Below are 57,671 nucleotides of genomic sequence, written 5' to 3'. Positions count from 1 at the left end.
CTAAACAACGGAAAACCTCGTTTTCAATACATACGCCCTCACGGTTCTTATGAAGAAAAAGAATATATGATGCTCAAAGAAGGAGAGCCTCTTAGTGCTATTTACGGTTATGTATTCGATGGCATCCTTCAGCAAGGAGAAAGATATGAACCTCAAATCAAATCTGTGCCTGGTGATCCTAAGTTTAAAGACCTTAATGGCGATGGTAAAATAGACGAAAACGACCGTACGGTATTGGGTACAGGTATTCCTAAAACTATCATAGGTCTCAACAATAGCTTCACTTATAAAGATTTTGACTTTTCTTTCTTTTTTGAAGCCTCATTAGGTGCTAAGATGCTCAATCTTACACGTATCTATTTGGAAGATAACAACCGTTTGGCAGCATCTTCTGACCGTTGGACACGTGCTCACGCTTCTAATAGTGTACCTCGTAATGGTTATCAAAAGAATGACGGATTACTTTATGGTTCTTATGTAAATTCTCGTTTCGTAGAAGATGCCGATTTTGTAAAACTCCGCAACATCGAATTGGGTTATACCTTCAATGGTAGCAAATGGAATATGAAAACCCTTAAAACAATGCGTATGTTTGTAGGAGGTCAAAACTTGCTTACCTTCACTAAATACCAAGGTTTCGACCCCGATATCAGTACCAATGGTAGCAGTGCTATTGCACAAGGATTAGATTTAAACTCTTATCCTGCTTACAGAACCATTAACTTTGGAGTGAAATTAACTTTTTAACACAGAAGGAAAATGAAAACGAATTACAAAATATATACATTAGTAGGTGTTTTAGGCCTATCACTTACTGCTTGTGAACTAAAAGAAGATCTGACTTCTGTTTACAATGCCGATAACGCCTATACTACCGAAGAAAATGCTCAAGAGGGTGTAAATGGTATTTACAGATACTTGAACTCCGCTACTCACCCAAGCACTTTCTACATCAACGACCTTTCTACTGATGACGGGTTCAAAGAAGGTAATGACTTTGAAATCCTGAATAATAATGGTCTTACTGGAAATATTCAGTTATTGTCAAGCTACAACGGCAACTTCCAAATGGTAGGTTGTGCTAATACTGCTATTGACAACATCTCAATAATGCCTGAATCTCGTTTTAAAACTGCCGATAAGAAAGTTGAGCTCTTAGCCGAAGCACATTTTATGCGTGCTTTCGCCTACTATCAGCTCACAAACACTTTCTACCGCGTGCCTCTTATTACCAATGGCTACTATGCTACTACTGCCAATCCTACTTTAGCAACTGTAGAGGAGCTAGAAAACCAAATAGAACAAGATTTATTGATTGCCACCAACAATTTACCTTTAGAATGGAGTATAAATGGAAGTGATGCTGGTCGCCCTACCAAAGGAGCTGCTTATGGTTATTTAATGCGTTTATATATGCGTAAAGCAGGTAGATTGCGCGAAGAAGGAAGTGACGCTACCGCTGCTTGGCAAGCCGCTTTAGTATACGCTGACCAAGTAATTGCTACAGGAAAATACACCCTACTAGCACACCCTTTTGACCCTTTCAACCCTCGCTCCCGTGCTTCTTTGTACAACAGCGAAATTATCTTTGCAGTACGAAGTAGTGAAACTGTACCTTCAGGTGCTTCCGATTTAGCTTTGTACTTTACCTCTTGGGATTATAACAAAGGTTGGGATATTTTCAATGTACCTTTAGAACTCTATTGGCAATTTGATAATAGTGATGAACGCCTAACTCAATTTATAAAAGGTGAATTCTTGAATATCAACGATGCCAATCAGAAATATGTAGCTCCTACCTTAACCCAAATGGGTACGCTTAATAATGAAACTTCAAGTCCTCGTATTACAGAGCTTGCGAATGTGTATACTGATAAGTATTTCTACGAAAAAGCAGGTACTTATAATTATAACACACCTAACAATTTGCCTTTGTTGCGCTATGCTGATATACTGCTCTGTAAAGCTGAAATTCTAAACGAACTTAATGGTCCTAATCAAGAGTCGGTAGATTTGATTAATCAAATACGTCAAAGAGCTTTTCAAGGCACTACTCACAATTATACTTTGGCTAACTTTGCTTCTAAAGAAGAAATGCGTAGTAAATTGTGCGATGAACGTTTGTTCGAGTTCAATATGGAAGGCTTGCGCCGTATTGACCTTATTCGTATGGGATTGTGGAAAGATCGTTTAGATAAATATATGGATACAATCAAACAAAAATTAGAAATTAAACAAACCAATCTCAATGCGAGAAGAGACCCTAATGTAGTAAAAACCCCTTATGATTTAAGCCCTCAATGGAGAGTTTATCCGAAGTTTAACAATCCTCTAAAAGTGTATGATATGCGTCGTTATTATCCTATACCAGGGGTCTATAGCAACAAATATACTGATTTACAAAACAACCGTTCGTTTAGAGAACAATAATTCTTAAATGTAAACTCATATGAAAACCTATACAAAACCAATACTGATGGCTGTTGCGATGCTTAGTATGATAGGCTGCGACAAAAGCGATGCAGATGGGCGTTTTAACGATAACCCACGCAGTGAGATAGGAACTCCACAAGAAGGCAGTTTGGTTACTGCTAAACAAGTGAAGTGGAACTTTGATAATGCCGACGATTGGGTCAATGCCAGTCAAGATGAAAATGCCAATATTTCACAAACCTCTCTCGAAAGCAATACACAAGCCGAAGACGGTAAAGTAGTGAAAATCTATACCGAAGCCAATACACAACAACGCAAAAAGCTCAAAACCAAAAAACAATACGGTGCTGGGCTGTATACCTGGCGTACCTATATCTCTGATTTAGGAGCTACTGAACGTGTGAGCATAGGCTCTTGGTTGTGGAATAGCGATAAACACGAATTGGACTTCGAGGTAGGCTCTGGTACCGCTAAGGAACGTGAAACTTTGGGTGTTACTGATGACGAAGTGATTGCTTATATCACCTGTCAAGATAACCCCTTTGTCCAACAAAAAGTAAAAATCAAAAAGAATACTTGGCATACCTTTAAAATTGATTTACAATTAGTAGGCAATAAGTATTTTGCTACTTGGATTATTGATGATGTAAAGTGTGCCGCTCAGCAACTCACTTATGGGCAAGAACACCCTTTCTATATTTTTTGCAGTACAGAAAATCTTAAATTTATAGGTGATAACTGGCCTTACCAAGAGAACTATGGCTTGTGGGATTATGTAACTTATACCCCCTATTCTTACTCTATAGCCCCCGTAGAACCTTCTACACAAACAAATCCAATAGACGAATCCCCTGAACCCGATAAAGGAGAAGCAAAACGTTGGGATTTCAATACTTTCCCTAATGATTGGGGTAAATGGACAAATGTAGGAGCTGACGGATCTGCCTTTAGCAAATTGGATAACGGCAAATTAATCCTTACCACTAATTCCTATTGCAATGTATCAAAAGCATATTACAAACCTCAAGTAGGATATGGTAAATACACTTGCTCTATTCGTTTGCCAGAAGTAAACGAGCCAGCTAAAATACAAATGGGAATGATTCTCTATTTCTATACCGATACCCCAAAAATTGTAGAACGTTTGTTCCAAATGGTAGCTCGTTACGGAAAAGATGAAGATCGCACTCGCCTCGGTGCTAAACAAGGTGAAATGCTCTTGTTTATCGCTTCTGCTGAGCCTGGATTGTCAAGCTATAAAGAAGTCTTACAACTTAATAAAGATTATAAATTCACCATCGAATTGAAAAAAGCAGGTAATAAATATGTAGCGGTATATTATTTAGATGATAAACCAATACAAACACTTAAAACTAACTTTGGTGAAGATGACTTTAAGTTTGAATTAGGTATCAGTGCCGAATCTAATAGAGGTGATTGGTTACCAGGTAATGAACTGAAAGATCCTACAAAAAAATATAGCGCTACTTTCAACTTTATTGAATATACCGCCTATTAGTAGTAATCGATGTTTATCTATAAATGGCAAATTGATTTTTCTGAGGCTGTCTCACCTCCAACAACGAGACAGCCTCTTTTTCTTAAATAGGAAACTAAGAATAAAGCATACAACTTAATGATTTTAGTATGAAAAAAACATTTATTTTTTCATTGATGACCTTGTTCATCTATGTTGGTTGTAAGATAGATTCTGAGGAAACTACCCGCAACGCAACAACTACATCAAGCGATGGACAATCGCTTAATGCTGCACAACAGGCTCAAAAAGGGGTAATGTTTTGGGAGTTTGATGCTCCTTCTAACGATTGGATAGAAGCCAATCAGAACAGTAAGCCTAATTGCTATAAGATACAACATAGCCCTGGCTGTACAAACGGTGGACTTATTATTCACACAGAGGTGAATACTTTGCAACGCAACAAACTCAAAACTGTAAGACAATATGGAGCAGGAGTATATGAGTGGAGATTGTATGTTCCTAAATTGGAGAAAGGAGCCCAAACAAGTGTGAATTGCTTTCTTTACAAAGATGACAGTCACGAATTGGCTATCAAAGTCTATTCAGGAAAGAATGCGGAACGCTCTCAAATGAGACTTACTGATAATCAAGTAATAGCAGAATTGGGTGGTTATGGAATGGCAACTAAAAAGATAGCTATTACTCAACAAGATTGGCATAGGTTTAAGATAGAATTGAAGTTAGTGAATGGTAATTATCACGCTATCCTTACAGTAGATGGAAGAGAAGGAAAGGATAAATTGGAAGGAACACTTGATTATGGTCAAGACAACCTTTTCAATATCTTTTGTAGTGTAGAGAACTTACCAAAAGTAGGTGATAGACCTGCTACCACTCCTACAACGGGTGTATGGGATAATGTTAAGTATACGCCCAATAGTGGAGCTGTAGTTCCTACACCTAAGCCTACACCTGACCCTAAGCCTGATAATCCTGTTGGAACTTACAGATGGCACTTTGGTTCTTATCCTCTTTCAGATTGGGTTTTAGCCAACCAAGAACCTAATAAGAATGTAGACCATTGTTCATCAGTTTATAAAGATGGTTGTGACGATGGTAAGGCTTTGAAGATATGGACAAAAGCAGGGACAAAAGAGCGGAAAAAATTAAAGACAGAACAAATGTTTGGTGCAGGGATTTACACTTGGCGTGTTTTCATTCCTACAATGAATATTGGTGAAAGAGTGAGCGTAGGTTCTTGGCTTTATAACGATGACCAACACGAAGTAGATTTTGAGGTTGGTTCAGGGACTATTAAAAAAAGAGAAGAAGCTCACGCAACGAAAAACAATCAGTTGATAGCTTATATTACAAGCCAAAATAATCCAGAACTACATCACGATACTGAGATTGTTACAGTTGATGAGAGAAATAAAGGATCGTGGCATACTTTTCAGATAAGATTGGAAATAAATCAAGCTATTAATGGTCAGAACTATATCATTACTTGGGCTATAGATGGAGTAGACCGTTATAAGTCAAAACTAAACTATGGGCAAGAAAAATTATTTCATATATTTTGTAGTGTAGAGAACCTAGACTTTTTAGGAGAACGTCCTACTACAGAAGATGTTGTAGGCTTATGGGATTATGTAACTTATCAACCATATCCTTATTCTTATAAACCTCGCTAATAAAACGAGACTTACATATTGCTTTTATAAATGGCTGGTAAAGGGGTTGTAATTATTTACCTTTATAGAATATTAATAGAATTGCTTTGTTGTTAGTTAAAACGGTATTCATTACAACCCTCACACCAGTTTGTATAGTGAAAAATGAGAAATAATTAGGATAAAGAGCTTTGAGCTTTTCGGAAGATATCGGAAAAGTTCGGAAGGGAGCTGAGAGAGGTTTTGGTGAAAAAAGGGTATAAGATGGGTGTGGTTAGCTTATAGAGAGCTTATAGGAAGCTTATACGAATCTTGGACGATTGGTATAGAAAGGGTATGTAAGTAATTGATTAATACTGTAATACAACAAAGCAAAAAACGGCAAAAACAGGGTTTCGAGGCGAAAGAAAAGGGAATAGGCACTAGGCCTTAGGCCATAGGCACTAGGGGAAGTATGACGGAAAAGGAGAAGGGATAATTAGGAAATTAGTAAATTAGAAAATTAGTAAATGGGGAAGTGTGAGGTCTTAGGTCATAGGCACTAGGGGGGAGTATGACGGAAAAGGTGGAGTGTAGCGATGCAATAACGAATAATGAACGAAGAAACAACGAAGGAAAGACGAAGAAAAGACGAAGAAACAATAAAGCAAAAGAGAATTTTAAATAAAGCAAAAACGAAAAAATAAAAGCATATGAAACGAGTAAATCTATTTTTAATGGCAGTGTGTTGGACAGCTTTTGTAAGCTGTAGCAAACAATCAAGTGATATTCCTGAGGTAACCATTGATAAAACCAAAGTGATGCGATGGGATTTTAAAACGCTTGACGGTTGGTTATTAGGTAATCAGGACGAGGATTACCCACAGGGGAAGGACAAAGAAACTTATGCCAAAGTGGTAAGTGATTCTTACGCCGAAGATGGCTGGGCACTGAAAATATGGACGAAAGCTCATACTGAACAACGCAAAAAACAAAAAACAGTACACCGTTACGGGGCAGGTATTTACACTTGGCGCGCTTACATTCCGCCGATGGAAACAGGTGCTTGGGCAAGTATAGGCTCTTTCTTGTATAACAGTGAGGGGCACGAGATAGATTTTGAAGTGGGCTCGGGTGATGCTAAACGCAGGAAGAAGTTAGGCGCAAAAGAGGGGCAGGTAGTGGTGTTTATGACCAGCCAGAATAATCCTTGGGCGCAAAATGCTGAGGTGCTTATAGACAGCGACCAATGGCATACTTTTCAGATTAAATTAGCTATCAATCCGCAGAATAACCATTATATTGCTACGTGGCTCATCGATGGGGTGCAACACCTTCATACGGAGCTCAACTATGGGCAACAGTATCCTTTTCGTATCTTTTGCAGTGTAGAAAATATAGATTTTATAGGCGACCGCATTCCTACCAGAGACCATTATGCCTTGTGGGATTATGTGACATATGAGCCTTTTAGTAATGCTATTGAGCCTGTAAATCCCGATAAAGACTAACGCTTTTTTCTTATTGAAATAACATATAGGAACAAGAAAGATTTAAAATATGAGAAAATCGATTATTATTTTGTTTTTAATCATAGGGGGGGTATTAGTTTCTTGTAAAAAAGACGAACTTTTTATCCCTAAAAAAGAAGACCCTATTCCCCCTAAAAAAGAAGACCCTTTTACCCCTCCGTATCAGAGTAATCTTACCGATTTTGAGGTGTCTTTGAGCAAGACGAATAACCTTCGCGCGGAAGTAACTGCAACTTTCAGCGGAGAAACGTCCTTCCATATAGCTTATTGGGAAGTGAACCATCCGGCACAAGTACAGCAAACCAATACCTATCAGGGCAAAGGGATAGAACGTAAAACGCTATTGTTCCTCAAACCCGATAGGCAATACAGTTGCCAAATCATTACCGAGAAAGGAGATAAGTCGGCAGTAAAAACCTTTAAAACAAAAAGTGTGGAGGCTTTCCTTCCTAATGCAACATTACTGATAGACGACCTAAAAGAAGATATAGGCGGTTATTTTTTTGCAAATGCCCGTATGAATGGTACAAAAGCTATCTATCTGACAGATACTAAAGGAGTAGTAGTATGGTATGAGCAAGTGCCCGAAGAGCCTTTGGTCGTAAATTACGATGCACAGCGTCAGCAGTTTTACATTCTTACCAATCCTGCTTACCCTGTTGGAAGTCCTTATACTTTCAATGCTAAAAGTATTAAAATTATAGACCTCTTTGGGGAGGTAGTATTTCAAAAAGACTTTGCTACCGTTCCTGCACTTAACGGACGGGAAGTGCATCACGAGTGTCGCCCTATGCCCGATGGCAGTATAGGATTAGTAACCTATATTGATAAAACTTTTGACCTCACTGCACAAGGCGGTACAACTACCGATACTGTAAAAGGTGATGGTTTTGTGATTATGAATAGAAGAGGAGAAATCACCCAGCAATGGAGTTGTTTTGATTATGTAGACCCCACTACCGACCCTAATATAAAAATACAAGGAGTAAAAAAAGATTGGCTACACGCCAACTCTTTTAACTACGATAGCGAAGGTAATTACTATATGACGTTTAATCGTTATGGAGAACTTTGGAAAATTAACGGTAAAACAGGGAAGTTACTATATCGCATAGGCGAAAATGGCACCATAAAACCTGAGAAAAAATACTTTACTCACGGAATGCACTGTGCTAACCCGAAAGCACCTAACGAGGTGTTAGTGATTGACAATGCGCGTTCAGATTCCGATACAGGCTCGAGAGCTATTTTGTATAAAGTAAATGAACAAAGCAAAACAGTAACAGTTCCTATGGCAGTAGCTCTTCCCAAAGATTTATCCTCATCAAACCGTAGCAATGCCCAATTTATAGGTGAGGACTTGTTACTAATCACGTTGAGTACCAAAAAACAAATTATCATTACCGACCGCAACGAAACACCCACCATAAAACGTTCTTTTATGTTGCCTTTTACTTTCTATAGAGCACAATATATCCCAACTATTAAATATTAAAAATCAAACCACCACCAATGAAAAAACTTATATTTAGTTTAGTAACACTATGTCTTATGGCTTGTAAAAGCACTGAGCCTGTAATTCATTACGAGGTAATTCCGCTACCACAATCCATTAGTTATACCCATCAGAAACCTTTTGAGCTCGATGCCCAAACCGTGATTACCTATCCACAAGGTGATGCCTTACTACAAAGGAATGCCCAATTCCTTGCCTCTTATCTTAAAGAAATCACAGGGCTCACCCTTACCACTGAGCCCAATGTGAACAGTGGGAAGGTTATTCGTCTTAAAACCGACCTTAAAAAACCTAACCAAGAGGCTTATCAACTTACCGTAACAAGTGAGCAAATTACTATCGATGGAGCAAGTCCCGCAGCGGTGTTCTACGGCATACAAACCTTGCGCAAGTCGATTGACGTAACAGAACCTAAATCCTTAGCGTTCCCTACGGCTGTGATAGACGATGCGCCCCGCTTTGCCTATCGAGGAATGCATTTTGATGTGAGCAGGCATTTCTTTACAGTAGATTTTATAAAGCAGTACATTGATATACTCGCACTTCATAACCTCAATAAGTTCCATTGGCACCTCACCGATGACCAAGGGTGGCGTATAGAAATTAAAAAATACCCTCGCCTTACTGAGGTAGGTTCAACACGCAAAGAAACGCTTATTGGGCATTTGCTCAAAGATAAACCCCACCAATTCGACGGCAAACCTTATGGTGGGTTCTACACCCAAGAACAGATTAAAGAGATTGTAAAATACGCCCAAGACCGCTATATTACGATTATTCCCGAGATAGATATCCCTGGACATACCTTAGCTGTGCTCACGGCTTACCCTGAGTTAGGTTGTACAGGCAAGGACTGTGCAGTAGGTACCAAATGGGGCGTGTTCGACGATGTACTTTGCGCCGGCAATGAGGCTTCTTATGACTTCTTAGAAGGCGTATTCGACGAAATTACCGAACTTTTCCCCTCTAAATATATTCATATAGGAGGTGACGAGTGTCCTAAAACACGTTGGAAAGAGTGCCCTAAATGTCAGGCTAAAATTAAAGCATTAGGCTTAAAAGGCGACGCTGAACACACTGCCGAACAGAAACTACAAGGCTATGTGGTATCGCGCGTAGAGCAGTTTCTCAAGAAGAAAGGTAGAGAGGTAATAGGCTGGGACGAGATTTTGGAGGGAGATAACATTTCACAAGACGCAATTGTAATGTCGTGGCGAGGTACCGAAGGAGGTATAGCCGCTGCTCAACGCCACAACCGCGCTATTATGACTCCGCATTACAGTTTGTATTTCGACTATAACCAAGGCGAAGACCCTAGTAAAGAACCACTGTCCATAGGCGAATACCTCCCCGTGAAAAAGGTGTACGACTATGAGCCTATTGACCCTAAACTCACTCCCGAACAAGGAAAATATATCTTAGGGGCACAAGCTAATTTATGGACAGAGTACATCGCGAGTCCTGCGCACGCGCAGTATATGCTCTTGCCTCGCTTGGCAGCCTTAGCTGAGGTACAATGGACAGCCCCAGAGAAAAAGAACTATGCCGACTTTTTGAAGCGTTTAGGCAACTTACTCAATTACTACCAAAAAGAGGGATATCATTATGCCAAACACATCTTGGGCGTTACCCCTGTGATTCAGCCCGCTCCTAAGAAAGATGGTATTCAGGTAGAACTCCTCACCGTAGGCGATGGCAAGGTGTACTACACCACCGATGGCACTACCCCCGATGCTACCAAAACGCTTTATACCCAGCCTATCAAGCTCAGCAACGAGGTGCTGTTAAAGGCAGTAGCTGTGCATAAAGATACTATAAGCGGAGTGTTTAGCTACCAGTCGTTATTTAATAAGGCTACTTACAAGCCTATACAATTACTCACCGAAACCAACCCTAAATACACTTTCGGAGGGGCTACTGCCTTAGTAGATGCCCAAATAGGTGAAGATTCTTATATCGATGGGCATTGGGTAGGCTTTCCTGGTCGAGTGGGAGTAGAAGCAGTAATCGATTTAGGTAGAGAAGAAGAGTTAAGCACCTTGAAAGCGGGTAGCTTAGCCGATACGCCTAACTGGATATTCCCAGCCTCAGAAGTCGCTATTTACAGCTCTGCTGATGGCAAAAACTTTCAGCTCATCACTCAGCAACCTTTGAACATAGCGCAGAAGACCGACCCTATTAAGCGCGTGCCTATCAGTTTGAACTTTGCTAAAACTAAAACTCGCTATGTGAAAGTAGTGCTCAAAGGTACCGTAATCCCTGAATGGCACGAGGGTAAAGGCACACCAGCCTTGCTATTTGTAGATGAAATCCAACTGATGTAAAAATATATATTTTTCATATGTAATATTGCTTTTATTTAAAATTTGTGTACTTTTGCACATCGTAAAGACGCGACTACAAAACGCGTCTTTACTTTTTAGTATGCAAAAACCTTTAATATTAGTAACAAACGACGACGGTATTACCGCTCCTGGTATCCGTTATCTGATAGACATAATGAAAGAATTAGGCGAAGTAGTGGTAGTAGCCCCTGATTCGCCACAGAGCGGTAAAGGGCACGCCGTTACCCTCGATACTACTATGTACTGCGACCCTATGCCCTCACATAACGGAGCTACTCGCGAATACGCTTGTAGTGGTACACCTGCCGACTGTGTGAAAATAGCCAAACACGAAGTGTTGAACGGTCGTCTGCCCGATCTCTGTGTGAGTGGTATCAATCACGGTTCCAATGCTTCTATCAACGTGATATATTCAGGAACGATGAGTGCTGCTATCGAGGCGGGTACTGAGGGTATTCCTGCTATTGGTTTTTCATTATTAGACTCCAGTTGGAATGCCGACTTTTCGCAAGCGCGCTCTTATATCAAAAGTATTGCTGAAAAAGTACTCGCTAATGGGTTGCCCAAAGGAACAGTGCTGAATGTGAATATACCTAATATCAAGAAGGAAGAAATAAAAGGCGTAAAAGTATGCCGTCAAGCACGTTCGCGCTGGATAGAAAGTTTTGACAAACGTGTGAACCCGCAAGGGAGAGTGTACTACTGGATGACAGGTACTTTTGTGAATGAAGATCAAGGTACTGATACTGACCAATGGGCTCTCGAAAACGGCTATATTTCAGTAGTGCCTATTCAATTCGACCTTACAGCTCACCAAAATATTCAAGAGTTAAAGCAATGGGATTTTTAAATATAAATCAAAAGCGCAAAGACCAAATCATTGGTTTTATAGCAGGTATTGTTGTAAATGTGATAGGGGTGATAGCCTATGTGCTTATCTTCTCTAAATTTAGTATTGCTACTACCTTGCAAGATGCCTATTACAAGAGATATTTAGGTAAACTCATACTCTTAGGAGCCCTGTTAGACCTTGCTATCTTCTTCTTTTTTATCAATCGTTATGAAAACGAACGCGCACGTGGTGTACTTATCGCTTCGTGCGTATTAGCCTTTATAATTCTGCTATTGCAATTCACTTAAAATTAAATATAATGAGAATCAGAGAATATGTAGTTTTCTTATACCGTATCTTCTTGGTATACTTATTTTATGCCATTGCACGTGGTTTGTTTTTTGCTTTTAATACCGATTTTATGGGAGAGCCGGCAAATATATTGTTGTTTCTTAAACTTTCTTTCTACGGATTACAGTTTGATACCGCAGCTATTTGCTATGTCAATTTGCTTTTTATACTGCTAAGCCTACTTCCTCTACGCATTAATACCAAGCCTACTTATCAAAAAACACTGTTTTATGTGTATTTTATTACTAACGGATTGGCATACCTCACTAACTTTATTGATGTGCTGTATTATCCTTATAGCAAATCAAGACTTACGAGTGCTTCATATGCAGTAATTGAAAACGAGCAAAACAAAATGGTTTTACTCTTTAATTTTTTAGGAATGTATTGGTATGTAGTCTTACTGTTTATCTTCCTAATTTGGTTGTGGATATTTCTTTATAAAAAAGTAAAAGTAACCGAACAACACCTTCCTACCAAACCTTACTTCATCACTTCGGTATTGGTATTTGTTTTAGTAGGATTAGGGGTGCTTACAGGAATCAGAGGGGGAACCTTAGAACATTCATCACGCCCGATTAATATTGTAGATGCCAGTCGTCATACCAATATCACAGGTCAGGCCGATGCTATACTAAACACACCCTTCACCCTTATTCGCACCTTGGGTAAGAATAAAGGATTTAAGGAATATCACTTTGTAGATGAAGCCTACATCAATGAGAGTTTAAAACCTATTAAGCAGTACAACCGCGAAGTAGCTACCAAGCCCAATGTCGTTCTCTTTATTTTAGAAAGCTTTGGTAAAGAGTATTGGGGCTGTATGAATACCAAAACGAATATCCCTAACTTTAAGTCGTATACTCCCTTTTTAGACTCGCTCTCCGTCCATTCTTTTGTGCTCGACAATGCTTATTGCACAGGACGTCAGTCTATACACGGAATGTCGTCAATGCTGGCAGGAATTCCCACAATGCAGGTAGCTTATACCTCTTCGCCTTTTGCCCAACAAAAAGTGCAATCAATAGTTTCAATAGCCAAAGAAATGGGCTACGATACCTCTTTCTTCCATTCAGCACCCAATGGTTCTATGGGATTCTTAGGTTTTTCTAATATCTTAGGCTTCGACCATTATTATGGTAAAAATGAGTACAATAACGATGCTGATGACGATGGACACTGGGGAATTTGGGACGAACCTTTTTTCCAATATATGTGCAGGACTTATTCTCAAAAGAAACAACCTTTCTTAGGCACTATTTTCACACTCTCCTCCCACCACCCTTTTCAAATTCCTAAGCAATATGAGGGCAAATTCCCTAAAGGCAACTTAGAAATTCACCAATGTATTGGCTATACCGATTACGCTCTCAAACAATTCTTTGAGTGTGCTAAAAAACAACCTTGGTATAACAATACTATCTTTGCTTTTGTCAATGACCACCCTAACCAAATCTATTACGACCTTTACAAAGAGCCTATTACAGGCAAAGGAGCAGCAATTATGTTCTACAGCCCTAACCCTAATTTGGTGCCAAAGGGGATAAATTCAGATATTACTCAGCAAATAGATATTTATCCTTCGTTAGTAGACCTAATGGGTTACCATAAGCCTTTCCGCTCTTGGGGGCGCAGTGTGTTTGCCAATCTTCCTGATGAAACGCCTCGCGCTTTTATCTCCGATGCACTTATGTACCAAATGATGCAAGGTAATTACATCTATATCATCGACGAAACAGGCAAGGTAAACGGAGTGTACAAGAAAGAAGACGGTGCTCTCAAAAACAATCTCTTGGGCAAAGAAGATAATGCCGAAATACAAAAAGGTATCAAAGATTTAAAAGCCTTTATGCAAGACTATATGGATAGAATTATCAACCATAAATTGAATAATTAGCAAATTAGTCAATTAGCAAATGAGAAAGCGCGATGTTTATTATTCTAAACATCGCGCTTTTTTACCTTTTACCTTTTATCTTTTACCTTTTACCTATTCAAGAGTAAGAAGGTATTTCTCTGCGTCCAACGCTGCCATACAGCCCGAACCTGCTGCGGTAATAGCTTGGCGGTAGCGCGTGTCGGCAGCATCACCGGCTACAAACACCCCTGCTACATTGGTGAGCGAAGTGCCCGCTACATTTTTAATATAGCCCACCTCATCAGTATCGATATAAGGTTTAAACACATCGGTATTAGGTTTGTGACCGATAGCTACAAAGAAACCTGTGATGGCTATTTCGCTTATCTCCCCTGTCTTGTTGTTGCGCACTTTAATGCCCGTAACTACTTGTCCGTCACCTAATATCTCTTCAGTTTCGGTATTGAAAAGCACTTCTATTTTAGGTGAATTGAGTACGCGTTCCTTCATAATTTGTGAAGCGCGGAACTCATCGCGACGCACGAGCATTGTTACTTTCGAGCAAATGTTCGCTAAGTAAAGCGCTTCCTCACAAGCCGAGTCGCCTGCCCCTACAATAGCCACGTGTTGATTGCGGTAGAAAAAACCGTCGCACACAGCACAAGCCGATACGCCTCCTCCTGTTTGCAAATAGTGCTGTTCGGAGGGTAAACCTAAGTATTTAGCCGAAGCACCTGTAGCAATGATTACTGCATCGGCGTGGAGTTCTTTGTCGTCAACCCATACTTTGTGTGGGTGAGCCGAAAAATCTACCTTAGTAATCCACCCATTGCGAATGTCTGTGCCGAAACGTTTAGCTTGTTGTTCTAATTGCATCATCATTTCGCTGCCCATTACCCCCTCAGGATAGCCAGGGAAGTTTTCTACCTCAAAGGTAGTAGTGAGTTGTCCGCCAGGTTGTTCGCCTTGATAAAGCACAGGGTTAAGATTGGCGCGAGAGGCATAAATAGCGGCAGTATAGCCCGCAGGACCTGAGCCTATAATTAGGCATTTTATCTTTTCAATGTTTGCCATAGCAATTTTTTCTTTTAATTAGGGTGCAAAACTACAAAAATAATACCAATCTACAAACCTGTCAATTTGTTAACTCCTTAATAGGGTAATGTTTCTACAACTGATTCTTTATAAAAACTTTCAGCAGAATATAACCTATCTCCGATACTGATGAACAAGTTGTTAGACGTATTTTCTTGCAAAAAATGTTGTAAAAAGTAGCTCAGTATATCTTGGGCTTCATTCAAAAAGATGTAGTATTGGTATAGGTAGATAGTTTTTACCTCAAAGGGGATTTGTACCAACCATTCTTTGGTAAATGTTCTTCTTAAACGGTTGTATTTAGAAAAACACACCCATTGATAGCCGTATTTATTGGAATATACTTGCGTATAATTCACCGAACCTGTTACTTTGTAAGGAATATCTTTCAAATAATCGGTAATAGTTACTTTATCGTCGGCAAAAAACAAGCAAACTTGCTCTGTAGCCACCAGAGGAGGTAATATAAAATCAGATTGCGCTAATTTTTCTTTCCATTTGCGCAAAATTTTTAATATTAACTCACGGTTCTTCTTGCTTTTTACAAAAGTAGGGAGCTTCGCTACCATTGTCATTCCCTCACGTTCGCGTAGGTCAGAGGCAATATAGTCTTCCATTATTTGCAAATGACTCATATTTCTCGCCCAAAACAAGTTACCACGCACGTTTTCTTGAAAAAAGTACGGCAACCCAAAAGTGTTATCACATTTCAGTCCGTTAGGTGCTATAGGGTTAGGTTTGTGGTACAACTTGTACTGAGGTTTCACGAGGTACTCTTCGCCACACTCAGGACATTTCACTTGGCAAAGGTCTTTCTTTTCTTTGAGTCCGCCTTGTCGTTGTTCAATTGGGGTGCCACAATTGGGGCAGTGTAGTTTTACTGTAGCTACAAACAACTCCAAATTTTCACTTGTTTTCTCAAATCCACAATGCTCGCAACGCACTTTACTGCCACCTTTATCTGTTACCACGGCAATTTTTTGACACTCGGGACAGGTTACCCAAGTATCGTCTTTCCATAGAATAAGGTGTTTTTCGGTATATCGTTGCTTCGTCATTTTTACTTTTTAGTTATAAGTAATCGCTCATTAAAGAGCATCTTTTGTATAACAATCGTATAAGGTTTTTATAAGTTTCCTATAAGCTACCCTTCATTTTTACTGAGGTTTCGAGCCCCCATATTTTCAATTTCTGAAAGCAAAAGTACAAAAAATATACTAATAAACAAAAAATTAAACCTCTCATTTACTTTTGCAACAAACCTTAGTGAAGCTCCTCCCTCCGCTGGCGTGTTTCTTGTAACTCGCACTTCCGAGTCTCTCCGAGATTCTCCGAGAACTCTTATTAACCACACCTCCCATATGCTAATTCCTAAATTTGCTAATCTGCTAATTTTCTTTCAAATTCTCCACCCTAATTGTTACTTATTTTTATGTCCGACAAGTCTAACTAGTAGAACCAGTGATATGAGCAGATAGTAGCACTATAAGTCCAATCAGTATTCAGTTAGTATTCCATTAATCTTCGGTTAGTCTTCATTGTAGAGCCACTGTAGAGCCACTGTAGAGCCACTGTAGAGCCACTGTAGAGCCACTGTAGAGCCACTATAAGTCCACAGTAGTTCCGTTTAAGGTTTATTAAAAGTCCGTCAGATGTCTCACAGAGCAACCACAAGGTACTTCTCGCTCCCTCCTCACAAGCACCTTTCATCTACCCACTTTTCACAAATCACCCCCGATAACTTATAATTCTTTATAAAAATAAATATACTTATATTGTATTAATAATCAATGATATATAAAGAATTTTAACAGCTAATTAAAAAATCCAAAATAAAAAAATAGGAAATAATAAATGTTATTTCATATAAAACACGTATATTTGCGCCTTGCATAGAATAGCGTATGTACAGATTTATACACATTACATTGATACTATTGGCGATGCATATGGCATCGGCACAGCAACACGAAATCGGTGTTTTCTTAGGTGGAAGCAACCCCATTTCAGATGTTGGTAGAACCTATTATTTATATCCTAACAAAATCGCTTTTGGTGGGATATATAAATGGAATTTCCACGAACGTATGGCAGTTCGTGTGCAGGTTACTAAGTCCGAACTTAGAGCTAACGACGCCCAATCCGATATCCCTGGTAAACGCAACCGAGGGTTCGCTTATTCAAGTGATATTACCGATTTGGCAGTAGGCACCGAGTTCAATTTCTTTAGCTACAGAATCGGCAATTTGCTCGATATGCCTATGACCCCCTATGTGTTCGTAGGTATAGCTGGGCTTTGGCACGACGATTTGTACTTCGACCCCTCCTCTCCCAAACCCGTTGAAGCTACCGATACTACACGTCGCGACTTCGATGTGGCTGTGCCCGTAGCTTTCGGTTTTAAAGCTAAAATCACCCGAAGGCTCGTTTTAGGAGGCGAAGTAGCTTTCCGTTTTGCCCTTACTAACAACGTCGATGGTAGTGCGCCCGAAAGAAAATCCTTTACATTCGGTAACATAGGAAGAAGTTACGACTGGTACGCCTTCTCAGGGCTTACCCTTACCTACACCTTCGGCGAATGGCCTTGCTATTGTAGATAATTTCACTTGAAACCAATGGAGATTACAAACTATCCAAAGCATTTGGCTATTATAATGGACGGTAATGGGCGTTGGGCAAAAAAACAAGGTCTGCTCAGAGCTTATGGTCACGAAAAGGGAGTGCAAACTGTGCGACAAGTAGTGGAATATTGTGTGGAACACCGTATTCCATACCTCACCCTTTTTGCCTTTTCTACTGAAAATTGGAAACGACCCGCCTTAGAAGTAAAAGCCCTAATGGAACTATTGGTAAAGTTCCTGAAAAAGGAAGTTGATAATTTGCACAAGAATAATGTAAGACTCAAAACCATTGGCAATTTAGACCGTTTCCCTCCTAAACCACGCGAAGCCCTACTTGCTTCTATCGATAAACTCAAAAACAATACAGGGCTTACCCTTACCTTAGCCCTCAACTATGGAGCACGTGAAGAAATCCTAACTGCTATAAAAGAAATTGCAGCAAAAGTAAAAGAAGGCACACTTATTGCTAATACAATTACCGAAACAACACTACAAAAACACCTATACACCTACGACTTACCCGATGTAGACTTACTTATCCGCACCAGCGGTGAGGAGCGCATCAGCAATTTTTTATTATGGCAAATAGCCTATGCCGAACTCTATTTTACTGAAGTATTATGGCCTGATTTCACAAAAAAACACTTAGAAGAAGCCCTATCAAACTATCAAAATAGAGAAAGACGATTTGGAAAAATAAGCGAACAACTTACGTAAAACTATGCTGAAAAAATTTTTATTGCTTGCTTTCTTGGCTTTTGTAAGCCTTGTAAGTGCACAAGAAGAAGATAGAATATCATTAGGAAAAGGAAGAAAATATACAATTGGTGGCATTGAAGTTACTGGCGCAAAACGTTATAACGAACAAACTATCCTCACTACTTCGGGTTTGAAAGTAGGTGATGTAATCGAAATCCCCAGTGAAAAATTCAGCTCCATCATTCATAAGCTATGGGGCTATAAGTTGTTTAGCGATATTAATATTTATATCAAGCGCGTAGAAGGTGATACCGTATTCTTAGAGTTAGCTATCAAAGAAACACCTTCATTAGTCGATGTAAAAGTAACAGGTATCGGACAGAAAAAAGCAGAAACCCTCCTTAAAGATGCCGAAATTAAAAAAGGAGTAAAGGTAAACGAAAGCCTTATTGCTAATACTAAAAACTATATCACTAATAAATATCGAAAAGATGGTTATCTCAACACCAAAGTAACTATCGATACCAAAATAGATACTACCGATGCCAATGGTGTAGATATGCTCATTCACATCGATAGAGGTAATAAGGTAAAAGTCGATAAAATTACTTTTGAAGGCAATCAGCAATTTACCTCAGCCAAGTTGCGCAAGAAGCTCAAAAAGACAAAACAAGTGCGTTTTGGTCGTTTCTGGAAACGCTCCAAATACGTTAAGAAAGACTACGACGAAGATTTAACAAATCTCGTAGATTTCTATAAAGAAAAAGGCTATCGCGATGCTCGTGTGGTAAACGATACGCTTATTAAAAATAAAGACGGTAATGTAAGTCTTAATATAGCAGTAGAAGAAGGAAAGCGTTATTATTTCGGTGATATCCGCTTCTTAGGAAACTCAGTCTATAACGACCGTGTGCTCAATCAAGTATTGGGTATCAAAAAAGGCGATGTATATAACGGAGTATTGCTCAAAAAACGCATTCAAGACAATACCAAACCCGATGCCGAAGATATAACCAACTTATATCAAAATAGTGGTTATCTCTTCTCGCAAATACACCCTGTGGAAACCTCAGTAGTAAATGATACTATCAATTTCGAAATACGCGTGGTAGAAGGCAAACCTGCTTATTTTAATAAAATATCAGTAACAGGTAACGAAAAGACTAACGACTATGTAATTTATCGCGAGTTGCGCACACGTCCTGGTTATCTATATAGCAAAGATGCCGTAGTGCGTACCGTTCGTGAGTTAGGACAGTTGCAACTATTCGATGCTCAAAACATCAATCCAGAGTTTAAAAATGCCGACCCTAATGCAGGAACCGTAGATATAGAATATAAACTCACCGAAACAGGTTCAAGCCAAGTGCAGTTGCAAGGAGGGTATGGTGGAGGCTCATTCATAGGTACACTTGCCCTTTCATTCAATAACTTTTCTATTCGCAACTTGTTCAACCCCAAAGCCTATCGCCCAGTGCCTATGGGCGACGGTCAAGCACTATCACTCAGTTTCCAAATAAGTAGATACTATCGCACTTATGGGTTTTCATTCACCGAACCTTGGATGGGAGGTAAACAGCCTGTGCAGTTCTCAGTGTCATTTAGTAGAACCGAACAGTTCGGGTATAGTTATAGGAGCTATGATGTAGATAAGAGTAAACGTGTGTATATCACGGGAATAAGCGTAGGTTTAGCCAAACGTTTAAGAGTCCCCGATGATTATTTCCAAATCGCTCATACTTTAAGCTATCAGCATTATGATTTGAAGAATTATCCTAATTTAGGACTCTTCACTTTTAAAGATGGTAACTCTAATTCATTAGCTTATACTATTTCGCTATCGCGTAACTCAAGTGGTCCTAACCCTATCTATCCAATGTCAGGAAGTAGCTTTACCATTAGTGCGAAGCTTACCCCTCCTTACTCATTGTTCAATAAGGTAGATTATGGCAAACTGCTTGAAGAACGTGAAACAGCATCTAATAACGGCGATTCTGAAAGAATAGCACAGATAGACCAAGAGCGTTTTCACTGGTTAGAGTTTTATAAGCTCAAGTTTACCTCAGCTTGGTATACCAATATTTACAGTAAATTTGTATTAAAGTTTGGTGCCGATTTTGGTTATTTGGGAGCTTATAACAGCAAACGCGGTATAGTACCTTTTGAACGTTTCTTTATGGGAGGCGATGGCTTAGGCTATTACTCGATGGACGGACGTGAAAACATACAAATGCGAGGGTATGAAAACTATGCCCTTTCCGCCGATGATGGCGAGACTGTGTTTAACAAGTTCTCTCTGGAATTGCGTTATCCTATTACTCTTAAACCAATGGCTTCTATCTATGGCTTAGTATTTGCCGAAGGAGGTAATGTACACAATGGATTAGAGAACTTTAATCCTTTTCAGATTAAGCGTTCAGCAGGTTTAGGATTGCGACTCTTTATGCCACAGTTTGGTATGCTGGGTATTGACTTTGGGTATGGTTTCGATAACCCTGCTAATAGCAATAACCGCAGTGGCTGGCAAACACACTTTATTTTTGGACAACAATTCTAATTTTTGGCACGATATTTTCTTTTATGAAAAGAGAAGGCTAAAAAGTAGTATATACATTTGATGAATGTTATGAACAAACTACAAGCGTTATTTATAGTACTATTGTGTAGTGCCTGTTTTACTTATGCACAAAAGCCATCTCGTATTGGCTATGTGGATATGAATTACATACTATCACACCTCGAAGATTATAAAGTAGCAAGCCAGCAGTTTGCCTTACAAGTAGAGCAATGGGAGGCTGAAATAGCCAAGCGCCAAGAAAAGATAAAGGCTGAAAAAGAAAAGTTAGAAGCTGAGAAAGCTTTACTTACTCCCGAGCTTATCAAAGATAAAGAAGAAGAAATAGCTCTGTTAGAATACAACTTGAATGCCTATAAACAGCAGAAGTTTGATGCTAAGGAAGGAGAGTATATCACCCAAAAGTTTATGCTTGCTAAGCCTATCCAAGACCAAGTGTTCAATATAGTGCAAGAGATAGGCAAGATGCGTAAATACGACTTTATCTTTGAAAAGAGTGACGCCACTATGTTATTCTCTAATGAACAACATAACTTGAGTAAAGTAGTGCTTCGTGCCTTGAAGAAGAAAGACAATGCCGAAGATAGGAACAAAGATATGGCTCAACTCTTAAAAGAAAGCTATGATTTTGAGTTTGTAGAAGAACGCGTTAAGAAACGTAAAGAAGCTGAAAAAGCACGTGAGCAACGCCGAGTACAGTACGAACAAGAACGTTTGCGCAAAACTGAAGAAATGAAGCAACAGCGCGAACAGCTCAAAGCAAAACGCGAGAAAGAGCAAGCCGAGCGTCAGCAGAAGTTCCAACAACAGCGCGATTCTATAAAAGCACAACGGGACAAAGAACAAGCTGAACGTGTACAGAAATTCCAACAAGAGCGCGATGCTCTTAAAGCACAACGCGAGAAAGAGCAAGCTGAGCGTCAGCAGAAGTTCCAACAACAGCGCGATTCTATAAAAGCACAACGGGACAAAGAACAAGCCGAACGCCAACAGAAGTTACAAGAACAGAAAGAACAGCGTGAGAAGGAAATAGCAGAACGCCAAAAGAAACTTGAAGAGCAAAGGGTGCAACGTGAAAAAGAACAAGCCGAGCGCCTTAAAAAACAACAAGAGGCGAAAACACAAACGCCTACAACAAATCAGTAAAAATTTTTAAATAACTAATATTACAAACAGATGATGAGAAACATTAGAACGTTGATGATTGCATTGGCTCTATTCTTAGGAGCTACTACAATGCTTACTGCACAAGTGAAAATCGCTCATATTGATGTGCAAAAACTTTTAGAAGAAATGCCTGAAAGAAAATCAATAGAGTCACAATTAAAGAAAATGGAGCAAGGATATATGAACGATATTCAAGCAGCTATTAAAGAATTGCAAGCTAAGGCTCAAAAGTATCAGAATGAAGCTGCTGCTCTTACAGAGGCACAACTTAAAGCTCGTGAAGCAGAATTCCTTAAAAAATCAGAGGAAATTAAAACTATGGAAGAAAATATCCGTAAAACACAACAAACTGCTGCTGAGAATTTACAGAAAAAGCAACAAGAATTGGTAGAGCCATTGCTTAAAAAGGTAAAAAGCTCTATTGAGAAAATTGCTAAGCAAAGAGGACTTCAGTACGTATTGGATTCAAGTGCAGGCTCAAGCGTGATTGTAGCTACAGGAGATGACCTTTATAGTACAGTTAAAAAGGACTTAGGATTTTAGTTCGTAGGTTTTTAAAATTATTAGATATTTTTTCTTATGAAAAGTGTTCGCTAAGTGAACACTTTTTTTTATTTTTGCAACTGAAAAGAACCTTATTTTAAAATGACTCACTCAACATCACGTACAGCACCTATTGGTTTGTTTGACTCTGGAGTAGGGGGGACTACTATCTGGAAAGAAGTAAACGCACTAATGCCTAATGAGAATACCCTATTTATAGCAGATAATAAAAATGCTCCTTATGGTGAGAAAACTAAGGAGGAAATCATTGCATTATGCGATGCCAATACGCGTTTTCTGTTAGAAAATAATGCAAAAATTATAGTAGTAGCGTGTAATACGGGTACTACCAATGCTATATCGTATTTGAGGAATAAATATAAAGAAGTACCTTTTATAGGAATAGAACCTGCTATAAAACCTGCGAGTTTGCAGAGTGTTACTAAGAAAATAGGGGTATTAGCAACCCGTAGTACACTTGCCAGCGACCTTTTTGCTAAAACCAGTGAGCACCTTAAACAGGAAGAGCAAGTGGAAATTATAGAGCAAGTAGGGGAGGGGCTTGTAGACCTTATAGAAGCGGGACGTATAAAAAGTCCTGAAATGACGCTATTACTACGCAAATACCTCTTACCTATGGTTGCCGAAGGGATTGATTATTTGGTCTTAGGTTGCACTCATTACCCTTATTTGTTGCCACAAATACAAGGGCTCATTCCTCCACACATAAAGGTAATAGATTCGGGGTATGCGGTAGCTAAACAAACGCGCAATATACTTTCTCAATATCATTTACTGAATGATGATGCTACTACAGAGGCACAACACCTTTGGCTTGCTAATGGCAAGGTAGAAGTATTGCGACAGTTTGCGCCCAAGAATGTCGAACACTTGAAAATTTCTACTTTCTAATATCTATCTTTAAAAACTATTTCTTGGGAATCCTGATATAATACGCTTTACCATCTATATTATCTAGCCTTTTATCGCGTAGCCAAGGATTGTATAGTTTTAGGTCTTTATAAGTGATGTTCTGGCTCTTGGCGAATTGGGTGAGATTTTCAATGGTAGAATCTACCATTACATTGTAAGTGGGCAGTTCGTTATACAAATGTTTCTTCTCGAAGATGAAGCCGTACTTCTTAGGGTGCTTCATTATCTCTTTTAGGGCTAAAATACGAAATACATAGCGTGAAGTTTCGGAACTTAGCCATAAATCATAATAATTATTAGTTTCTTGAAAAGAAGTTTGCTTATTCATTCCTGAGATACCGGCATTATAAGCAGCGGCAGCCATTGTCCAGGAACCTGTACTACGCTTGGCTTTGTTTAAATAATCGCAGGCAGCTTGGGTAGCTTTTTCTATGTGATAACGCTCATCTACTTGGTCGGTTACTTCTAAGCCGTATTCTTGAGCGGCGGGTTTCATAAGTTGCCAAAAGCCACTTGCACCGGAGGGTGATACCGCATTGGTGAGTCCGCTTTCTATGATGGCTAAATATTTGAAATCATCGGGGATATTATTGCGTTTGAGAATAGGTTCGATGATAGGGAAGTATTTATTAGCACGCTTGAGCACCAACAAAGTATTGGATTGCCAATAGGTATTTACGATAAGCTCTCGGTCTAAGCGCTCGTGTACATCGGGGTCTTCCAAAGGTACTCTTTCGCCAGCAAAGTCTAATTTTTCGGGTAAATCGATGGCAAAAACTCTGTAATCATTAGAGAAATCGCTTTTATGATGAGTTTCTTGAGCTGAAAGAGGGTTCTGGGCTACTTCGGCTTCTGCTTGTTCGTAGATATTGTTTTCTTCTTTTTTAACTGACATTGCATTGACCAAAAAACCAGAGAGCAAAACTACTCCTCCACCTGTGAGCAAATATTGTATCGTTCTTTTCATCATTTTTTCTTTTGTATAGATTGGGGCAAAGATAGTAAATAATTCTTTAATACCAAATAATGCTAGAAATGAGAGAATTAGAGAATTGGAGAATTGGAGAATTAGAAAATTAGCAAATGAGGAAATGAGGTGCGAGTTTGAGTTAGAGGAATGAGGCTGTGCCTCAGAAATTAAACAAATTTTAAACAAAATCAGGCCTACGCCTTGTGAAATGGGGAGAGAGGTTCGTCGGAGTTTTTGGAGAATCTTAGAGAGGTTCTAAACTTTCGGAAGAAAACGGAAAGGTTCGGAAGAGGAGAGGAAGGATTTTTGGTGAAAAAAGGGTGTAAGGAGGGTGGAGGTAGCTTATAGAGAGCTTATAGGAAGCTTATACGAATCTTGGACGATTGGTATAGAAAGGGTATGTAAATAGTTGGTTCATAATATAATACAACAAGGCTAAAAGCGGTAAAAACGGGGTTTCGAGGCGAAAGAAAGAGGAAGAGGTGATAGGCCTTAGGCCATAGGTACTAGGGGGAGTATGACGGAAAGTCAAAAGAAACCTCCCCCTTTTACACATACCTAGCTCTCGCGGACTTCCTCCAAAGGGGGAATGTAGGGACGGAAAAAGGGGAAGAGAAATTAGAGAATTAGCAAATTTGAAAATGAGAAAATGGGGTGGTGTAGAGTCTTAGGGCATAGGTAATAGGAGGGAGTATGACAGAAAAGAGGGAGTGTGGCGAGGGAAAAGAGGAGAAATGGCGAATGATGAGGGACGAAGGACGAATGTGAAACTTTGTTAAAGTAAAACAATAAAATAAGTTAATTCTTTTTATGGAGTGTGTTTTTTATTTTACATTTGCACTATTATTCGCCATAAACAATATTTTAATGAAAAGTTTTATTTTCTTTCTTGCTCTTTTTTGTGAGCTTACTCTTTCTGCTCAAGCACAATACACTGTAAAAGGCTTCGTCCATAACGCTTCGCTTGAGGGAATTCCCAAAGTAGCTATTAAAGTATTAGATGCTGATACGAACCTTATTGTAAGCGAACCTCTTACGGGAGCTAACGGACTCTTTAGCTTTACTTCTCCTCCTCGTAAGTTGCGCATTTATATTGAAAGTACGGGTGATTATCTGTGTCGTATTGGTGGAATCTGCGACAGAACACAGAACTCCAATTGCAACACAGCGTGAAGAAGGGTATTTTGCGTTTGGGTTATAATCATCAGTTGGGGCATTACGCAATGGATTACGGCAGTGAGCGCCTACAAAATGGCTTGCGCTACGAAAGTCCTACCGATATTTTCCACACTCAACGTTGGGACAGCGAGAGCCATTTGCCTAACTTAGACCTTTATGCTTACGGCAATAGCGAAAGCCGACAGCTTAAACTGAACTTCACTTACCAATTTGGAAAAGCTAAAGAGGCACACGTAAATGAACTGGAAGAAGTACAACGTTTGTGATTTTTTGGTGTTTTATTTCGCTATAATGGCAAAAAGCTATATCTTTGCATTTGAAATTATCTCTTGGAAATATATTTTTCAAGTCAATAAAATAAGCTAATGAAAAAAACACTTTTTACTATTATTGCCCTGTTACTTTCGGGCTACACTTTTGCACAGACGGATACTTCGGGGCGAAGCCTCTATCGTGCTACTCCTGAGAAGAAAACTGCCTTAAAGCACACGAAATTGAAGGTAGATTTTAACTTCACTAACCAAACACTCAACGGCGAAGAATGGCTTACTGCTTCTCCTTTTTTCTATGCTACCGATAGCCTTATCCTCGATGCAAAGGCTATGCTTATCCACAAGGTGGCTTTGCAGCAGAACGGCAAGCAACAGCCTCTTTCTTATAGCTATAAGAACGATATGTTGAGAATAAAACTCAACAAAACTTACCAAAAAGGGGAGACCTATACCGTGTACATTCGCTATACGGCACAGCCTGAAAAGGTAACCGATAAGGGCAGTCGTGCGATTACTGACGCCAAAGGGCTTTACTTTATCAACCCCAACGGAGAAGCCGACAAGCCTATGCGCCAAGTATGGACGCAGGGTGAAACAGAAGGCTCTTCGTGCTGGTTTCCTACCATCGACAAGCCCAACCAAAAGACTACTCAAGAAATAGAAATGACAGTGCCCGATAGCTTTGTTACCCTCTCTAACGGGGTGCTAAAAAGCAGTGATAAGAAAGGCAATATGCGCACCGACTATTGGGTGATGGACAAGCCTCACGCACCTTATCTTTTCTTTATGGGGGCAGGAGAGTTTGCCGTAGTAAAAGATACGCCTTGGCGCGGTAAGGTGCCTATTGAATACTATGTAGAAAAGGAATACGAGCCTGTTGCAAAACAGATATTTGGAAATACTTCCGAGATGATTACGTTCTTCTCTGAGCGTTTTGGCTATGACTATCCGTGGGCTAAATACGCCCAAATGGTAGTGCGCGACTTTGTGAGTGGAGCAATGGAAAACACTACGGCTGTAAGCCACGCCGAGAGTGCTTATCAGAGCGCAGAAGCTTTGGCTGACCAAAACTATTGGGAGCCTATTATCGCACACGAATTGGCACACCACTGGTTTGGTGATTTGGTAACTACCGAAAGCTGGTCGAATCTCACCGTAAACGAGTCGTTTGCCAACTATAGCGAATACTTGTGGTTGCTACACAAATACGGCAAAGATGCCGCAGAATACCACCTTAGCAATAACACCCTTCAATACCAACACCGCGTCAATGATTTTGCAAAAGATTTGGTGCGCTTTGGCTATGATTCACGTGAGGATATGTTCGATTTGGTATCTTACAACAAAGGCGGGGCTATCTTGCATATGTTGCGCAATTATCTTGGTGATGAGGCTTTTTTTGCAGGGCTTACCGATTACCTCAAAACGAATGAATACGGCACGGGGGAAGCTCACCAATTACGTCTTTCGTTAGAAAAAGTGAGCGGTAAAGACTTGAACTGGTTCTTTAACCAATGGTACTTTGGCAATGGTAACCCTGTGGTGAATGTAGAAAAGACGTTTAGCAATGGTAAATTGACCTTAAAAATCATTCAAACACAAAGCGAAGACCTCTTGTTTCAGTTTCCGTTGGATATAGATATTTACAGAAATGGCAAGGCAGAGCGTCATAGTGTTTGGGTAGATGCTCGTAAAGAAAATACTTTTACTTTCGCAATGAAGAAAGCCCCAGAGCTGATAGATATCAACCCTGAAGGTGTGGTGCTGATAGATGAGCAATACCATAAAACGTGGGCAGAGTATTTGTACCAAATGCAACGCGCTAAATCGCTCAAGAGCAGAATGCAAGCGGTAAGTGCGCCAATGGCTCCTGACGGCAAAGATATTTTGCTCGCTGCTCTTAAAGACCCCTTTTTCCAAGTGCGTATACAAGCATTGCAAAAACTCGCTAGTTATGAACTCAATGCCAAAGAAATGGCAATGGTAGAAAAGATTGCGTCTTCTGACCCTGAGAACTTAGCTAAATCGGCAGCGATATGGGTATTAGCTACCTCAAAATACAAAAACAAATACGTTTCTTTATTTGAAAAATACCTTGAAACTCCTTCGGGGGCTATCAAGAATGCTGCTATCAACGGGATAGCTCGTACAGATCCCGTACGCGCTAAGAGTATACTTGAAAAAGGAAATGTTAAAGACTTTGATACCGACCAATTAGCGGGATTATCAGGAGTAATTGTAGACAACCAAATGGAGCAGTATCTCCCTGCGATACTTCCTTATTTTATATACTATCCTTTCTTTGAAAAGGACAATCCTGAAACAGCTGTCAACTTCAAAAAAGGCTATGAGTGGGCAATGCACTTAGACAATACTTCACACGTGGAGCTATTGGCTGAATCACTCAAAGAAATCGCTAAAGATATGGAGAACCCTGCTGCTAAGGAGATGCTTAAAAATGTTTTAGGCGAAGGTATTACTATCAAACGCGGCTTAAACCAAACTGAATCGGTAAAGAAACAGATTAAGATGTTGGAAGAGATTAAAGAAATGTTTAAGTAGTGGTTAGTGGTTAATGATAGACTTTGCCAAGTTATTTGCCCGTGCGGCTCGCACCTTTGGCAAAGTCTATTTGTAAAATATTTAAGTTTATGGAAGCACTTCACACAACACGCCTTTTGCTTCGTCCTTGGAAAATAACAGATGCCGAAGCCTTATACGCACAAGCGCATAATCCTATTATAGGCAAGAGGTGCGGTTGGTTACCTCACAAAAGTGTGGAGGAGAGCCGAGAGATTATCGAGGTTGTCCTTAGCAAGCCTCATAGTTTTGCTATTTGTTTAGCAAACAACATTCCCATAGGAAGTATAGGCTTGCTTTTACAAGGAGAGAGCAATCTTCCTGTAAGCGAAAATGAAGCTGAAATAGGCTATTGGCTTGGAGAAGACTTTTGGGGTAAGGGTTATGTTACTGAAGCTACCCTAAGGGTACTGCAATATGCTTTTGAAGAGTTGCACCTTACCCAGCTATGGGCAGGCGCATACGAGGAAAATATTGCCTCACAGCGAGTACTTGAAAAATGTGGCTTCCGTTACCATCATACCCTTGAAGATTTCTTGTTCCCGCTTGTAGGAGAGAGGCATACAAGTTTGATATATACATTAAACAGAGAAAATTGAAGATGAATACTCAAGAAATCGACGCACAAAGTTTGCAAAATGCCTATCGTCTTTTTGAGAGTGGAACTATAGAGCAGATAGAAGTAGGTACCACTAAAGGATTATGCGAGATACATCGCTATCTTTTTGAGGGGCTTTACGATTTTGCGGGTGAGATACGTCGGCTAAACATCAACAAGAGCGGTTTTAAGTTTGCCAATGCGATGTTTTTGCACGCTATCCTACCCGTAATAGACCAAATGCCTGAAAATACTTTTGAAGAAATTGTAGCCAAATACGTAGAGATGAATATTGCCCACCCTTTTATGGAAGGCAATGGACGTGCTACTCGTATATGGCTCGACTTGATACTCAAAAAACGCTTAGGCAAAGTAGTGAATTGGCAACAGATAGATAAAGCTCCTTACCTCCAAGCAATGGAGCGTAGTCCTATCAACGATTTGGAATTGCGCTTTTTGTTGCAACCTGCCCTTACTGATAAAGTAAACGACCGTGAAGTAATTTTTAAAGGTATAGAACAATCTTATTATTATGAAAGTAATGACTAAAACAATGAAAAGACTTCTATTGATAACTATTCTTTCTTTGGTAGCAATTTCTTGCCAGCAGAAGAAAGCAACAACTGAAAAAATAGCAGTTACTCTCACTTATTCTAATTTAGTAGATACCGCTACCCAAGATGAAGTGCAAAAAGCCCTTACAGCAGCGGGAATAGCTGAGCAAAATGTAGCCTCTTTTTTGGAGAGTGTAGCCCTTTTCAACCAAACAGTAGGCGATAAAGCAGGCTTAGTACCCAAAGGATTTGTTACTATTGACAGCTTGCTACCTAAGTATGATGAGGTTGCTATACAAAGCATTTGGACGGCTAAATACCCTATGTTTCAAGGTTATAACTGTCGTCTTACCTCTTTCACCCTCTTGCGTGATTTAATTGCTTTCCCCACAAATAAAAAGTTTGCTAGCAAAGAGGAAGATGAGGTGCTTTTTATAGACCGTGAGTCCTTGCATAATACCCCTAAGAAGTTCTTTACCCCTGAGGAAGAAAATAACTTTTTTACCCTCTTTACTGAGGTGCCCACTACTAATACCAAAGATGTAAACATTCATTTGCAGGCGATGCAACAAGCGTGGAAAGAACGCGGTATCAATTTCCGTTATAAAAACGACCCTACTAAGGCATCGCTTATTTCGGCAGTCTTCCATTCCCAAATCACCCCAGAGGAGAACACTCTTTTTGTAGGACACGTAGGGGTACTAGTACCTTTTGACGGCAAGCTGCTCTTTATCGAAAAACTCGCTTTTCAAGAACCCTATCAGGTAATAAAACTAGAGAATCGCACCCAGCTCAGTGATTACTTAATGAACCGATATGATGTAGAATGGGAGCAACCCAATGCCATTCCGTTTATAATGGAAAACGATGCTTTAATGGACGGATATCGCCCCAATCCATATAAAAAAGAACAGCGATTGTAAGAAGATAATTGTCATTTGTCAATTAATTTCTATCTTTGCAAAAAATAAGTAGGTGTATTATGAGTGCTATAGTAGCCATTGTGGGACGACCGAATGTAGGTAAATCCACTTTTTTTAACCGTTTGATAAAACGCCGTGAGGCTATAGTGGACGCTGTAAGTGGCGTAACACGTGATCGCCATTATGGTAAAACCGACTGGAACGGGGTCTCTTTTTCAGTTATTGATACAGGTGGTTACTTAGCGGGAGGTGACGATTCTTTCGAGAAAGAAATCAACAAACAAGTTGCCTTAGCCATAGACGAAGCCGATGCGATTATCTTTATGGTAAACGTAGAAGAAGGACTTACCGGTATGGACGAATCGGTGGCTGAGTTGTTGCGCAAATGCCGTAAACCGATATTAGTAGCGGTAAACAAAGTAGATAGCAACAACCGTCGCAACGATATGCACGAGTTTTATGCCTTAGGTTTTGAACATCTCTACGCCCTATCAAGTGTAAATGGTAGCGGTACGGGTGAATTGTTAGACGACTTGGTAGCGCTCTTACCAGTAAAAGAACAACAAGAAGAAAATACCTTACCGCGTTTTGCCGTAGTAGGGAGACCTAATGCGGGTAAATCATCTTTTATCAATGCTCTTATAGGCGAAGACCGCTATATTGTTACTGATATTGCAGGCACTACACGCGATGCGATTGACACTAAATATAACCGCTTTGGATTTGAGTTTAACTTAGTTGATACTGCAGGTATCCGTCGTAAAGCCAAAGTGAAAGAGGACTTAGAGTTCTACTCAGTAATGCGTTCTATTCGCGCTATTGAACACTCCGATGTGTGCATTTTGATGATTGATGCTACACGTGGTTTTGAAAGCCAAGATGCCAATATTTTCTGGCTCGCACAACGCAATCGCAAAGGCATAGTGATATTGGTAAACAAATGGGATTTGGTAGAGAAGGAAAACAACACGGCTAAACAGTACGAAGCTTCTATCCGCAAAGAAATAGAACCTTTCACCGATGTGCCTATCTTGTTTGTATCGGCATTGAATAAGCAACGTATCTACAAAGCCATAGAAACTGCGGTAGCAGTCTACAACAATCGCACTAAGCGTATCCCTACTCGCAAACTCAACGAGGTGATGTTGCCTATTATTGAGAATTATCCCCCTCCTGCTATCAAAGGAAAATACATCAAGATAAAATTCTGTACCCAGTTGCCTACACCTATGCCACAGTTTGCTTTCTTTGCTAATTTGCCACAGTACGTAAGAGACCCTTATCGACGTTTTATAGAAAACAAACTCCGTGAGAACTTTGATTTTAACGGGGTACCTATTGATGTGTATTTCCGTCAGAAGTAATACTATTGAAAAAAATGAAAAAGAATATAGCAATCATAATGGGAGGTTACTCTAATGAAGCTCCCGTTTCTTTAAAGAGTGCTACAGTAGTAGCCAAACACCTCAATCAAAATAAATATGTACCTTACCCCGTACGTATCGACCGCGATAAATGGGTGTATGTAGATACTCAAAACAACGAACACCCTATTGATAAAAACGACTTCTCGGTAACAGTAAACGGACGTAAAATTACTTTTGATGCTGTTTTCAATGCCATTCACGGCACCCCTGGTGAAGACGGTTATTTGCAAGCCTATTTCAATTTGATTGGCTTACCACTCACAGGATGCAGTATGTATGCTTCGGCTCTTACATTCAACAAGCGTGATATGCTATCGGTACTCAAACCTTTTGGCATTCTTTCAGCCCCTTCTTACTATCTCAACAAAGGTGAAGACTACAACACTGCTGATATTGTAGCCAAAGTAGGCTTGCCTTGCTTTGTGAAGGCTAATAAATCAGGGAGTAGTTTTGGAGTGTATAAAGTATATGAAGAGGCTCAACTGCCTATGTATATAGACAAAGCCTTTGAAGTAGACGACGAAATCCTCATCGAAAGTTTCTTGAAAGGTACTGAAATCTCTATCGGTGTAATCAACTATCGCGGTGAAATAAAAGTTCTCCCAATGACTGAGATAGTATCCGAAAATGATTTCTTCGATTATGATGCCAAGTATAACGGCAAGTCGCAAGAAATTACCCCTGCGCGCCTTTCTGCCGAAATGACTGCCAAAATCAACGCTTTGGCGGAACGCGTATACCGATTGTTGAAAATGGAAGGCTTCAGCCGAAGTGAGTTCATCATCGTAGGTGATACACCTTACTTGCTCGAAATGAATACTACACCAGGGCTTTCAGAAGCTAGTTTACTGCCTCAACAAGCTAAAGTAGCAGGTATCAGCCTTGAAGAATTATTCGAAAGCGAAATAGAACGAGTATTAAATCACTAACCATTAATCGTTAATCATTGAAAAGAGCTTTATTTCCAGGGTCGTTCGACCCCATTACCTTAGGTCATTACGATATTATTACTCGTGCTTTAGACCTATTCGATGAAATTGTGGTTGCCATAGGTATCAATAGCGACAAAAACTATATGTTTACGGTAGAACAACGCAAAGAGTTTATCGAAAAAGCTTTTGCCGATGAACCCAAAGTAAAAGTTACTACCTATCAAGGGCTCACAGTAGACTTTTGCAAAGAAATCGATGCGCAATTTATTCTCAGAGGTTTGCGTAACCCAGCCGACTTTGAGTTTGAGAAAGCTATTGCACATACTAACCGCAAATTATCTCAAATAGAAACTGTCTTTTTACTTACGGCAGCGCGTACTTCGTTTATATCATCGTCTATTGTGCGCGATGTTATTCGCAATCACGGTGATTATACCGTATTAGTGCCCGAAAGTGTAAGAGTATAAATTAATAAATAATAAAAGAACTTAAAAATATGTGTGGAATTGTAGGTTATTTAGGCAAACGCGCCGCCTTTCCCATCGTGATTGATGGTTTAAAACGCTTAGAGTATCGCGGATATGACAGTGCAGGTTTTATCTTAAACGCTGAGAGTTTTTACGGAGAAAAAACCAAAGGCAAAGTATCCGATTTGGTAGCCAAGGCAGGAGAAAATGTTCCTACTTATGGCTGCGGTATGGGACATACCCGTTGGGCTACTCACGGAGTGCCTAACGATATTAATTCGCATCCTCACCGCTCTAATTCTGGCAAAATAGCCATTGTACACAACGGAATTATTGAGAATTACGAAAGTATCAAGCAAAACCTCATCAAAGAGGGATTTGTATTTCATTCTGATACTGATACCGAGGTATTAGTAAACTTCATCGAATACTTCAAAGAAAAAGAAAACGTCAATTTAGAGACTGCCGTGCGCTATGCCCTCAATGAGGTAGTTGGCGCTTTTGCCATTGCAGTAATGGAGGAAAGCAATCCTGAGGAAATAGTAGTAGCCCGCTTGGGTAGTCCGTTGGTAATAGGGGTAGGTGATGGCGAGTTTTTCATCGCTTCCGATGCCTCTCCTTTTATAGAGTATACCCAAAATGCTGTGTATTTAGAAGATGGCGAAATGGCTACCATTCACCTCAACAAACCGTTGAGAGTGATTAAAATAGGCAGTAATGAGCAGGTGAGTCCGTTTGTACAACAACTCAAACTCAACCTCGAAGCAATAGAAAAAGGCGGATACGACCATTTTATGCTCAAAGAAATCTACGAGCAGCCTAAGTCTATCCAAGACACGATGCGCGGTCGCCTCTTGCCCAACCATACTACCAAACTATCAGGAATAGATAATCATTTAGAGACCTTCCTCAATGCCAAACGCATCGTTATTGTAGCGTGTGGGACTTCGTGGCACGCAGGCTTGGTAGGTGAATATCTGTTAGAAGAATACGCGCGTATTCCTGTGGAGGTAGAGTACGCCTCAGAGTTCCGTTATCGCAACCCTATTATCAATAAGGGGGATATCGTCATTGCTATTTCACAATCAGGCGAGACCGCCGATACCTTAGCAGCCCTCAAATTAGCAAAAGAAAAAGGAGCTTTTATCTACGGTATTTGCAATGTGGTAGGTTCATCAATTGCGCGTATCACCCATTCAGGTACTTACACTCACGCAGGTCCTGAAATAGGGGTAGCTTCTACCAAAGCCTTTACCACCCAGCTCACGGTGCTTACCCTTATTGCTTTGCATTTAGGACATAAAAAGGGTACCCTCAGTACGGAAACCTATCACCGTCTTTGCAAGGAATTAGAACGTGTGCCACAGTTGCTTGAAACCACTATCAAAACAGTCGATCACAAGATAGCCGAGATAGCCGAAAGCTATAAAACAGCTACCAATTGCTTGTATTTAGGTCGTGGTTTTAACTTCCCTACCGCTTTGGAAGGGGCTTTAAAACTCAAAGAAATATCCTATATTCACGCCGAAGGCTATCCAGCTGCCGAGATGAAACACGGACCTATCGCCCTTATCGATGAGAATATGCCGGTGATATTCATCGCACCGTCTAAAGGACATTATGATAAGGTAGTTTCCAATGCACAAGAGATAAAGGCACGCAAAGGTAAAATTATAGCCGTAGTAACCGAAGGCGATACCCAAATGGCGGGCTTAGCAAACCACGTGATTGAGATACCCGAAATCAGTGAGGCGCTTACCCCTATTTTAGCCTCAGTACCTTTGCAGTTGCTGTCTTATTATATCGCTATCAAGCGCGGTTGCAATGTCGATCAACCTCGTAATTTAGCTAAATCAGTAACCGTAGAATAATTTGGTAATTTCCCAATTTCTCAATTAAAAAAAGAGTCAATTTGTATACTTACAAGTTGACTCTTTTTTTGTTTGAAGTGAGCTCGATATAACAAAATTCTCTTTTTTATTTGCTTTTGTACTATATACCTTGCCAAAGTTTCTGTTCGCTCTTCGCGCTACGACCCTTACCAAAATAGAAATCCCTTAACTACCTTCTTTTTAGTTCTATCTTAGCTTTAACTTACTTCCTATTTAGGTTCGTCTTTTGTTCGTTGTAGACCCACTGTAGAGCCACTGTAGAGCCACTGTAGACCCACTCTTCGTTCATCTTACTGCCGTTATACCTTGCTAAAGTTTCCGTTCCCCGTATAGCTCACGCCCTGTTGTGCTATGGCTTTTTCAAAGTTGGAATCATTGATAGTCAATCTCATTGATATCACATTTATAGGGGCGCTTGTAAACGCCCCTATAAAAATAAGACTTTTTGAACAGCTTCTTTTTTGTGTTTTACTATTCAGTAAATTCGATTACGTCAGCTGAAACAGTTACTGTATATTGGATTCCTACCCATATAAAAATCCAATGTGACTCAACGGTTTCATTGATAACGGCTCTTGAAGAGCCTACCAAATTGGCTTTTTGAAGCATTTTAGCTCTTGCTTTTTCCACCAAAGCACGTTTCCCACCTCCTATAATCAATAGAAAATATTGATTAGAAGCTTCTCCTTTAACGTGTTCTACTACTTTAAAGTTATTTTTAGCCAGTACCACTTGAGTAGTATGGTTGTTTACATTGTGTGATAACTCTCTTGTTACACCACAACTTACTAACAGTAGTGCTAAAACACTGAATAATACGATTTTTTTCATTTGTTATTGATTTAATTTTGATGTTACGATATGAGTAAGGGCAACTTTTAGAGCATAAAAAAAGCGTGAATGTTTTGTTCACACTTTAAAAAGGCTCTGGTATGCCCGAAACAGGTATGTAACAAAAACAGTTCACGCCCTTATGGGGCGAGAAACCATTTGTTAATTCACCTCTGTTTCTATTGAATTTACCAGATTCTTTTTAAAAGGAATATTAACAACTTTCTCTTTAAATCTTATGTGTATTTTTCTATTCTTCTATATCTCAATTGTTTTTATTTGGTGCAAAAGTATGAATTAATTGTAAATTACAAATGATAAAAGACAATTTTTTTCCAGAAAAATAAAGTTTTTCCCTTTTTTCGTCATTCGTATTTCGTATTTTGTAATTATTTATTACTTTTGCCCTCTGTAACAAAAATTTAAACCAATGAATACCGTAAATCGTTTATTCGATATACCTTATTATCAACAATCTAAACACCCTTTAGAGGTCGCTTTTGCTACCAAATACAACGGTGAGTGGGCAAAAACCTCTACCGCTGAATATATCCAAAAAGTGAATACCGTAAGCCGAGGCTTATTGCGCTTAGGCATTGAAAAAAATGATAAAATAGCGGTCATTTCAAGCACTAATCGCACCGAATGGCACGTGCTCGACATCGGGATTTTACAAGTAGGCGCACAGAATGTACCTATCTATCCCACTATCAACTTAGAGGATTTCGAGTATATCCTCAATCATTCGGAATGTAAATACTGTGTCGTTTCCGATAAAGAACTATGGGAGAAAATCTCTTCTATCCAAGATAAATTGCCTCATCTAAAAACTATTTTTACCTTCAACGATGTACCTTATGCCCACCATTGGCAAGAAATCCTCGATTTAGGCGCCGATGAGAGCAATCAAGCAGAAGTGGAAGCACGCAAAGAAAGCATACAGAAAGACGATTTGGCGACTATCATCTACACTTCGGGCACTACCAGCCGTCCAAAAGGGGTAATGCTCTCTCACTGGAATATCATTTCTAACATACTGAACTGTCAAGACCGTTTGCCTATTAGCGAAGGCTCTACAGCTCTCAGCTTTTTGCCTGTGTGTCACGTGTTTGAGCGTATGCTCACCTATTTGTATCAGTACGATTGTCTAAGCATTTATTTTGCCGAATCTCTCGATAAAATCAGTGATAACTTGCGTGAGGTAAAACCGCATATCATTACAGTAGTACCCCGGCTCATAGAGAAGATTTACGACAAAATCTTCGCAAAAGGGGCAGAACTTAAAGGCATTAAACGCAAACTCTTCTTTTGGGCACTCAATTTGGGCTTTCAGTACGAACCTTATGGTGCTAATGGCGCTTGGTATCAGTTCAAACTGAAAATTGCACGCAAACTCATTTTTAGTAAATGGCGTGAAGCCTTAGGAGGACGCATACAGATGATTGTCTCAGGTAGTGCTGCCCTATCACCGCGTTTGGCTAAGGTGTTCTCTGCCGCAGGGCTGAAAATTATGGAAGGTTATGGTCTTACCGAAACCGCTCCCGTAATTGCTGTGAACCGTGAATCGGGTAGATTTTGGAAAATAGGTACCGTAGGGAAACCTATTGTGAATATAGATGTAAAAATCGCCGAAGACGGTGAAATACTTGTGAAAGGCGAGAATGTAATGTTGGGCTACTATAAAGACCCCGAGCAAACAGATCAAAACATCACTGAAGGTTTCTTCCACACAGGCGATATAGGTGAGCTTGATGCTGATGGCTTCCTTAAAATCACCGACCGCAAGAAGGAAATCTTCAAAACTTCAGGCGGTAAGTACGTATCACCTCAGCTGATAGAAAACCAGTTGAAACTCTCTCGTTTCATCGAGAATGTAATGGTAGTAGGTGAAGGTGAAAAGATGCCAGCTGCTATTATTCAGCTCAATTTCCCGTTTGTAAAAGAATGGGCACGCCGTCATAAAGTGAAATTAGGAAAGACCAACGAAGAAATTATACAAAACCAAGCCGTTCACGACCGTATTGCTAAAGAGGTAGAAAAGGTAAACAATCATTTAGGCAAGTGGGAACAAGTAAAACTTTTTGATTTCACCCCCGATGAATGGACGATAGACGGTGGTCATCTCACTCCTACTCTCAAGCTCAAACGACGTGTGATTAAAGAAAAGTATATAGATATTTACAATAAGTTCTACAATAAGTGAGAGAAATAACCGATATTACTACTTTTACTACCCAGCAACCTACGGTGCTCACCATAGGCACCTTCGATGGTGTGCATTTGGGACATCAGAAAATCATTGAAAGGGTAGTAACAACAGCTCGCCAAGAAGGACTTTTAGCAACAATATTCACTTTCTTTCCGCATCCGCGAATGGTAGTGCAACACGACAAAAGTTTGAAACTTATTCATACTTTGGAAGAGAAAAAGCAACTACTCCAGCAATTAGGCGTCGATTTGCTCGTGGTGCAACCTTTTAATGAGGCTTTTGCTCAACTTACTGCCGAGGAGTTCGTAAGTACTATTTTGGTACAGCACCTCAACGTGAAAAAGGTGATTATTGGTTACGACCATCGTTTTGGGCGCAATCGTACCGCAAATATAAGCGATATGCGTTTATTTGGCGAAAAGTATGGCTTTGCTGTAGAAGAAATATCGGTGCAAGAAGTAGATGAAGTATCGGTGAGTTCCACCAAGATAAGAGAAGCGTTGAATAAAGGCGACGTTATCACTGCTGAGCATTACCTCGGGACTCCTTACAGCCTTACAGGCACGGTGGTACACGGACTCAAATTGGGGCGTACCTTAGGCTACCCTACGGCTAATATACAAGTAACCAAAGACTACAAACTCATTCCCAAAGATGGCGTATATGTGGTATATAGCTATATTGGCGGACAGAAAGTATATGGAATGATGAGCATTGGTAAGAATCCTACTATCGAAGGAAAAGGAGCGTCTATCGAGGTGTATTTCTTTGACTTCAACGGCGACCTTTACAACCGTGAACTCACAATATATTTTGTAAAATACCTACGTGAAGAACGAAAGTTCTCTTCGGTAGCACTTCTTAAAAAACAATTACAAGATGACGAAACAACAGCGAGAAAAGCAATTGCGTTATGACAAAGCTTATATGCGTATGGCGATGGAATGGGCAAAATTGTCTTATTCACAGCGAAAGCAAGTAGGAGCTATAATAGTAAAAGACCGTATGATTATTTCTGACGGTTATAATGGTACGCCCACTGGTTTTGATAACTGTTGTGAAGATGAGGAAGGCAATACCCATTGGTATGTACTTCACGCCGAAGCCAATGCGATAATGAAAGTCGCTTCGTCTACCCAATCGTCGGAAGGAGCAACGCTCTATATCACAATGTCACCTTGCAAAGAGTGCAGTAAGCTCATCTACCAATCGGGGATTAAGCGCGTAGTGTATAAGGAAGGCTATCGCGATAACGAAGGGTTAGCTTTTCTCGAAAAAGCAGGTGTAGAAGTCGTTCATTTAGAAGAGGTAAGTGAATAATCTTCTTTACTTAAATTTAATATTTACTCCAAGTAGCTGATATCCTTCCCAAGTGTTGGAGGTACAGAATTCCCAACTATATTTTACTTTATTAACTAAAAAAGTTTCCTCTTTTCTTATTTTGGTGATGCGTCTGTTAGCAATCGTTTTACCGGTGATATAGCCCACAAATAGGGCAATAGGGTAATCGGAAGCCCAGTGTACTTTACTTTGCATCATTTCGTAGCACATTAAACCTAAGGCTGTGTAACCTACGGGCTTTATCCATTTGTAGTCGGGGTAGTTTTCGGCAATCACTGTGAGTGCCGACATTGCAGTAGTCAGGTGTCCAGAGGGCATAGCGTCATACATAGGGGTATCCTCTTGGTAAGCTTTAAAGCTGGGAGCAAACGTCCACTGACTGTGCCAACGCCCGTCGTCTGCCGTTATAAACGGACTCTCGCGCCCTGTGAGTCGCTTGATGGGTTGTACAAAAACACCCGATACGATGATGCTTTCCAATATCTGCATAGCAGTACTTTTGGCACGATAATCACCTGTGATAAGACCATAAGTAGCCATTCCCCCACTGATGATGATAAAAGTCGTACCATTGCCAATAAAGTACATTGCTGAGTTTACATCGGCGGGAACGATTTTTAAAAAGCCTAACTTCTTATAAGTATGTGCTTCATTTAGTTCTAAATTTTCACCCAAACTTCTACTTTCTCTAATGAGCCAAGGGTCGGCAGGAATAAGTGCCGCAGTAGCACCAATAGCCGCCAATCCGTAAGGGTAATTTGGTTTAGACACCATCTCCACCGCCGATTTTCCTATATTACGCGGTATCTTGTTGAAGATATCTACAAAGCGCGGTTTTTTGTACTCATAAGTGAGGTGCTTATTGATTTTGTAGCTTCTGTTAAATGAACAATAATTAGTATTAACCATTTCCAGACCTCCTTTTTCCAAATTATCAAATAAACTATCCAATACACTTTCAGGAATAGAATCAGTTTCCTGCGAAAGGGCAGGGGAGAGGGGGAAAATAATAAGGAAGAGTAATAAAAGGTATTTCATTGTATCAAATCATTCAAAAAACTATCAGTGTTTTCGTTGTTATAGAAGGCTTTGATTTCTTCAGCATTTTCTTTGAGCAATTGGCGAATGAAAGCATCGTAGGTAGTTTTACGGTCTTCTAAAAAGCCGTTGAAATAGCGTTCACTTACTTCCAAACCATTGGCTTTTTCTATCTTTAAAAGACGTTCGTACAAAGGGACTATATGCTCGCTGATGAGTGCTTTAGGCAATGCTTTGCGGTGTGATACAAAAGCAGTAATCTCATCTTGCTCATTGCGTACTATTTCAAAATTAGTAATCACCCAATAATAGCACCCGCTTTTAGAGAGGTTCTTGATGATAGCGTGGAAATTATTATGCCCTTTGAGGTTTTCCCACAGTATTTTGAAAACTACTTTGGGCATATCGGGGTGGCGGATAAGGCTATGAGGCTGGTCATACAACTCAGCCTCAGTATAGCCTGATACTTTCTGAAATGCCTTATTGGTTTCCATTATATGTCCGTGCTTGTTGGTACGACTCATCAGGGTAGTGGTTTTATCCCACAACACTTCTTCGTCTATGGGCACGGGACGTTTGATTGTTGGAGTTTCAGTCATTTTCTTACCTCTTATCTCTTACTTCGTATCTAATTTGTGCAGCCAATTGCGCATATCCACTTCTTTGGCAATAGTGTTGCGCAATTCGGGAATGGCAATGCGCACTTGCTCCATAGTGTCGCGGTGGCGCAAAGTAACGGTGTTGTCTTCCAAAGTTTGGTGATCGACGGTTACGCAGAAAGGTGTACCTACGGCATCTTGACGGCGATAACGGCGACCTACTGCATCTTTTTCGTCGTAAGCTACATTGAAATCGTATTTTAGCTCGTTTACTATTTGCTCGGCGACTTCTGGAAGTCCGTCTTTTTTGAGCAATGGCAATACGGCTACTTTGGTAGGTGCTAACACAAAAGGTAAACGCAATACGGTGCGAGTGTCACCTCCTTCTAAGGCTTCTTCTTGCAATGAGTTGGAGAACACTGCAAGGAACATACGGTCGAGCCCGATAGAGGTTTCGAGTACGTAAGGAGTATAGCTCTTGTTTTCTTCGGGGTCGAAGTATTGCATTTTTTTGCCTGAATACTTTTCGTGGTTACCGAGGTCGAAATTAGTACGAGAGTGGATACCTTCTAATTCTTTGAAACCAAAAGGAAAACGGAACTCGATATCGCAAGCGGCATCGGCGTAGTGGGCAAGCTTTTCGTGTGGGTGGTAGCGATAGTTTTCCTCTCCCATTCCTAAGGACAGGTGCCATTTGAGGCGGGTTTCTTTCCAGTACTCATACCATTGTTGTTGGGTACCTGGTTTGATAAAGAATTGCATTTCCATTTGTTCGAACTCGCGCATACGGAAAATAAACTGACGTGCCACAATCTCGTTGCGGAAGGCTTTACCCGTTTGGGCGATACCAAAAGGAATTTTCATACGTCCGGATTTTTGCACGTTTAGGAAGTTTACGAAAATACCCTGAGCGGTTTCGGGACGTAGGTATAAATCCATAGAAGCATCGGCAGAGGCGCCTATTTTGGTACCGAACATTAGGTTGAACTGTTTTACATCTGTCCAGTTGCGAGAACCTGTTTCGGGGTCGGCAATTTCGAGTTCTTCGATAAGAGCTTTTACATCGGCGAGGTCTTCTTTCTCAAGCGATTTACCCAAGCGGTGTAATATTTCTTCGCCACGTTTTTTGTATTCTAACACACGAGGATTGGTAGTTATAAACTGCTCGCGGTCGAAAGCATCGCCGAAGCGTTTTTGAGCTTTAGCGATTTCTTTTTCAATCTTATCGTCGAGTTTGGCGACGTAATCTTCTACGAGCACATCGGCGCGGTAGCGTTTTTTAGAGTCTTTGTTATCGATAAGAGGGTCGTTGAAAGCATCGACGTGCCCAGAAGCCTTCCACGTAGTAGGGTGCATAAAGATAGCAGCATCGATACCCACAATGTTCTCGTTCATTTGCACCATTGCGCGCCACCAATATTCGCGGATATTCTTTTTTAGTTCAACGCCATTTTGCCCATAATCGTATACGGCACCGAGTCCGTCGTAGATTTCACTAGATGGGAAAATAAAGCCATATTCTTTGGCGTGAGCAACAACTTTTTTGAATTGATCGTCTGTATTTACCATATATTCAATTGATTTTCAGTTATAAAATATAGATTAAAGTTTGTTTGAGATTGAAAATAATTCGACAAAGATACTATTATTTTTTGGAAAAAGGAGTATATTTGCCGAAAAAAATTAGATTAATGGTTAGTGGTTAATGATTAATGGTTAATAGTGAAATTGGGAGAGGATTATACAAAGCTTATAGGATAGATGGACGAAGAGTGGGTCTACAGTGGGTCTACAGTGGGTCTACAGTGGCTCTACAACGAACAAAAGACGAACGATGAACGAAGGAACAACGAACCTAAGTAGAAGGAAAGTTGAAGCTAAGGCAGAGATAAAAAGAAGGTTATTACTGGATTTCAACTTTGCCAAAGATTTGAAACTTTGGCAAAGTTCATACATATAAACGAATAAACAACGGTGCAAGGCACGGACAGGTGCGAGCCGCACGGGCAGATAATGAACAAAAGACGAATAAAAAATCCTCTCCTCAATCACATAGTTTCCTATTCGGAGACTACTCCCAAGGAGAGGGAGTGTAGTAACGGAAAAATAAGACGAACAATGAACGAACAATGAACGAGGAGCGGAAGGAGAGAAGGTGGATTTAAGAGGAAGCTATTAACGACCTATTCGCTAAAAGAATTATGATTTTATCGGATATACTTTCGGTGTTATCACCTGCTTATTGCAGAGGTTGTGGAAAATTATTGGTTATAGGTGAGCAATTTTTGTGTGTAAATTGTAGAGAAAAGTTGGAAGAAACGAACTTTCATTTGCAGGCGGAAAATTTGTTTACCCAGCGACTGACAGAAGAGTGCGAAGTGTTTGCGGCTACTGCATTATTTTACTTTAAAAAGGATAATATGGCACAACATTTGATACATTCTTTAAAGTATAAAGGAGATGAGCAGATAGGGGAGTGGTTAGGACAATGGCTCGGTGAAAAGATAAAGAATGCGCCCCTATTTCAGCAGGCTGAGGTGGTGTTGCCTGTGCCTTTGCACAAAAGCAAAGAACGCAAGCGAGGATACAACCAAGTAGCCTTGTTTGGCAGGACACTTGCCACAGTGTTACACCTTGATTATATAGATGATGTATTGGTGAAAATTGAAGCTAATACTACGCAAACCCGAAAGGTAGTGTGGCGACGTTTGAAGGAGAGTGAACATATATTTTCTCTTCAAAACACTCATAGAATAGAAGGCAAGAAGGTGCTTTTGGTAGATGATGTGGTGACCACAGGAGCTACGCTCACAAACTGTTATGAGCTACTGAAAACCGTACCCAATGTGGAAATAGGCGTTGCTACAATGGGGTATGCGATGTTGGGATAAGAATGGAAATATATTGATAAATAGAAAATTAATAACTAAATATAAAATTGTATGAAGAACACTTTTAAATTAATTGTTGCAGCATTTGTAATGTTTGCATTTAGTACTAATTTAGGGGCTATGACCCTTAATGTAAATCAAATCGCTAAAAGCCTTATCGTAGACCAAGATGGTAACGGAGGAGTGAAAGTGAAGAAATCTTGCGATAAAGACGGCGAGAAAAAAGAGTGCAATAAAGATGGCAAAAAGAAATCTTGTTGCAAAAAAGACGGTAAGAAAGATGGCAAAAAGTCTTGCCACGAAAAAGGTGGTGAGAAAAAAGAAGTGAAAGCAGAAGAAAAACCTGTAGAATAATTTTTCACCCATTATAAAAACTTTTTTACACTGAAAAACCTTAGCATAAGTGGCTGAGGTTTTTTGGTATTAGTGTGATGTATGAAAAAACTTATTTATAGTCTGTTGAGCAGTGTAGTGCTATTGTTAGTAGCTTGTGGTACTGATATATTGCCTAAGCCTAAGGGAGTATTGCGATTGGAATACCCGCAAGCATCGTATCAGAAAGTAACCGAATTGCCTAATTGTCCGTTTACTTTTGAGGTAAATACGCTATCGGAATTGAAGTACAAACCCCATTCGTGTGATGTTAATATAGAATATCCTGCGATGAAGGCTACGGTTTATCTCACTTATAAAAATGTGAATGGCAATATTCGTCAGTTGCTGAGTGATGCACAAAAGTTTACTTATGACCATACGATTAAGGCAGATAATATTGCTTCGACAGTATTTATGAACGATACGACCAAAGTGTACGGTATGTTTTATCAAGTGTATGGCAATGCAGCTTCGCAAGCACAGTTTTACGCTACCGATAGTGTGCGTCATTTTATATCAGGTTCGGTGTATTTTAGGGTGGTTCCTAATTACGATTCGGTACAACCTGCGAGTAATTATTTAGAAAAAGATGTGAGGAGGATAATGGAAAGCCTCCGTTGGAAATAAAAATAGAGGTAAAAGTTGGCAGTTTACAAATATAGCATTACTTTTGCCCCACAAAACACCGAAAAATTATGAGTTTACAAACTAAAGTAATGGAGGCACTCAAAGAAGCGATGAAAGCTAAGGACACAGTGGCATTAGAATCGTTGAGAGCTATTAAATCGGCTATTTTGTTAGCCAAAACAGAAGCAGGGGCTGCCGAAGAACTTTCGGAAGCTGATGAACTTAAACTGTTACAGAAATTAGTAAAACAGCGCAAGGACAGTGCGGCTTTGTACACACAGCAAGATAGGAATGACTTAGCTGAGCCTGAATTAGCCCAAATGGCGGTGATAGAGAAGTTCTTACCGGCTCAACTCAGTGAAGCAGAAGTAGAAACTGCTCTGAGAGGAATTATTAACCAAGTGGGCGCTACTACGCCTAAGGATATGGGCAAGGTAATGGGTGTAGCCACTAAACAATTGGCAGGCAAAGCTGATGGCAAGCTCATTTCGGAGATTGTAAAGAGATTATTGTCTTAGTAATATATAGTTTACAAAAGGCCGCATAGTTCAACTGGATAGAATATCAGATTCCGGTTCTGAAGGTTGGAGGTTCGACTCCTCTTGCGGTCACGGGAAAAAAAGCAGGTTGCTAATTAGCAACCTGCTTTTTTGGTTGTGCTCTGTGGAGTGACGAGAGTGTAATGTGAGACAGTATATTAAGCAAACTCTAAATGCTGTAATTCTTTACCAAAAGCGTGCAAATGGCGTTGTATTTTTTGAGTAGTTTTGGCGCTAGGTTTACGTTTGCCTGTGAGATAGTGGCTTAGTTGCCCTTGATTTACTCCAGTAAGACGTTCTAATCCTGCTAATGAAATAATTTTGCTGTAATATTCTAAGAAAGATGCGGTGTCATATTGATATATGAATTCTAAATCGGGGAACTCTTTACCTATTTCATCGTAATACTCTTTCATCTCATCACGACATAACAAAAAGTCATCTTTAGCCTCGGCTACTGTATTACCTTCTCCTATGATTCCAAAATTTAAATTATCATCATCTAAATAGATGCCATAAGAGCCATCGTTACCTCTTTCTATAATTGCTTTTACTTTCATATCTTCTGTTTATTTTTTAAGACCAGCTAATTTAAGAATGCTATTTAAAGTACCTGCTTTTACTTCTTGACTTTCGTGTCTACTGGTTGGGAATTCTTTATTAGTGAGAGGACTAAACCAAATGGGGTGATTACCTCCTTGCCTTACTATATAACAACCTGCTTCACGTAGTTTTTTGTGTAATTCAGAATACTTCATTTATTTCATTACTTAAATTGGTGTGGCAAAGATACGAATATTAATATCATTATACAAATTTTTAGTGTTAAAGATTCTATGGTTATCTTCTATTCCTATTAAAATAATTCACCTAAATCATCTGTTTTACGGATATAAAAAAGCAGGTTGCTAAGTCTTTAGTAACCTGCTTTTTTTGGTTGAGATATTTTAAAACGATTATAAAATGAAATCGGTGTTGATGAAGTTAGAAGCGCCGGTGCGGAGGAGGTTCTCTACTATCCTGTCGTTATAGTCGTTGTTTTGGAACGATACAAAAGTGCGGATAGAGAACGAGCGTAAGGCATCGTGTACGCTTAGGGTACCCACAGCTGAGTCTTTTCTACCAGTGAAAGGGAATACATCGGGGCCTCGCTGACACAAGCTGTTGAGGTTCACACGGCAGAGCATATTCACCAACATATCGATGAGAGGAGAGAGCTCGTGTGGGTCTTCGCCAAACAAACTGATTTGCTGTCCGTATTTAGAATCGGAAATCTCATCTATAATCTCGTTGATATTGGAGAACGGTTTTACTGGAATAAGGGGTCCAAACTGCTCTTCGTTATACACTCGCATTTCCTTGGTAACGGGATAAAGTACCGCAGGGAAAATGAAGTTATCAGTGCGCTGACCACCTTTTTTATTCTGAATAGTAGCCCCTTTGGCAAGAGCATCGTCTATAAGTTCCTGTAAGAAAGCAGGTTTATCGACCTCAGGTAGGGGAGTGAGAGCTACTTTTTCGTCCCACGGATTACCAAATTTCAACGCATCGACCTTTTCGGCAAAACGCTTGAGAAACTCATCTTTTATCTTGGCGTGTACGTAGAGGATTTTTAGTGCTGTACAACGCTGTCCGTTGAAAGACAAAGCTCCTTTCACGCATTCGTTTACTGCCAAATCAAGATTGGCGTCAGGAAGTATTACCCCAGGGTTTTTAGCTTCCAACCCAAAGACAAGGCGCAAGCGGTTTTTCTTAGGGTGCTGGTCTTGCAGTGCAATAGCTGTCTTGCTGTTGCCTATGAGTGCCAATACATCTACCTTACCACTCTCCATAATGGGTGGTGCAACGGTGCGACCGCGTCCGTAAAGAATATTGATCACCCCACGAGGGAAGGAGTTTTGGAAGGCTTCCAATAGAGGCGTGAAGAGTAATACCCCGTGTTTAGCGGGCTTAAAAATCACTGTGTTGCCCATAATAAGTGCAGGGATAATCAGTGCAAAGGTTTCATTCAGTGGGTAGTTATAAGGGCCTAAACAGAGTACAACCCCTAAGGGGCCACGACGAATGAGGGCATAGACTCCATCGCGTTGTACGAATTTAGACGACTGGTTATCGAGTTCTTTATAAGCATTGATAGTGTCGTAGATGTACTCTACGGTACGGTCAAATTCCTTACGCGAGTCGTCCAAGTTTTTGCCGATTTCCCACATCATCAGTTTTACGACCTCATCGCGTTGCTTTTCCATTTGTTTTACAAACTTGAGCATTGCGGAGATGCGGTCTTTTACTTTCATCGTAGGCCATAAACCTTTACCTTTGTTATAAGCCTCGGTAGCCGAATGAAGGGCTTCTAAAGCATCAGCTTTGCCTAACGAAGGCACGCTACCCAAGAGGGTGCGTTCATACTTTTCAGTAGAAGAAATAGTGGAGTAGATATTGGTGAACTCACCTTTCCACTCACGGAGTTCGCCATCGATAAGGTAAGTGTCTTGGCGAAAGGGTTTTACTTGAAATTGTTCTGGTATATTCATAATTTTTTAATTAGCAAATTAGTAAATTAGCAAATGAGTAGGGTATGTACATTTGCTAATTATCACATTAACAAATTAGCAAATTGTCATACTCTTCCTTTGAGGGCGTTGAATACCCAAGCAATAGCAAAAAAGCCAATGCCTACCGCTCCGAATCCAAAGCCTGCTACTTCGTTGTATTTAAAGGCTCCTAAAGCGATAAGCCCTAAGCCTACTACTATCATTATGAGGGTTGCCCACCCTAATACAGCATTTTTATTCATTATTATGATTACAAGTATCGGTTATCAGTAGGCAAAAGTAGAAAATAATTAGCAAATGAACAAATTTTTGAATTAATGGTCAATGATTAGTGGTTGGTGGTTAATGGTTAGTGGTTAATGGTTAATGGTTAGTGGTTAGTGGTTAATGGTGGAATAGGGAGAGGATTGTACAAAGCTTATAGGATAATTGAATAATGGGTGGGTCTACAGTGGGTCTATAATAGATGATAAACGACCGAATGACGAATAAAACCTCCCCCTAACCCCCTCAAAGAGGGGGAATTGTAGCGATGCAAAGACGAAGAATGGACGAAGAATGGACGAAGAATGGACGAAGAATGGACGAAGAATGGACGAAGAATGGACGAAGAATGGACGAAGAATGAACGAAGAATGAACGAAGAATGAACGAAGAATGAACGAAGAAAAAGTGAAGCTAAGTTAAAGGTAAGGTAGAGATAAAAAGAGGGTTATTGGTAGTTTTTGACTTTGTAAAAGGTTGTAGTACGAAAAGCAATTAGAAACTTTGGTAAGGTGTATGGTTGGGAAAAGGGGAGAAGAATAGTGGTTTGCGATTTTGAAAGGGAGTGATGAAATGACGCTGAGATGAAGGGGAGAAGATTTTAACATTTGTTTTAAGAAAATATTAAGAATGGGTATTGATTTAGAAAAAAAGACTTTAATTTAATGAGTAAACTATTTTGGTTATAATAATTAAATAGATTTAAAAAATAACCGTATAAAATAAGCTTTTCTTTAATAAAATAGATATAAAGAAGATTATTTTTTAATCTTTGGAGATTTTTGAAGGAGAAAAATATAAAATTAGTACTTTTGATTCTATTTGATTATCAATAATATATATTTTTGAAATAAAGAAAAAGAGAAAAAAAAGGAAAAAAGTAAGGTGAAAAATTTGCGCTATGTTAAAATATTCCTAATTTTGCGCCCAAATTAATTTATTCAATAAAGTAATGAAAGTAAAAATATCAATGCTAATGTTCGTTTTTGCATTGTTTAGCGGTGTGCTAATGGCACAAACGAAAGTAACTGGTACAGTTACAGGCAGTGATGGTATGCCACTGCCAGGTGTAAGTGTTGTGATTAAAGGTACAACACGTGGTGTTTCAACTGACTTTGACGGGAAGTATGAACTACAAGCAGCTGCCAATGAAACTATTGAGTACAGCTTCTTGGGGTATAGTACTCTGCAAAGAAAAGTTACGAAAGCGAGCGGTACTCTTACTTTAGATGTGGTGTTACAAGAAGAAGCACAACAACTTGGTGAAGTAGTGGTAACCGCTTTGGGTATCAAACGCCAAGAAAAGGCCTTAAGTTATAACGTACAACAAGTGAAGTCGGAAGAACTTACCAAAGTGAAAGACGTGAACGTGGTAAATAGCCTCAACGGTAAAGTAGCGGGGGTGAATATCCAACGTAGTTCTTCTGGGGTAGGTGGTTCTACCAAAGTGGTAATGCGCGGTCTCAAATCATTGGACGGTAATAACGGTGTACTCTATGTGATTGATGGGGTACCACTCTTCAACAAACAAAGTGATGGCGGAGGTAATAACTTCGGTCGTCCAGGTGGAGGAGAAGGTATTTCAGATATCAACCCTGAGGATATCGAAAGTATCAACGTACTTACAGGTCCTTCGGCAGCAGCTTTATACGGTAGTGAAGCCGCTAACGGGGTAATCCTTATCAACACTAAAAAAGGTAAAGAGGGTAAAACTGAAGTAAACCTATCCAGCAGTGTAGAGTTGATGACTCCTATATTATTACCTGAATTCCAAAATACTTATGGTAGCAATGGTGATAAAAGCTGGGGTGCTAAATTAGCAACACCTTCTACTTTCGAACCTCGTAAATTCTTCAATACAGGTACAAACTTTATGAACTCTGTTACCTTCTCTACAGGGAACGCTCAAAACCAAACTTTTGTATCGGCTGCACAAACCAATGCCGAAGGTCTCATTCCTAACAACGCTTACTATCGTTACAACGTAGGGGTACGCAATACTGCTAATTTTGCTAAAGATAAATTGCACTTAGATGTAAGTGGTAACTTTATCCGCCAAGGTAGCCGTAATATGATGGCGGGAGGTGGTTATTTCAACCCCTTAGTAGGTTTGTATTTAATGCCACGCAGTATGGATTATCGCGATGTACAAGCTTATGAACGCTACAACCCTTCAAGAGGTATTTATGAAAGATATCAACCTTATTCTGATAGAGTTGACAGCTACTTCTCCGAAAACCCTTATTGGGTAGCGAACCGCGAACTCTTCTTGAACAACAAGAAACGCTATATGATGTCGGCTTCTTTGAAATACGATATCCTCGATTGGTTGAATGTTACAGGGCGTGTGCGTTTAGATAACGACTACGGTACTGCTGAAGAAAAACTATATGCCAGCACTACCAACTTCTTAATCGGTTGGAAAACTGAATGGGGGCCTAACAACAACGGTTCTTATGCTAATACCCAAACTAAAGATGAGCAAACTTATGCCGATATAATGTTTAACGTCAATAAAAACTTTGGCGAAAAATTCTCTTTAACAGCTAACGTTGGTTCAAGTTATAACGACCGTTATAGCACTGGTCTTTCGGCAAGAGGCGTGTTGTTCCGTTTGCCTAACCTCTTCTCAACAACTAACTTCGACCCTCAACGAGGAGGCTCAGGTCAGAGCTATTCTCGCGCTAAAAACGTAGCGGTATTTGGGAGTGCTGAACTCGGCTATAAAGGTATGTTATACCTCTCAGCTACAGGTCGTAACGACTGGTCTTCACAATTGGTAAACTCTGCTGAACCTTCATTCTTCTATCCTTCTGTAGGGCTTTCAGCTGTGATTTCTCAAATGACAAAATTGCCTGAGTTTATCAACTATTTGAAAGTACGCGGTTCATATACTGAGGTAGGTTCTCCTATCAGCAAAACAGGTATTACTCCAGGTACTATTACTCACGAACTTACTGCCGACGGCTTGAAAACTAATAAGGTATATCCTTATCCAGAATTTAAAGCTGAACGCACTACTTCTTGGGAAGCTGGTTTAAATACCAAATTGTTCGGTAATAGCTTGTCAATAGATTTGACTTTGTACAAATCTAACACTTATAATCAATTCTTTGAACAACAATTGTCCGCTTCTTCTATCTACTCTTCTTTCTATTTGCAAGCAGGTAACGTTGAAAACCGCGGTATTGAGTTGTCAGTAAATTACAATAAAGAATTCCTTAACAAAGAACTCAACTGGAATTCTACTCTTACCTATTCACGCAACGTAAACGAAATAAAAGAATTAGTTCGCGGTTACCGCAATCCTTTCACAGGTGAATTATTTGATATTACAGAAGTGCGCAAAGGTAGCACTGTATTGCGCGAAGGCGGTAGTATGTCCGATGTTGTAGTAAGAGGTGTATTGCTCCGCGATGTAAACGGTGATCTTATCGAAGAAGCTTCTCAATACAAATTTGATAAAACTCAAGAAGTAAAATTAGGTCGTTCTACCCCCGATTTCCAAATGGGATGGCGCAACACCCTTTCTTATAAAGGTATCGATTTGAGCTTCTTGTTCAACGGTAGCTTTGGAGGTATCGTTTTAGCAGGTACACAACCTATGCTCGATGCCTACGGAGTATCAAAAGCTTCTGCCGATGCTCGTGATAACCGTGGGGTAGTAGTGAACGGTAAAAAATACGACGCTCAAAAATACTACAATACCATTAAAGACCTCCCTGGTTATTACTCTTACGACGCTACTAATGTACGCCTCCAAGAAGTATCTCTCAACTATACTATAGATGGCAAACACTTCTGGGATAAAGTAAAAAGCGTAACGATTGGTGCCATTGGTACTAACCTTTGGATGATTTACAACAAAGCTCCTTTCGACCCTCAACTTACTTATGGTGTAGGTACCTATGCTACTACTGAGTTTTTTATGACTCCAAGTGCAGCTACTTACGGTGCGAGCTTGAAAATTAAATTCTAATTCAAAAACGACAAAACAATGAAAATATTCAATAAAAATATAGCAGTTGTAGCATTATCAGGTATATTACTCGGCGCTTGTACTAAAGATTTTGCCGATGTAAATACTAATAAAACACAACCTACCGATGAGGATATTAACCGTGGTGGCTATGCCTCTGGTGGATATTTTACCGAGCTGGTACAACGCCCGATCCCTACAGGAGTAGGTGTTAACCCTGCTAACGACTATCAAGTAGTACAAAATATGAGTACTGATAACTGGGTAGGTTACTTCTCTCCAGGGCGTAATCACTGGGATAATGGTAATAACCAAACCAGTTACTATGTGTCCGACTTCCGTGCCAATGGTACTTTCTCTACACTTATTACAAAAGTGATGAACCCTTATTTTGAGATTAAAAACCGCTTGCACAATGTCCAAACTGTAAATGGTAAATTGGTGTATACCCCTAAAGATTTGACAAGCCAAGCTGCTTATTCTTTAGCACAAATCGTAAAAATAATGGCTATGCATCGCGCTACCGACCTCTTTGGTCCTATCCCTTATAGTGATATGGAACCTGGTAAAATCAAAGCTAAATACGATAGCCAAGAAAAAGTTTACAAATCTTTCTTAAAAGAATTAGACGATGCAGTAACCATACTCAATCAATATGGAGCTAACAACAAAGTGTTAGAAAACTTCGACCCTGTCTACCAAGGTGATACTGCTAAATGGATACGCTTAGCCAATTCATTGATGTTGCGCTTAGCAATGCGTGTACGCTTTGCTGACCAAGCACTCGCTCAACAATATGTAACTAAAGCTACTACGAATCCTGGTGGACTTATTGAAGACGATTCTCAAGCAGGTAAGTTAGTAACCTCTAGTAAATATATTTTCGACCATTCCTTGGTAACTATGTTAGGTTATGGTGAGCTTAAAATGGGCGCGACTATCTATTCTTATCTAAAAGGATATAACGACCCTCGTATGGCTAAATACTTTACCAAAGCAACTGCCGATACTCAAACCTCCGATTTCTACGCTGTACGCTCTGGTATCGACCCTACCACCGATGTAGCTGTCTACAAAAACTTCTCAGTACCTACTGTAGTACAAACTACTCCTACCTATTGGTTGCGCGCTTCCGAAGTACAATTCTTACTCGCCGAAGCTGCTTTGATAGGATGGTATACTAACGATACTGCCGAAAATTTGTACAAAAAAGGTATTGAAGTATCTTTCGCCGAAAATGGTTTAACTGCTGCTCAAGCGCAAAGCTATTACAATAGTAGTGCTCAGCCTGCTAACTATCCCGACCCTAAAAACTCTGTTTACAACATCAGTGCAGCGAGCACTATTGATAAAAAATGGCTCACCAGCGGTAGTACTGAAGACCATTTAGAGCAAATTATCACTCAAAAATACCTCGCTAACTATCCTAATGGTTTCGAGTCCTGGAGTGAATGGCGTCGTACGGGCTACCCTCGTATGTTTACAGCCGCTTTAAACAGAACCAATGTAGGAGTGCAAAATATCCCTGCTTCTGGTAAAGATTTCGGTATGCGTCGTTTCCCATTCCCTGAAAATGAATTTAAACAAAACAGAGAAAACGTTACAGTTGCTCAAAGCCTCTTAGGTGGTACTGATAACGCTGCTACTAACGTATGGTGGGACAAAAAAACTAAATAAATTTAAAAGTAAAATACGATGAAAAAATTTGTATACACACTATTAGCCCTTACTATCGGACTTACAAGCTGTAGTAAGTGGACAGAAACAGAGTCGAATGCCGAAGATTTTGAAAGAGCGGCATTAGAGGACTTAAAGGACAAAAGAGACGCTGCTAAATGGCTCGCTGAAGCTGAACGTACTGAAGAGAACAAAAAAGCTCTTGAAGCCTATTGGGCTCAGCTCCGCGAGTACAAACAAAAAGCGTGGCTCAATACAGGTGAAGCTGGCGGTCAGGTGCCTATGGTATATTTTTGGTTTGATGGGCCTACTTGGCAACCTGTAAAAGGCATTGCACGTGGCTGGTTACAAGCTGTACCCGACTCGATAGTAGCGCTTTCTATTTGGGGAGGTACTAATATGCGCCCCGAAACCCTTACTGAGTTTCACAAGAAAGATATTGAGGTTTTTCACAAAAAGGGAGGCTCTATCTTGATGTGTTGGCAAACTCCAAGTGTAGGTTTAGGCTTACCCGCTACCAAAGAAGGAGTGTCAGGTAGTCAAGACTTTCATAACAAATATCCTTATGCTGAATGCTATAACCAATGGCCAGAGATCTATGCTCGTGAGTTAGCGCGCTATATCATCGCTATGGATTTTGATGGTTATGATGTAGACTGGGAAACTTGTGGGAACCATAATCAAAATCTTACAGGAGAAGAACAGAAAAAACAGACTCCATTAATGGTAGATTGGGGTAATGAGAATAGTAATATAGCTAAATTTGTAAAAGAAATGGCTAAATACTTTGGTCCTATAGGAGCAGATCATGCTGTAAAAACTCAAGCAGAACGCGAAGCTAATCTTAAAGCGTTATTTACCGCTTCTACTTCAGGATTCCACCCTAAAGAAGCTGAATATATTAATAGTTTCAAATCTTATTTGCCAGCTAACTATCTTACCAAACGTTACTATTTCTGTGCCGATGTGCCCTGTCACGTAGCAGCAATTTTCCATAATCACTTTACTACTTATTTTGATAAACACTTTTTACAAGACTATAATGTTAATGGGGTAGGAAATCATATTGAACATTTAGGAGGTGTTTACTACAACTCTACCTCAGCTAATTATCAAGCAGGTAAATTTAATGTAATGATAGGAAAAGGGAAAGCTGTAAAAAATAAAGAAATATGGGGTTTAGGAGCATACCACGGACAAAGTGATTACGCTGTTACCAATGAAAGTGACCCTCACTTCAAAAAATATCTCCAAGATAATAATATTACTCGCAAGTATTTGCACTACGCTTGGACTCGTGAAGCGATCCGCATCGCTAATCCTCGCCCTGATTACTCAGGCTATAAAGAAATGGAACCTACAATCATTCTCCCTTAAAAAATTATTACAATGAAAAATACAATCATAAAATTAGCGAGTGTAGCCCTTTTCTTAGGGCTCACCGCTTGTCAAGAAAAGTTAGACAACGACAATAGTAACAGTCTCGGAAACCTTTCAGCGGTGTATATGAACGACAACAATGTCAATGTGAGCTTTGCCAAGTCTACTGAATCAGGTAGCACTAAGTTTGAAATCCGTATGTCTAACCTCAGAGAGCGCAATGAAACCATCACCATTGCTACTACCGATTTTTTCCCTGAATACAACGAGAAAAACACCACTAATTACAAAATGTTACCTGTCTCTGAATACGAATTGTATGAAGAAGGTAATACTGCCAATAAATCTACTAATGGTAGTTTGAACATCACTCTAAAAGCTGGACAAACAGCTGTACAAGTGGGAGTGAAAGTACGCCCTTTAAATGATGATACCTTCCCTTTAGGCATAAAATACGCTATCCCATTGCGTATCGTCTCTGCTTCTTTGCCTATTCTTTCTAATAAAGATGTGGTAATAAGCCTTAGTCGTCCGTTCAAAACTTCAGTAGCCAAAATTAAACAAGGCTATGGTTTAGGAGTGAAAGTAGCCGACAATATTCAAGGAAATGATGAATTTACCATACAAGGAATGTTCTTGTTTGAAGAATTTCACTCCTATAATAATACCAATGTAAATATGTCACTTTTCCAAGGCGAAATGTTACCTTATACCCGTATAGATGCTGGTAAAATACAGGTGAAAAACGGTGGTGGAGATAGCCCCGACGATTGGGCAGAATCTAAAGATATTGCTGTAGGAAAATGGGTACAAATTACCTTCACCTATAAAGACTCTTTCCTTAAATTGTATATCAATGGTAAACTTATTAAAACTTATCAACGCCCTAGCTTAAAAGTATCTCCTGGTATGCGTATCAATATCGAAAATACCCAAACCTCTTACTCTGCGAATCGTTATTTCCGTGAGTTTAGATTGTGGAACAGAGTTCTTACCGATGCTGAGATTGTAGATGGTTTATACTTGCCTGTTGATCCAACTAGTAAAGGTTTGGTAGCCTACTTGCCTATCACCAAAAAAGACGGCTTTAAAGATATGAGCAAGTACAATAATACCACTATCTATAGAAAAGGTACTTCTTCCTATAATACAGGAGAACAAGATGGTGATTCGTATGTAAAAGATATTGATGAAGCTACCTTTACTCCTACGATAGAATGGAAAGAGAATGTAAAATTCCCATCTGAAATCTTAGATACAGAAGATTAGTAATAACAATGAGGCTATACTGTAAAGAAATAGCTTCTAAAAAATAAACACAATGAAAAAAATAATATTCAATAGTTTAACAGTCGCTTTCTGTTTTTCACTATTAGTATCTTGTAAAAAAGACGAGATTACTGTCGAAAAAAACGATAGCACTACTTGGGAAATTGATAAAAAAATAGAAGACAATGATATTCGTACCCAATTAGGGTATGACCCTCGTCTTAACTATATTTATCTCAGACCCACTGTTGCCGATCTGCCAATGCTCTCTTTTGGTAATGTAACTATTAATAGAAACTATACCAAAGAAGTAGAAGTAAGACTGCTTGACAAACCTTATGATAAGGATGTTCAAGTATCATTTGCTTACGATGCTTCTGCTTACAACAAAGTAAAAGCTAATTATTCAGGCTTTGAATTAGGTGATGCTAACCTTGTTCAGTTGAGCGAAGCTACCAAAACCCTTAGCAAAGGTGAAACTTCTGTTACTTTCACGCTTACTATTAGCAATAACTCTAATTTTAACAAAAAAGTTATTTTGCCTTATGCCTTAAAAGTAACCGATAGCGGTCTTACACTTCCTAAAGGAAAAGATGTATTTGTACTAAAAGTCTTCCCTGAAGAAATAAAAATCACTGCTGAATCTAAAGTTGTTTCCAAACTTTTAGGCTACT

General features: G+C 39.7%; 48 protein-coding genes, 1 tRNA gene and 1 pseudogene (2 of these 50 cut by a window edge). 39 read left to right on the top strand and 11 right to left on the bottom strand.

The window, feature by feature from the left end; genetic code table 11:
• The 10 genes from HMPREF1321_RS10870 to HMPREF1321_RS10825 form a co-directional block, all read left to right on the top strand.
• A protein-coding gene (locus tag HMPREF1321_RS10870) for a SusC/RagA family TonB-linked outer membrane protein (protein ID WP_009422549.1) crosses the window boundary here: on the top strand, positions 1–747 show its final stretch. 2,298 nt of this gene lie to the left of the window's left edge; only the last 747 of its 3,045 coding nucleotides appear in the window; its start codon lies off the left edge, out of view; it ends in the stop codon at positions 745–747.
• Positions 748–759: 12 nt separating this feature from the next.
• A complete protein-coding gene (locus tag HMPREF1321_RS10865; RefSeq protein WP_009422577.1) occupies positions 760–2,430 on the top strand; it encodes a RagB/SusD family nutrient uptake outer membrane protein in 1,671 nt (556 codons plus the stop codon).
• Positions 2,431–2,449: 19 nt separating this feature from the next.
• Positions 2,450–3,952, top strand: coding sequence for a hypothetical protein (locus HMPREF1321_RS10860; protein WP_009422554.1), 1,503 nt, complete (start codon positions 2,450–2,452; stop codon positions 3,950–3,952).
• A 128-nt stretch (positions 3,953–4,080) separates the two neighbouring features.
• Positions 4,081–5,607 carry a hypothetical protein gene (locus tag HMPREF1321_RS10855; RefSeq protein ID WP_009422615.1) on the top strand — a complete coding sequence of 509 codons (1,527 nt, stop codon included), beginning with the start codon at positions 4,081–4,083 and terminating at the stop codon, positions 5,605–5,607.
• A 671-nt stretch (positions 5,608–6,278) separates the two neighbouring features.
• Positions 6,279–7,076: a hypothetical protein gene (locus HMPREF1321_RS10850; protein WP_009422563.1), complete on the top strand. Its 798-nt coding sequence runs from the start codon at positions 6,279–6,281 to the stop codon at positions 7,074–7,076.
• A gap of 49 nt (positions 7,077–7,125) precedes the next feature.
• Complete coding sequence (locus tag HMPREF1321_RS10845) at positions 7,126–8,592, top strand: aryl-sulfate sulfotransferase (protein ID WP_009422543.1); 1,467 nt, start codon at positions 7,126–7,128, stop codon at positions 8,590–8,592.
• Positions 8,593–8,609: 17 nt separating this feature from the next.
• On the top strand, positions 8,610–10,937 hold the full coding sequence (locus HMPREF1321_RS10840; RefSeq protein ID WP_034576069.1) for a family 20 glycosylhydrolase: 2,328 nt from the start codon (positions 8,610–8,612) through the stop codon (positions 10,935–10,937).
• A 100-nt stretch (positions 10,938–11,037) separates the two neighbouring features.
• Positions 11,038–11,808: a 5'/3'-nucleotidase SurE gene (surE, locus tag HMPREF1321_RS10835; protein WP_009422604.1), complete on the top strand. Its 771-nt coding sequence runs from the start codon at positions 11,038–11,040 to the stop codon at positions 11,806–11,808.
• On the top strand, positions 11,796–12,098 hold the full coding sequence (locus HMPREF1321_RS10830; RefSeq protein WP_009411254.1) for a hypothetical protein: 303 nt from the start codon (positions 11,796–11,798) through the stop codon (positions 12,096–12,098). Before surE ends, HMPREF1321_RS10830 begins: the two co-directional genes overlap by 13 nt.
• 11 nt (positions 12,099–12,109) lie before the next feature.
• Positions 12,110–14,038, top strand: coding sequence for an LTA synthase family protein (locus HMPREF1321_RS10825; protein ID WP_009422602.1), 1,929 nt, complete (start codon positions 12,110–12,112; stop codon positions 14,036–14,038).
• A gap of 93 nt (positions 14,039–14,131) precedes the next feature.
• Here the strand turns inward: HMPREF1321_RS10825 and trxB are convergent, their stop codons facing one another.
• Entirely contained in the window at positions 14,132–15,073 is a 942-nt protein-coding gene (trxB, locus tag HMPREF1321_RS10820) for a thioredoxin-disulfide reductase (protein ID WP_009422578.1), read from the bottom strand.
• Between the two features lie 77 nt (positions 15,074–15,150).
• Positions 15,151–16,152 carry a hypothetical protein gene (locus HMPREF1321_RS10815; protein WP_009422603.1) on the bottom strand — a complete coding sequence of 334 codons (1,002 nt, stop codon included), beginning with the start codon at positions 16,150–16,152 and terminating at the stop codon, positions 15,151–15,153.
• Between the two features lie 846 nt (positions 16,153–16,998).
• Here HMPREF1321_RS10815 and HMPREF1321_RS10805 point away from each other — a divergent pair.
• From HMPREF1321_RS10805 to murI, 6 genes are all read left to right on the top strand, one after another.
• Entirely contained in the window at positions 16,999–17,694 is a 696-nt protein-coding gene (locus HMPREF1321_RS10805) for a DUF6089 family protein (protein WP_009419156.1), read from the top strand.
• Positions 17,695–17,709: 15 nt separating this feature from the next.
• Positions 17,710–18,432 carry an isoprenyl transferase gene (locus HMPREF1321_RS10800; RefSeq protein ID WP_009422571.1) on the top strand — a complete coding sequence of 241 codons (723 nt, stop codon included), beginning with the start codon at positions 17,710–17,712 and terminating at the stop codon, positions 18,430–18,432.
• A gap of 4 nt (positions 18,433–18,436) precedes the next feature.
• The gene (gene bamA / locus HMPREF1321_RS10795) at positions 18,437–20,971 is read left to right on the top strand and encodes an outer membrane protein assembly factor BamA (RefSeq protein WP_009422569.1); all 2,535 of its coding nucleotides are present in this window, start codon (positions 18,437–18,439) and stop codon (positions 20,969–20,971) included.
• A 69-nt stretch (positions 20,972–21,040) separates the two neighbouring features.
• On the top strand, positions 21,041–22,135 hold the full coding sequence (locus HMPREF1321_RS10790; RefSeq protein ID WP_009422630.1) for an OmpH family outer membrane protein: 1,095 nt from the start codon (positions 21,041–21,043) through the stop codon (positions 22,133–22,135).
• A 30-nt stretch (positions 22,136–22,165) separates the two neighbouring features.
• Positions 22,166–22,699 carry an OmpH family outer membrane protein gene (locus HMPREF1321_RS10785; protein ID WP_016479699.1) on the top strand — a complete coding sequence of 178 codons (534 nt, stop codon included), beginning with the start codon at positions 22,166–22,168 and terminating at the stop codon, positions 22,697–22,699.
• Positions 22,700–22,801: 102 nt separating this feature from the next.
• The gene (gene murI / locus HMPREF1321_RS10780; RefSeq protein WP_009422555.1) at positions 22,802–23,611 is read left to right on the top strand and encodes a glutamate racemase; all 810 of its coding nucleotides are present in this window, start codon (positions 22,802–22,804) and stop codon (positions 23,609–23,611) included.
• A 16-nt stretch (positions 23,612–23,627) separates the two neighbouring features.
• Here the strand turns inward: murI and HMPREF1321_RS10775 are convergent, their stop codons facing one another.
• Complete coding sequence (locus HMPREF1321_RS10775; RefSeq protein WP_009411264.1) at positions 23,628–24,602, bottom strand: lytic transglycosylase domain-containing protein; 975 nt, start codon at positions 24,600–24,602, stop codon at positions 23,628–23,630.
• A gap of 867 nt (positions 24,603–25,469) precedes the next feature.
• Between HMPREF1321_RS10775 and HMPREF1321_RS10770 the strand changes: the two are divergent.
• The 10 genes and pseudogenes from HMPREF1321_RS10770 to glmS all read left to right on the top strand — a co-directional run.
• Positions 25,470–25,882 (top strand): annotated as a pseudogene (locus HMPREF1321_RS10770) (carboxypeptidase-like regulatory domain-containing protein); the annotation flags it as partial.
• Positions 25,859–26,047, top strand: a complete 189-nt coding sequence (locus HMPREF1321_RS12290) for a hypothetical protein (RefSeq protein ID WP_316928007.1) — start codon at positions 25,859–25,861, stop codon at positions 26,045–26,047. The pseudogene HMPREF1321_RS10770 and the gene HMPREF1321_RS12290, both read left to right, overlap by 24 nt.
• A 99-nt stretch (positions 26,048–26,146) precedes the next feature.
• Positions 26,147–28,615, top strand: a complete 2,469-nt coding sequence (locus HMPREF1321_RS10760) for a M1 family metallopeptidase (protein ID WP_009422558.1) — start codon at positions 26,147–26,149, stop codon at positions 28,613–28,615.
• An 89-nt stretch (positions 28,616–28,704) separates the two neighbouring features.
• Positions 28,705–29,232, top strand: a complete 528-nt coding sequence (locus tag HMPREF1321_RS10755; protein ID WP_009422553.1) for a GNAT family N-acetyltransferase — start codon at positions 28,705–28,707, stop codon at positions 29,230–29,232.
• A 2-nt stretch (positions 29,233–29,234) separates the two neighbouring features.
• Complete coding sequence (gene fic / locus HMPREF1321_RS10750; RefSeq protein WP_009422619.1) at positions 29,235–29,780, top strand: protein adenylyltransferase Fic; 546 nt, start codon at positions 29,235–29,237, stop codon at positions 29,778–29,780.
• Positions 29,781–29,784: 4 nt separating this feature from the next.
• Entirely contained in the window at positions 29,785–30,708 is a 924-nt protein-coding gene (locus HMPREF1321_RS10745) for a DUF4300 family protein (RefSeq protein ID WP_034576073.1), read from the top strand.
• Positions 30,709–30,767: 59 nt separating this feature from the next.
• The gene (gene der / locus HMPREF1321_RS10740) at positions 30,768–32,072 is read left to right on the top strand and encodes a ribosome biogenesis GTPase Der (protein WP_009417649.1); all 1,305 of its coding nucleotides are present in this window, start codon (positions 30,768–30,770) and stop codon (positions 32,070–32,072) included.
• 14 nt (positions 32,073–32,086) lie between these two features.
• A complete protein-coding gene (locus HMPREF1321_RS10735; protein WP_009422633.1) occupies positions 32,087–33,064 on the top strand; it encodes a D-alanine--D-alanine ligase in 978 nt (325 codons plus the stop codon).
• 17 nt (positions 33,065–33,081) lie between these two features.
• Positions 33,082–33,534 carry a pantetheine-phosphate adenylyltransferase gene (gene coaD, locus HMPREF1321_RS10730; protein WP_009422586.1) on the top strand — a complete coding sequence of 151 codons (453 nt, stop codon included), beginning with the start codon at positions 33,082–33,084 and terminating at the stop codon, positions 33,532–33,534.
• A 29-nt stretch (positions 33,535–33,563) separates the two neighbouring features.
• The gene (gene glmS, locus HMPREF1321_RS10725; RefSeq protein WP_009422616.1) at positions 33,564–35,405 is read left to right on the top strand and encodes a glutamine--fructose-6-phosphate transaminase (isomerizing); all 1,842 of its coding nucleotides are present in this window, start codon (positions 33,564–33,566) and stop codon (positions 35,403–35,405) included.
• Between the two features lie 492 nt (positions 35,406–35,897).
• Here the strand turns inward: glmS and HMPREF1321_RS10720 are convergent, their stop codons facing one another.
• Positions 35,898–36,257, bottom strand: coding sequence for a DUF6567 family protein (locus HMPREF1321_RS10720; RefSeq protein WP_009422626.1), 360 nt, complete (start codon positions 36,255–36,257; stop codon positions 35,898–35,900).
• 430 nt (positions 36,258–36,687) lie between these two features.
• Here HMPREF1321_RS10720 and HMPREF1321_RS10715 point away from each other — a divergent pair, with 430 nt between their 5' ends.
• From HMPREF1321_RS10715 to HMPREF1321_RS10705, 3 genes are read left to right on the top strand one after another with little or no spacing between them, the layout of a single operon-like run.
• Complete coding sequence (locus HMPREF1321_RS10715; protein ID WP_009422584.1) at positions 36,688–38,460, top strand: AMP-dependent synthetase/ligase; 1,773 nt, start codon at positions 36,688–36,690, stop codon at positions 38,458–38,460.
• A complete protein-coding gene (locus HMPREF1321_RS10710) occupies positions 38,457–39,383 on the top strand; it encodes a bifunctional riboflavin kinase/FAD synthetase (protein WP_009422580.1) in 927 nt (308 codons plus the stop codon). Before HMPREF1321_RS10715 ends, HMPREF1321_RS10710 begins: the two co-directional genes overlap by 4 nt.
• The gene (locus tag HMPREF1321_RS10705) at positions 39,346–39,786 is read left to right on the top strand and encodes a deoxycytidylate deaminase (RefSeq protein ID WP_002675416.1); all 441 of its coding nucleotides are present in this window, start codon (positions 39,346–39,348) and stop codon (positions 39,784–39,786) included. Before HMPREF1321_RS10710 ends, HMPREF1321_RS10705 begins: the two co-directional genes overlap by 38 nt.
• A 6-nt stretch (positions 39,787–39,792) precedes the next feature.
• Here the strand turns inward: HMPREF1321_RS10705 and HMPREF1321_RS10700 are convergent, their stop codons facing one another.
• From HMPREF1321_RS10700 to HMPREF1321_RS10690, 3 genes are read right to left on the bottom strand one after another with little or no spacing between them, the layout of a single operon-like run.
• Complete coding sequence (locus HMPREF1321_RS10700) at positions 39,793–40,845, bottom strand: phosphatase PAP2 family protein (protein WP_009422566.1); 1,053 nt, start codon at positions 40,843–40,845, stop codon at positions 39,793–39,795.
• The gene (locus HMPREF1321_RS10695) at positions 40,842–41,444 is read right to left on the bottom strand and encodes a PAS domain-containing protein (protein ID WP_009422567.1); all 603 of its coding nucleotides are present in this window, start codon (positions 41,442–41,444) and stop codon (positions 40,842–40,844) included. The genes HMPREF1321_RS10700 and HMPREF1321_RS10695 overlap by 4 nt, the downstream gene beginning before the upstream one ends.
• An 18-nt stretch (positions 41,445–41,462) precedes the next feature.
• Positions 41,463–43,013 (bottom strand): glycine--tRNA ligase, encoded by a 1,551-nt coding sequence (locus HMPREF1321_RS10690; RefSeq protein WP_009422591.1) that lies wholly within the window; start codon positions 43,011–43,013, stop codon positions 41,463–41,465.
• Between the two features lie 632 nt (positions 43,014–43,645).
• Between HMPREF1321_RS10690 and HMPREF1321_RS10685 the strand changes: the two genes are divergently transcribed.
• The 5 genes from HMPREF1321_RS10685 to HMPREF1321_RS10665 all read left to right on the top strand — a co-directional run bounded on the left by HMPREF1321_RS10685 (position 43,646) and on the right by HMPREF1321_RS10665 (position 45,948).
• Complete coding sequence (locus HMPREF1321_RS10685) at positions 43,646–44,335, top strand: ComF family protein (RefSeq protein ID WP_009422600.1); 690 nt, start codon at positions 43,646–43,648, stop codon at positions 44,333–44,335.
• A gap of 51 nt (positions 44,336–44,386) precedes the next feature.
• The gene (locus tag HMPREF1321_RS10680; RefSeq protein WP_009422562.1) at positions 44,387–44,689 is read left to right on the top strand and encodes a hypothetical protein; all 303 of its coding nucleotides are present in this window, start codon (positions 44,387–44,389) and stop codon (positions 44,687–44,689) included.
• A gap of 81 nt (positions 44,690–44,770) precedes the next feature.
• Entirely contained in the window at positions 44,771–45,337 is a 567-nt protein-coding gene (gene gldD / locus HMPREF1321_RS10675) for a gliding motility lipoprotein GldD (protein WP_002675426.1), read from the top strand.
• A gap of 68 nt (positions 45,338–45,405) precedes the next feature.
• Complete coding sequence (locus HMPREF1321_RS10670) at positions 45,406–45,855, top strand: GatB/YqeY domain-containing protein (RefSeq protein WP_009422564.1); 450 nt, start codon at positions 45,406–45,408, stop codon at positions 45,853–45,855.
• Positions 45,856–45,874: 19 nt separating this feature from the next.
• A tRNA-Arg gene (locus HMPREF1321_RS10665) sits at positions 45,875–45,948 on the top strand.
• 86 nt (positions 45,949–46,034) lie between these two features.
• Here the strand turns inward: HMPREF1321_RS10665 and HMPREF1321_RS10660 are convergent.
• The 4 genes from HMPREF1321_RS10660 to HMPREF1321_RS12050 form a co-directional block, all read right to left on the bottom strand.
• On the bottom strand, positions 46,035–46,436 hold the full coding sequence (locus tag HMPREF1321_RS10660) for a helix-turn-helix domain-containing protein (protein WP_009411287.1): 402 nt from the start codon (positions 46,434–46,436) through the stop codon (positions 46,035–46,037).
• Between the two features lie 9 nt (positions 46,437–46,445).
• The gene (locus HMPREF1321_RS10655; protein WP_009422599.1) at positions 46,446–46,634 is read right to left on the bottom strand and encodes a type II toxin-antitoxin system HicA family toxin; all 189 of its coding nucleotides are present in this window, start codon (positions 46,632–46,634) and stop codon (positions 46,446–46,448) included.
• Between the two features lie 198 nt (positions 46,635–46,832).
• On the bottom strand, positions 46,833–48,407 hold the full coding sequence (locus HMPREF1321_RS10650) for an NADP-dependent glyceraldehyde-3-phosphate dehydrogenase (RefSeq protein ID WP_009417614.1): 1,575 nt from the start codon (positions 48,405–48,407) through the stop codon (positions 46,833–46,835).
• 86 nt (positions 48,408–48,493) lie between these two features.
• The gene (locus tag HMPREF1321_RS12050) at positions 48,494–48,670 is read right to left on the bottom strand and encodes a CAL67264 family membrane protein (RefSeq protein ID WP_002675432.1); all 177 of its coding nucleotides are present in this window, start codon (positions 48,668–48,670) and stop codon (positions 48,494–48,496) included.
• Positions 48,671–49,644: 974 nt separating this feature from the next.
• On the opposite strand from HMPREF1321_RS12050, the gene HMPREF1321_RS10645 reads away from it, so the two are divergent.
• The 5 genes in view from HMPREF1321_RS10645 to HMPREF1321_RS10625 are tightly spaced (at most 52 nt apart) and all read left to right on the top strand, a layout consistent with a single transcriptional unit that may run on beyond the window.
• The gene (locus HMPREF1321_RS10645) at positions 49,645–52,671 is read left to right on the top strand and encodes a SusC/RagA family TonB-linked outer membrane protein (protein WP_009422552.1); all 3,027 of its coding nucleotides are present in this window, start codon (positions 49,645–49,647) and stop codon (positions 52,669–52,671) included.
• An 18-nt stretch (positions 52,672–52,689) separates the two neighbouring features.
• On the top strand, positions 52,690–54,348 hold the full coding sequence (locus HMPREF1321_RS10640; protein ID WP_009422617.1) for a SusD/RagB family nutrient-binding outer membrane lipoprotein: 1,659 nt from the start codon (positions 52,690–52,692) through the stop codon (positions 54,346–54,348).
• A gap of 18 nt (positions 54,349–54,366) precedes the next feature.
• Positions 54,367–55,725, top strand: coding sequence for a glycoside hydrolase family 18 (locus tag HMPREF1321_RS10635; protein WP_009422594.1), 1,359 nt, complete (start codon positions 54,367–54,369; stop codon positions 55,723–55,725).
• A 12-nt stretch (positions 55,726–55,737) separates the two neighbouring features.
• Positions 55,738–56,997: a DUF1735 and LamG domain-containing protein gene (locus HMPREF1321_RS10630; protein ID WP_009422570.1), complete on the top strand. Its 1,260-nt coding sequence runs from the start codon at positions 55,738–55,740 to the stop codon at positions 56,995–56,997.
• A gap of 52 nt (positions 56,998–57,049) precedes the next feature.
• On the top strand, positions 57,050–57,671 hold the beginning of the coding sequence (locus HMPREF1321_RS10625; protein ID WP_009422605.1) for a DUF1735 domain-containing protein. 776 nt of this gene lie beyond the right edge of the window; only the first 622 of its 1,398 coding nucleotides appear in the window; it begins with the start codon at positions 57,050–57,052; its stop codon lies beyond the right edge, outside the window.

The organism is Capnocytophaga sp. oral taxon 412 str. F0487 (genome assembly GCF_000271925.1).
Lineage (GTDB): Bacteria > Bacteroidota > Bacteroidia > Flavobacteriales > Flavobacteriaceae > Capnocytophaga > Capnocytophaga ochracea.
Note: the sequence above shows the minus strand (reverse complement) of the source record. Positions and strands in the feature narration are given on the sequence as shown.

Coding starts and splice junctions, on each gene's coding strand:
- HMPREF1321_RS10805 (WP_009419156.1), top strand. CDS start 16,999: ATGTACAGATTTATACACATTACATTGATACTATTGGCGATGCATATG.
- HMPREF1321_RS10790 (WP_009422630.1), top strand. CDS start 21,041: ATGAACAAACTACAAGCGTTATTTATAGTACTATTGTGTAGTGCCTGT.
- HMPREF1321_RS10800 (WP_009422571.1), top strand. CDS start 17,710: ATGGAGATTACAAACTATCCAAAGCATTTGGCTATTATAATGGACGGT.
- HMPREF1321_RS10645 (WP_009422552.1), top strand. CDS start 49,645: ATGAAAGTAAAAATATCAATGCTAATGTTCGTTTTTGCATTGTTTAGC.
- HMPREF1321_RS10755 (WP_009422553.1), top strand. CDS start 28,705: ATGGAAGCACTTCACACAACACGCCTTTTGCTTCGTCCTTGGAAAATA.
- HMPREF1321_RS10640 (WP_009422617.1), top strand. CDS start 52,690: ATGAAAATATTCAATAAAAATATAGCAGTTGTAGCATTATCAGGTATA.
- HMPREF1321_RS10680 (WP_009422562.1), top strand. CDS start 44,387: ATGAAGAACACTTTTAAATTAATTGTTGCAGCATTTGTAATGTTTGCA.
- HMPREF1321_RS10685 (WP_009422600.1), top strand. CDS start 43,646: ATGATTTTATCGGATATACTTTCGGTGTTATCACCTGCTTATTGCAGA.
- HMPREF1321_RS10855 (WP_009422615.1), top strand. CDS start 4,081: ATGAAAAAAACATTTATTTTTTCATTGATGACCTTGTTCATCTATGTT.
- bamA (WP_009422569.1), top strand. CDS start 18,437: ATGCTGAAAAAATTTTTATTGCTTGCTTTCTTGGCTTTTGTAAGCCTT.
- HMPREF1321_RS10785 (WP_016479699.1), top strand. CDS start 22,166: ATGATGAGAAACATTAGAACGTTGATGATTGCATTGGCTCTATTCTTA.
- HMPREF1321_RS10840 (WP_034576069.1), top strand. CDS start 8,610: ATGAAAAAACTTATATTTAGTTTAGTAACACTATGTCTTATGGCTTGT.
- murI (WP_009422555.1), top strand. CDS start 22,802: ATGACTCACTCAACATCACGTACAGCACCTATTGGTTTGTTTGACTCT.
- glmS (WP_009422616.1), top strand. CDS start 33,564: ATGTGTGGAATTGTAGGTTATTTAGGCAAACGCGCCGCCTTTCCCATC.
- HMPREF1321_RS10630 (WP_009422570.1), top strand. CDS start 55,738: ATGAAAAATACAATCATAAAATTAGCGAGTGTAGCCCTTTTCTTAGGG.
- HMPREF1321_RS10700 (WP_009422566.1), bottom strand. CDS start 40,845: ATGAAATACCTTTTATTACTCTTCCTTATTATTTTCCCCCTCTCCCCT.
- HMPREF1321_RS10745 (WP_034576073.1), top strand. CDS start 29,785: ATGAAAAGACTTCTATTGATAACTATTCTTTCTTTGGTAGCAATTTCT.
- HMPREF1321_RS10705 (WP_002675416.1), top strand. CDS start 39,346: ATGACGAAACAACAGCGAGAAAAGCAATTGCGTTATGACAAAGCTTAT.
- HMPREF1321_RS10825 (WP_009422602.1), top strand. CDS start 12,110: ATGAGAATCAGAGAATATGTAGTTTTCTTATACCGTATCTTCTTGGTA.
- HMPREF1321_RS10865 (WP_009422577.1), top strand. CDS start 760: ATGAAAACGAATTACAAAATATATACATTAGTAGGTGTTTTAGGCCTA.
- HMPREF1321_RS10830 (WP_009411254.1), top strand. CDS start 11,796: ATGGGATTTTTAAATATAAATCAAAAGCGCAAAGACCAAATCATTGGT.
- HMPREF1321_RS10650 (WP_009417614.1), bottom strand. CDS start 48,407: ATGAATATACCAGAACAATTTCAAGTAAAACCCTTTCGCCAAGACACT.
- fic (WP_009422619.1), top strand. CDS start 29,235: ATGAATACTCAAGAAATCGACGCACAAAGTTTGCAAAATGCCTATCGT.
- HMPREF1321_RS10735 (WP_009422633.1), top strand. CDS start 32,087: ATGAAAAAGAATATAGCAATCATAATGGGAGGTTACTCTAATGAAGCT.
- HMPREF1321_RS10695 (WP_009422567.1), bottom strand. CDS start 41,444: ATGACTGAAACTCCAACAATCAAACGTCCCGTGCCCATAGACGAAGAA.
- gldD (WP_002675426.1), top strand. CDS start 44,771: ATGAAAAAACTTATTTATAGTCTGTTGAGCAGTGTAGTGCTATTGTTA.
- HMPREF1321_RS12050 (WP_002675432.1), bottom strand. CDS start 48,670: ATGAATAAAAATGCTGTATTAGGGTGGGCAACCCTCATAATGATAGTA.
- HMPREF1321_RS10775 (WP_009411264.1), bottom strand. CDS start 24,602: ATGATGAAAAGAACGATACAATATTTGCTCACAGGTGGAGGAGTAGTT.
- der (WP_009417649.1), top strand. CDS start 30,768: ATGAGTGCTATAGTAGCCATTGTGGGACGACCGAATGTAGGTAAATCC.
- HMPREF1321_RS10670 (WP_009422564.1), top strand. CDS start 45,406: ATGAGTTTACAAACTAAAGTAATGGAGGCACTCAAAGAAGCGATGAAA.
- trxB (WP_009422578.1), bottom strand. CDS start 15,073: ATGGCAAACATTGAAAAGATAAAATGCCTAATTATAGGCTCAGGTCCT.
- HMPREF1321_RS10720 (WP_009422626.1), bottom strand. CDS start 36,257: ATGAAAAAAATCGTATTATTCAGTGTTTTAGCACTACTGTTAGTAAGT.
- HMPREF1321_RS10715 (WP_009422584.1), top strand. CDS start 36,688: ATGAATACCGTAAATCGTTTATTCGATATACCTTATTATCAACAATCT.
- HMPREF1321_RS10655 (WP_009422599.1), bottom strand. CDS start 46,634: ATGAAGTATTCTGAATTACACAAAAAACTACGTGAAGCAGGTTGTTAT.
- HMPREF1321_RS10690 (WP_009422591.1), bottom strand. CDS start 43,013: ATGGTAAATACAGACGATCAATTCAAAAAAGTTGTTGCTCACGCCAAA.
- HMPREF1321_RS10815 (WP_009422603.1), bottom strand. CDS start 16,152: ATGACGAAGCAACGATATACCGAAAAACACCTTATTCTATGGAAAGAC.
- HMPREF1321_RS10760 (WP_009422558.1), top strand. CDS start 26,147: ATGAAAAAAACACTTTTTACTATTATTGCCCTGTTACTTTCGGGCTAC.
- HMPREF1321_RS10635 (WP_009422594.1), top strand. CDS start 54,367: ATGAAAAAATTTGTATACACACTATTAGCCCTTACTATCGGACTTACA.
- surE (WP_009422604.1), top strand. CDS start 11,038: ATGCAAAAACCTTTAATATTAGTAACAAACGACGACGGTATTACCGCT.
- HMPREF1321_RS10850 (WP_009422563.1), top strand. CDS start 6,279: ATGAAACGAGTAAATCTATTTTTAATGGCAGTGTGTTGGACAGCTTTT.
- HMPREF1321_RS10845 (WP_009422543.1), top strand. CDS start 7,126: ATGAGAAAATCGATTATTATTTTGTTTTTAATCATAGGGGGGGTATTA.
- HMPREF1321_RS10860 (WP_009422554.1), top strand. CDS start 2,450: ATGAAAACCTATACAAAACCAATACTGATGGCTGTTGCGATGCTTAGT.
- HMPREF1321_RS10660 (WP_009411287.1), bottom strand. CDS start 46,436: ATGAAAGTAAAAGCAATTATAGAAAGAGGTAACGATGGCTCTTATGGC.